At 66.0% G+C, this 55164-nt stretch carries 57 protein-coding genes (2 of these 57 running past the window's edge); 39 read left to right on the top strand and 18 right to left on the bottom strand.

Annotated elements, in window-relative coordinates:
• The 5 genes from AVMA1855_RS01595 to AVMA1855_RS01575 all read left to right on the top strand — a co-directional run.
• Positions 1 to 1135, top strand: partial view of a BMP family ABC transporter substrate-binding protein gene (locus AVMA1855_RS01595; RefSeq protein WP_272567809.1) — the 3' portion only. Its footprint begins 32 nt before the window's first position; the window shows 1135 of its 1167 coding nt (coding positions 33-1167); its start codon lies off the left edge, out of view; its stop codon occupies positions 1133 to 1135.
• Positions 1136 to 1291: 156 nt separating this feature from the next.
• Complete coding sequence (locus AVMA1855_RS01590; RefSeq protein ID WP_284424321.1) at positions 1292 to 2347, top strand: adenosine deaminase; 1056 nt, start codon at positions 1292 to 1294, stop codon at positions 2345 to 2347.
• Positions 2348 to 2472: 125 nt separating this feature from the next.
• Positions 2473 to 3279 carry a helix-turn-helix domain-containing protein gene (locus AVMA1855_RS01585; protein WP_284396168.1) on the top strand — a complete coding sequence of 269 codons (807 nt, stop codon included), beginning with the start codon at positions 2473 to 2475 and terminating at the stop codon, positions 3277 to 3279.
• A gap of 108 nt (positions 3280 to 3387) precedes the next feature.
• Positions 3388 to 5847, top strand: a complete 2460-nt coding sequence (locus tag AVMA1855_RS01580; RefSeq protein WP_284424320.1) for a penicillin acylase family protein — start codon at positions 3388 to 3390, stop codon at positions 5845 to 5847.
• Between the two features lie 60 nt (positions 5848 to 5907).
• Positions 5908 to 6909, top strand: a complete 1002-nt coding sequence (locus AVMA1855_RS01575) for a 2-hydroxyacid dehydrogenase (RefSeq protein WP_284396164.1) — start codon at positions 5908 to 5910, stop codon at positions 6907 to 6909.
• 40 nt (positions 6910 to 6949) lie between these two features.
• Here the strand turns inward: AVMA1855_RS01575 and kynA are convergent, their stop codons facing one another.
• Genes kynA through kynB form a run of 3 tightly spaced genes read right to left on the bottom strand, consistent with a single transcriptional unit; the run spans position 6950 to position 9835 of the window.
• Positions 6950 to 7837, bottom strand: coding sequence for a tryptophan 2,3-dioxygenase (gene kynA, locus AVMA1855_RS01570; protein WP_284424319.1), 888 nt, complete (start codon positions 7835 to 7837; stop codon positions 6950 to 6952).
• Positions 7838 to 7840: 3 nt separating this feature from the next.
• A complete protein-coding gene (gene kynU / locus AVMA1855_RS01565; protein WP_284424318.1) occupies positions 7841 to 9148 on the bottom strand; it encodes a kynureninase in 1308 nt (435 codons plus the stop codon).
• A gap of 45 nt (positions 9149 to 9193) precedes the next feature.
• Complete coding sequence (gene kynB / locus AVMA1855_RS01560; RefSeq protein ID WP_284424317.1) at positions 9194 to 9835, bottom strand: arylformamidase; 642 nt, start codon at positions 9833 to 9835, stop codon at positions 9194 to 9196.
• A 104-nt stretch (positions 9836 to 9939) separates the two neighbouring features.
• Here kynB and AVMA1855_RS01555 point away from each other — a divergent pair, with 104 nt between their 5' ends.
• Positions 9940 to 10416, top strand: coding sequence for an Lrp/AsnC family transcriptional regulator (locus AVMA1855_RS01555; RefSeq protein ID WP_272551503.1), 477 nt, complete (start codon positions 9940 to 9942; stop codon positions 10414 to 10416).
• 41 nt (positions 10417 to 10457) lie between these two features.
• Here the strand turns inward: AVMA1855_RS01555 and AVMA1855_RS01550 are convergent, their stop codons facing one another.
• The gene (locus tag AVMA1855_RS01550) at positions 10458 to 10781 is read right to left on the bottom strand and encodes a YkgJ family cysteine cluster protein (RefSeq protein WP_272551504.1); all 324 of its coding nucleotides are present in this window, start codon (positions 10779 to 10781) and stop codon (positions 10458 to 10460) included.
• Positions 10782 to 10933: 152 nt separating this feature from the next.
• On the opposite strand from AVMA1855_RS01550, the gene AVMA1855_RS01545 reads away from it, so the two are divergent.
• From AVMA1855_RS01545 to AVMA1855_RS01535, 3 genes are read left to right on the top strand one after another with little or no spacing between them, the layout of a single operon-like run.
• Complete coding sequence (locus AVMA1855_RS01545; RefSeq protein WP_272551506.1) at positions 10934 to 11248, top strand: FeoA family protein; 315 nt, start codon at positions 10934 to 10936, stop codon at positions 11246 to 11248.
• Positions 11245 to 13131, top strand: coding sequence for a ferrous iron transporter B (gene feoB, locus AVMA1855_RS01540; RefSeq protein ID WP_284424316.1), 1887 nt, complete (start codon positions 11245 to 11247; stop codon positions 13129 to 13131). The genes AVMA1855_RS01545 and feoB overlap by 4 nt, the downstream gene beginning before the upstream one ends.
• A gap of 4 nt (positions 13132 to 13135) precedes the next feature.
• Positions 13136 to 13375 carry a hypothetical protein gene (locus tag AVMA1855_RS01535; protein ID WP_284407067.1) on the top strand — a complete coding sequence of 80 codons (240 nt, stop codon included), beginning with the start codon at positions 13136 to 13138 and terminating at the stop codon, positions 13373 to 13375.
• Between the two features lie 29 nt (positions 13376 to 13404).
• Here AVMA1855_RS01535 and AVMA1855_RS01530 read toward each other — a convergent pair whose 3' ends face one another.
• From AVMA1855_RS01530 to AVMA1855_RS01505, 6 genes are all read right to left on the bottom strand, one after another.
• Entirely contained in the window at positions 13405 to 13830 is a 426-nt protein-coding gene (locus AVMA1855_RS01530; RefSeq protein ID WP_284424315.1) for a DUF4087 domain-containing protein, read from the bottom strand.
• A 90-nt stretch (positions 13831 to 13920) separates the two neighbouring features.
• Positions 13921 to 14382, bottom strand: a complete 462-nt coding sequence (locus tag AVMA1855_RS01525; protein WP_284424314.1) for a hypothetical protein — start codon at positions 14380 to 14382, stop codon at positions 13921 to 13923.
• Positions 14379 to 15029, bottom strand: coding sequence for a peptidoglycan recognition protein family protein (locus tag AVMA1855_RS01520; RefSeq protein ID WP_284424313.1), 651 nt, complete (start codon positions 15027 to 15029; stop codon positions 14379 to 14381). Before AVMA1855_RS01520 ends, AVMA1855_RS01525 begins: the two co-directional genes overlap by 4 nt.
• Before the next feature lie 110 nt (positions 15030 to 15139).
• Positions 15140 to 15811 (bottom strand): HD domain-containing protein, encoded by a 672-nt coding sequence (locus AVMA1855_RS01515; RefSeq protein ID WP_284424312.1) that lies wholly within the window; start codon positions 15809 to 15811, stop codon positions 15140 to 15142.
• A gap of 43 nt (positions 15812 to 15854) precedes the next feature.
• Positions 15855 to 16778 (bottom strand): ornithine carbamoyltransferase, encoded by a 924-nt coding sequence (gene argF, locus AVMA1855_RS01510; protein ID WP_284424311.1) that lies wholly within the window; start codon positions 16776 to 16778, stop codon positions 15855 to 15857.
• A gap of 10 nt (positions 16779 to 16788) precedes the next feature.
• On the bottom strand, positions 16789 to 17985 hold the full coding sequence (locus AVMA1855_RS01505; RefSeq protein ID WP_284411240.1) for an aspartate aminotransferase family protein: 1197 nt from the start codon (positions 17983 to 17985) through the stop codon (positions 16789 to 16791).
• A gap of 254 nt (positions 17986 to 18239) precedes the next feature.
• Here AVMA1855_RS01505 and AVMA1855_RS01500 point away from each other — a divergent pair, with 254 nt between their 5' ends.
• Complete coding sequence (locus tag AVMA1855_RS01500) at positions 18240 to 18572, top strand: DUF3579 domain-containing protein (protein ID WP_284424310.1); 333 nt, start codon at positions 18240 to 18242, stop codon at positions 18570 to 18572.
• Between the two features lie 254 nt (positions 18573 to 18826).
• On the opposite strand, the gene mqo is transcribed toward AVMA1855_RS01500, so the two are convergent.
• Positions 18827 to 20536 carry a malate dehydrogenase (quinone) gene (gene mqo, locus AVMA1855_RS01495; RefSeq protein ID WP_284411242.1) on the bottom strand — a complete coding sequence of 570 codons (1710 nt, stop codon included), beginning with the start codon at positions 20534 to 20536 and terminating at the stop codon, positions 18827 to 18829.
• Between the two features lie 306 nt (positions 20537 to 20842).
• Positions 20843 to 21142 (bottom strand): 30S ribosomal protein S20, encoded by a 300-nt coding sequence (rpsT, locus tag AVMA1855_RS01490; protein ID WP_272551520.1) that lies wholly within the window; start codon positions 21140 to 21142, stop codon positions 20843 to 20845.
• Between the two features lie 180 nt (positions 21143 to 21322).
• On the opposite strand from rpsT, the gene murJ reads away from it, so the two are divergent.
• A complete protein-coding gene (gene murJ, locus AVMA1855_RS01485; protein WP_284424309.1) occupies positions 21323 to 22888 on the top strand; it encodes a murein biosynthesis integral membrane protein MurJ in 1566 nt (521 codons plus the stop codon).
• 73 nt (positions 22889 to 22961) lie between these two features.
• The gene (locus AVMA1855_RS01480) at positions 22962 to 23816 is read left to right on the top strand and encodes a SirB1 family protein (RefSeq protein WP_284396124.1); all 855 of its coding nucleotides are present in this window, start codon (positions 22962 to 22964) and stop codon (positions 23814 to 23816) included.
• Positions 23817 to 23860: 44 nt separating this feature from the next.
• Here AVMA1855_RS01480 and queF read toward each other — a convergent pair whose 3' ends face one another.
• The 4 genes from queF to AVMA1855_RS01460 form a co-directional block, all read right to left on the bottom strand.
• Positions 23861 to 24706: an NADPH-dependent 7-cyano-7-deazaguanine reductase QueF gene (queF, locus tag AVMA1855_RS01475; protein ID WP_284424308.1), complete on the bottom strand. Its 846-nt coding sequence runs from the start codon at positions 24704 to 24706 to the stop codon at positions 23861 to 23863.
• Between the two features lie 73 nt (positions 24707 to 24779).
• On the bottom strand, positions 24780 to 25676 hold the full coding sequence (locus tag AVMA1855_RS01470) for a 2OG-Fe(II) oxygenase (protein WP_284424307.1): 897 nt from the start codon (positions 25674 to 25676) through the stop codon (positions 24780 to 24782).
• Between the two features lie 87 nt (positions 25677 to 25763).
• On the bottom strand, positions 25764 to 26540 hold the full coding sequence (gene yaaA, locus AVMA1855_RS01465; RefSeq protein WP_284424306.1) for a peroxide stress protein YaaA: 777 nt from the start codon (positions 26538 to 26540) through the stop codon (positions 25764 to 25766).
• Positions 26541 to 26655: 115 nt separating this feature from the next.
• Complete coding sequence (locus AVMA1855_RS01460) at positions 26656 to 29916, bottom strand: Rne/Rng family ribonuclease (RefSeq protein WP_284424305.1); 3261 nt, start codon at positions 29914 to 29916, stop codon at positions 26656 to 26658.
• Positions 29917 to 30495: 579 nt separating this feature from the next.
• Here AVMA1855_RS01460 and AVMA1855_RS01455 point away from each other — a divergent pair.
• The 4 genes from AVMA1855_RS01455 to AVMA1855_RS01440 all read left to right on the top strand — a co-directional run bounded on the left by AVMA1855_RS01455 (position 30496) and on the right by AVMA1855_RS01440 (position 33639).
• Positions 30496 to 31509 (top strand): RluA family pseudouridine synthase, encoded by a 1014-nt coding sequence (locus tag AVMA1855_RS01455; RefSeq protein ID WP_284424304.1) that lies wholly within the window; start codon positions 30496 to 30498, stop codon positions 31507 to 31509.
• A gap of 5 nt (positions 31510 to 31514) precedes the next feature.
• A complete protein-coding gene (locus AVMA1855_RS01450; protein WP_284407057.1) occupies positions 31515 to 32183 on the top strand; it encodes an HAD family hydrolase in 669 nt (222 codons plus the stop codon).
• 40 nt (positions 32184 to 32223) lie between these two features.
• Positions 32224 to 32598 (top strand): Rieske (2Fe-2S) protein, encoded by a 375-nt coding sequence (locus AVMA1855_RS01445; RefSeq protein ID WP_284411251.1) that lies wholly within the window; start codon positions 32224 to 32226, stop codon positions 32596 to 32598.
• 363 nt (positions 32599 to 32961) lie between these two features.
• Positions 32962 to 33639 carry a S49 family peptidase gene (locus tag AVMA1855_RS01440; protein WP_502870245.1) on the top strand — a complete coding sequence of 226 codons (678 nt, stop codon included), beginning with the start codon at positions 32962 to 32964 and terminating at the stop codon, positions 33637 to 33639.
• Between the two features lie 92 nt (positions 33640 to 33731).
• On the opposite strand, the gene AVMA1855_RS01435 is transcribed toward AVMA1855_RS01440, so the two are convergent.
• Together AVMA1855_RS01435 and AVMA1855_RS01430 are read right to left on the bottom strand one after the other, a co-directional pair.
• Positions 33732 to 34511 (bottom strand): SAM-dependent methyltransferase, encoded by a 780-nt coding sequence (locus AVMA1855_RS01435; protein WP_284424302.1) that lies wholly within the window; start codon positions 34509 to 34511, stop codon positions 33732 to 33734.
• On the bottom strand, positions 34508 to 35107 hold the full coding sequence (locus AVMA1855_RS01430) for a Maf family nucleotide pyrophosphatase (RefSeq protein WP_272567857.1): 600 nt from the start codon (positions 35105 to 35107) through the stop codon (positions 34508 to 34510). The genes AVMA1855_RS01435 and AVMA1855_RS01430 overlap by 4 nt, the downstream gene beginning before the upstream one ends.
• A 25-nt stretch (positions 35108 to 35132) precedes the next feature.
• Here AVMA1855_RS01430 and AVMA1855_RS01425 point away from each other — a divergent pair, with 25 nt between their 5' ends.
• The 23 genes from AVMA1855_RS01425 to AVMA1855_RS01315 form a co-directional block, all read left to right on the top strand.
• Complete coding sequence (locus tag AVMA1855_RS01425; RefSeq protein ID WP_272567859.1) at positions 35133 to 35684, top strand: YceD family protein; 552 nt, start codon at positions 35133 to 35135, stop codon at positions 35682 to 35684.
• 98 nt (positions 35685 to 35782) lie between these two features.
• The gene (rpmF, locus tag AVMA1855_RS01420) at positions 35783 to 35965 is read left to right on the top strand and encodes a 50S ribosomal protein L32 (RefSeq protein WP_092744121.1); all 183 of its coding nucleotides are present in this window, start codon (positions 35783 to 35785) and stop codon (positions 35963 to 35965) included.
• A gap of 108 nt (positions 35966 to 36073) precedes the next feature.
• Positions 36074 to 37126, top strand: a complete 1053-nt coding sequence (plsX, locus tag AVMA1855_RS01415; RefSeq protein WP_272567862.1) for a phosphate acyltransferase PlsX — start codon at positions 36074 to 36076, stop codon at positions 37124 to 37126.
• Positions 37126 to 38103, top strand: a complete 978-nt coding sequence (locus AVMA1855_RS01410; RefSeq protein ID WP_272567863.1) for a beta-ketoacyl-ACP synthase III — start codon at positions 37126 to 37128, stop codon at positions 38101 to 38103. Before plsX ends, AVMA1855_RS01410 begins: the two co-directional genes overlap by 1 nt.
• A gap of 50 nt (positions 38104 to 38153) precedes the next feature.
• Entirely contained in the window at positions 38154 to 39113 is a 960-nt protein-coding gene (gene fabD / locus AVMA1855_RS01405; protein ID WP_284424301.1) for an ACP S-malonyltransferase, read from the top strand.
• Complete coding sequence (fabG, locus tag AVMA1855_RS01400; RefSeq protein ID WP_284424300.1) at positions 39110 to 39859, top strand: 3-oxoacyl-ACP reductase FabG; 750 nt, start codon at positions 39110 to 39112, stop codon at positions 39857 to 39859. Before fabD ends, fabG begins: the two co-directional genes overlap by 4 nt.
• 103 nt (positions 39860 to 39962) lie before the next feature.
• Entirely contained in the window at positions 39963 to 40202 is a 240-nt protein-coding gene (gene acpP / locus AVMA1855_RS01395) for an acyl carrier protein (RefSeq protein WP_003058049.1), read from the top strand.
• A gap of 40 nt (positions 40203 to 40242) precedes the next feature.
• On the top strand, positions 40243 to 41487 hold the full coding sequence (gene fabF, locus AVMA1855_RS01390) for a beta-ketoacyl-ACP synthase II (protein WP_272567867.1): 1245 nt from the start codon (positions 40243 to 40245) through the stop codon (positions 41485 to 41487).
• A gap of 60 nt (positions 41488 to 41547) precedes the next feature.
• Positions 41548 to 42039: a hypothetical protein gene (locus AVMA1855_RS01385; RefSeq protein WP_284407050.1), complete on the top strand. Its 492-nt coding sequence runs from the start codon at positions 41548 to 41550 to the stop codon at positions 42037 to 42039.
• A 10-nt stretch (positions 42040 to 42049) separates the two neighbouring features.
• Positions 42050 to 42676 (top strand): RNA polymerase sigma factor RpoE, encoded by a 627-nt coding sequence (gene rpoE, locus AVMA1855_RS01380; RefSeq protein ID WP_272567871.1) that lies wholly within the window; start codon positions 42050 to 42052, stop codon positions 42674 to 42676.
• Positions 42677 to 42729: 53 nt separating this feature from the next.
• Positions 42730 to 43356 carry a sigma-E factor negative regulatory protein gene (locus tag AVMA1855_RS01375; protein ID WP_284407049.1) on the top strand — a complete coding sequence of 209 codons (627 nt, stop codon included), beginning with the start codon at positions 42730 to 42732 and terminating at the stop codon, positions 43354 to 43356.
• A gap of 73 nt (positions 43357 to 43429) precedes the next feature.
• Positions 43430 to 44476 carry a MucB/RseB C-terminal domain-containing protein gene (locus tag AVMA1855_RS01370; RefSeq protein ID WP_284424299.1) on the top strand — a complete coding sequence of 349 codons (1047 nt, stop codon included), beginning with the start codon at positions 43430 to 43432 and terminating at the stop codon, positions 44474 to 44476.
• A gap of 141 nt (positions 44477 to 44617) precedes the next feature.
• On the top strand, positions 44618 to 46102 hold the full coding sequence (locus AVMA1855_RS01365; RefSeq protein ID WP_502870244.1) for a DegQ family serine endoprotease: 1485 nt from the start codon (positions 44618 to 44620) through the stop codon (positions 46100 to 46102).
• 452 nt (positions 46103 to 46554) lie between these two features.
• A complete protein-coding gene (lepA, locus tag AVMA1855_RS01360; protein WP_272567874.1) occupies positions 46555 to 48363 on the top strand; it encodes a translation elongation factor 4 in 1809 nt (602 codons plus the stop codon).
• Position 48364: 1 nt separating this feature from the next.
• On the top strand, positions 48365 to 49339 hold the full coding sequence (gene lepB, locus AVMA1855_RS01355; RefSeq protein WP_284424297.1) for a signal peptidase I: 975 nt from the start codon (positions 48365 to 48367) through the stop codon (positions 49337 to 49339).
• Between the two features lie 53 nt (positions 49340 to 49392).
• Positions 49393 to 49758 (top strand): DUF4845 domain-containing protein, encoded by a 366-nt coding sequence (locus AVMA1855_RS01350; protein ID WP_284395952.1) that lies wholly within the window; start codon positions 49393 to 49395, stop codon positions 49756 to 49758.
• A 3-nt stretch (positions 49759 to 49761) separates the two neighbouring features.
• Complete coding sequence (gene rnc / locus AVMA1855_RS01345; RefSeq protein ID WP_284407047.1) at positions 49762 to 50445, top strand: ribonuclease III; 684 nt, start codon at positions 49762 to 49764, stop codon at positions 50443 to 50445.
• Positions 50442 to 51458, top strand: a complete 1017-nt coding sequence (gene era, locus AVMA1855_RS01340; protein WP_272567881.1) for a GTPase Era — start codon at positions 50442 to 50444, stop codon at positions 51456 to 51458. Before rnc ends, era begins: the two co-directional genes overlap by 4 nt.
• Positions 51459 to 51604: 146 nt before the next feature.
• Positions 51605 to 52384, top strand: coding sequence for a DNA repair protein RecO (recO, locus tag AVMA1855_RS01335; protein ID WP_284395947.1), 780 nt, complete (start codon positions 51605 to 51607; stop codon positions 52382 to 52384).
• Positions 52381 to 53160, top strand: coding sequence for a pyridoxine 5'-phosphate synthase (locus tag AVMA1855_RS01330; RefSeq protein WP_284424296.1), 780 nt, complete (start codon positions 52381 to 52383; stop codon positions 53158 to 53160). Before recO ends, AVMA1855_RS01330 begins: the two co-directional genes overlap by 4 nt.
• 57 nt (positions 53161 to 53217) lie before the next feature.
• Entirely contained in the window at positions 53218 to 53610 is a 393-nt protein-coding gene (gene acpS, locus AVMA1855_RS01325; RefSeq protein WP_284407044.1) for a holo-ACP synthase, read from the top strand.
• A 60-nt stretch (positions 53611 to 53670) separates the two neighbouring features.
• The gene (gene nagZ, locus AVMA1855_RS01320; RefSeq protein ID WP_284424295.1) at positions 53671 to 54834 is read left to right on the top strand and encodes a beta-N-acetylhexosaminidase; all 1164 of its coding nucleotides are present in this window, start codon (positions 53671 to 53673) and stop codon (positions 54832 to 54834) included.
• 315 nt (positions 54835 to 55149) lie between these two features.
• Positions 55150 to 55164, top strand: the start of a protein-coding gene (locus AVMA1855_RS01315) for a DUF3300 domain-containing protein (protein ID WP_284424294.1). Its footprint extends 2061 nt past the window's final position; only the first 15 of its 2076 coding nucleotides appear in the window; the start codon lies at positions 55150 to 55152; the stop codon falls past the right edge of the window.

Here is a 55164-nt window from a genome sequence, read left to right as displayed (position 1 = left end):
GGTGGCCGCGCTTTCCGCCGTGGCCGCCGCCGCCCTGGCCGGCTGCGGCAAGAAGGACGAGCCCGCGCCAGCGCCGGCCGCCGCCCCGGCGCCCGCTGCGTCCGCACCCGCCGCGAAGGCCGAGCCTTTGAAGATCGCGTTCGCCTATGTGGGCCCGGTGGGCGACGGTGGCTGGTCCTTCGCGCACGACAACGGCCGCAAGGCGATCGAGAAGGAGTTCGGCGACAAGGTGCAGACCAGCTTCGTGGAGAGCGTGCCCGAGTCGGCCGACGCCGAGCGCGTGCTGCGCGACATGGCCTCACAGGGCAACAAGCTGATCTTCGGCACCACGTTCGGCTACATGGAGTCGATCCAGAAGATCGCCCCCGACTTCAAGGACGTGAAGTTCGAGCACGCCACCGGCTACAAGACGGCCGAGAACGTGCGCACCTACGACAGCCGCACCTACGAGGGCGCCTACATGGCCGGCGTGATCGCCGGCGCCATGACCCAGACCAACACGCTGGGCGTCGTGGGCTCGGTGCCGATTCCCGAGGTGATCCGCAACATCAACAGCTTCACGCTGGGTGCGCAGTCGGTCAATCCCAAGATCAAGACCAAGGTGGTGTGGGTGAACGAATGGTTCAGCCCCCCGAAGGAAACCGAGGCCGCCACGTCGCTCATCAACGGCGGCGCCGACGTGCTGTTCCAGAACACCGACTCGCCTGCCGTGCTCAAGACCGCGCAGGAAAAAGGCAAGCGCGCCTTCGGCTGGGATTCCGACATGACCGCCTACGGTCCCAAGGCCCACCTGGCCTCGGCCGTGATCAACTGGGGCCCGTACTACATCAAGGCCACCAAGGATGCGCTGGGCGGCACTTGGACGACCGGCCAGAGCTGGTGGGGCGTGAAGGAAGGCGCGATCGATCTCGTCTCCATCGCCGAGGACGTGCCCGCCGACACCAAGGCCAAGGTCGAGCAGGTGAAGGCCGGCCTCAAGGACGGCAGCTTCTCGATCTGGAAGGGCCCGATCGCCGACAACACCGGCAAGGAAGTGCTGGCGAAGGACGCGGTCGCCGACGACAAGTTCCTGGGCGGCGTGAACTTCTACGTGAAGGGCGTCGAAGGCACCGTGCCCGGCGGCGACAAGAAGTAAGCAATCCCCCAGCGAATCCAGGCCGGCGCGCGTGCCGGCCTGGCGCGGCCTGCCTGGCCCCGGGGCAGGCGCCGATGGCGGCGGGCCGCGGACAAGGCATCATTGCCCTACCGCCGCCCCGATCGGGCGCGCGGCATCCCTTTTTGGAGTCCGCCGATGTTCAAGGTCCCCCCCATTCCCGCCCAGCGCCTGCCCGCGCTGCTGCGCAGCATGCCCAAGGCCGAGCTGCACATCCACATCGAAGGCTCGCTCGAACCCGAGCTGATCTTCGCCCTGGCGCAGCGCAACGGCGTGGCACTGCCGTACGCGAGCGTGCAGGCCTTGCGCGATGCCTACGCGTTCACCGACCTGCAGAGCTTTCTCGACATCTACTACGCCGGCGCCAGCGTGCTGCTGCACGAGCAGGACTTCTACGACATGGCCTGGGCCTACCTGCAGCGCGCCGCGGCCGACAACGTGGTGCATGCCGAAATCTTCTTCGATCCGCAGACGCACACGGCGCGCGGCGTGCCGATGGAGACCGTGATCCACGGCCTGCACCGGGCCTGCACCGATGCGCGCCAGGCGCTGGGCATTTCGTCCGCGCTGATCCTGTGTTTCCTGCGCCACCTGAGCGAGGAAGATGCCCTGGCCACGCTGGAGGCGGCGCTGCCGCTGCGCGCGCATTTCATCGGCGTGGGGCTGGACAGCAGCGAAGTCGGGCACCCGCCGGAGAAGTTCGCGCGCGTGTTCGCGCGCTGCGCCGAACTGGGCCTGCGGCGCGTGGCGCATGCGGGCGAGGAGGGACCGCCGGCGTACATCTGGAGCGCGCTCGACGTGCTGAAGGCCGAGCGCATCGACCACGGCGTGCAGGCCGTGCACGACCCGGCGCTGATGCAGCGGTTGGCGCAGGAGCGCATCGCACTCACGGTGTGCCCGCTGTCCAACCAGAAGCTGTGCGTGTTCCCCGACCTGGCCGACCACAACCTGCGCCAGCTGCTCGATGCCGGGCTGGCGGCCACGGTGAACTCGGACGACCCGGCGTACTTCGGCGGCTACATCAACGACAACTTCACGCAGCTGTTCGCGGCCGATCCGCAGCTCACGGCGCGCCACGCCTACCAACTGGCCTTCAACAGCTTCGAGGCAAGCTTCGTCCCCGAGGCCGACAAGCACGCCTGGGAGCATCGGCTGAAGGTGTGCTTTCAGCAAAGTGTCGAGCAGGACTACTGACCTCCCTGGCCGGTCTGGCCCGGCCGGGTGCCGGCGCTGCATTCCAAACCGGGGCAGGGTCGATGCGGATCGACGCGCCGCGCCGCGGTGCTGAAAAATGCAGCCCTGCCCGACGTCCGCCCCGCATGCCCACCCCCAACCAACTTCACCTCTGGGACGACCGGTTCTTCTACATCACGCCGGCCATCCAGTCGGGCCTGACCGCGCGTTCGTCCGCGACCTTGCTCGCCTGCGGTGACGGGCGGCCTTTCACCCTGGTGACGCACGGCGGCGAGGTGCTGCGCTGCACCGCGGCCCTCGTGGCGCCGCATGTGCCGCGCCGGCTGGATGCGGACGGCTGCGGGCTGCTGTCGCTCAACATCGATCCCGCTTCGGCCGTGTTCCGCGGCCTGTCCGACCGTCTGGGCGGCGCCGGCATCCTGCCGCTGGATGCCCGTTGCTTCGGCCCCCGACTGCGGGAGGCCTTCGAAGGTGCGGTGCATGGGCAATTGCCTGCCGAGGCGTTGCGCGCTTTGAGCGTGGACATGGTGCACACCGTCTGCGGACAGCGGCCTGGGCCTGCGCCGATGGATCCCCGGGTGGTGCGCGTGCTGTCTCGGCTGCAGGCCCGGGCGGCCGAAGGCGCTGTGCCGCTGCAGGAGCTGGCCGCATGCGCGCAGCTGTCGCCGGACCGGCTCACCCACCTGTTCCGGGAGCAGACGGGCCTGTCGATCAAGCGCTATCTGCTGTGGGCCAAGATCCGGCGCGCGGTGCACATGCTGGCCACGGCCCGGCCGCTGACCGATGTCGCGTTGGCGGGCGGCTTTGCCGACAGCGCCCACATGAGCCACGCCTTCCAGCGCTGCTTCGGGCTGCCGCCATCGTTCCTCGCGCGAGCCGGCCAGGTGTCGGTGGTGGTTGACGCGCATGCGCAGCGCGTCTGGCATGGGTGAGTGAGCCTCCGACGGGTGTAGCGGCTGCGTACAAGCCAGGGAGCAACGCGCCCTTTATCCTTGGCTCCCTTCCGCCGGCCCGTAGGCGGTCATCCAAGGAGACAAGACATGAGAGACATGATTCGGCGTGGCGGCCTGCCGCTTTCCGTGTTGGCGCTGTCGGCGCTGGCTGCCTGCGGCGGGGGCGGCGGCGAGGGTGGTGACAACGGCCGCTACAGCGCGGAGATCCGGCGCACGGCCATGGGCGTGCCACACATCAAGGCCTCCAACTGGGGCAATGCGGGCTTCGGATACGGCTATGCGCAGGCGCAGGACAACCTGTGCACCATGGCCGATTCGTTCGTGACCTACCGCGGTGAGCGCTCGCGTTACTTCGGGGGCGATGCGCTGCTGGTGTACGAAAGCACCATCGACCGTCCGCGCAATCTCGACTCCGATTTCTTCCACCGCCACGTGATCTCCAGCGACGTGGTGGACGCCATGGTGGCAGCCCAGCCCGACAACCTCAAGAAGATGGTGGAGGGCTTCGCCGCCGGATACAACCGCTACCTGCGCGAGGCCCAGTCCGGCGGTACCGCCCATGCGGCCTGCCGCACGGCGGCATGGGTGCAGCCCGTCACCGTGCGGGACATCTGGCGGCGGATGGTCGCGGCCAATCTGGCCGGGGGCTACAGCAACTTCGTGGCGCCGCTGGCGAATGCCACGCTGCCCAGTGCGGCCGCCAGCGCGACGGCCGGGACCACCACGTCCGCGTCGCCATCCCAGAAGGTGGCGCAACTCGATCCCGCACGCACGCAGCCGCCCCGGCTGCAGGTGGGTGGCACCGCGGGCATCGGCAGCAACATGTACGGCTTCGGCACCGCCGCCACCGGCGAGTCGAGCGGCCTGCTCTTCGGCAACCCGCACTGGTACTGGAAGGGGCCGGACCGGTTCTACCAGGCCCACCTGACCATTCCCGGCGAGCTGAACGTGAGCGGCGCGTCGTTCCTGGGCGTGCCGGTGGTGCTGATCGGCTTCAACGACAACGTGGCCTGGAGCCACACCGTCTCCACCGCGCGGCGTTTCGGCGTCTTCCAGCTGCAGCTGGCCGATGGTGACCGCACGACCTACGTGCGCGATGGCAAGGCGGTGAAGATGGCGGCCACTCCCATCACCGTGCAGGTGCGCGGCGCCTCCGGCGCGCTCACCGATGTCACGCGCACCCTCTACAAGACCGAGTACGGGCCGGTGGTGAACCTGGGCGGCCTCAACCCGGCGCTGGCCTGGAGCCAGACCACGGCCTTCGCCATGCGCGACGTCAACGGCGAGAACTTCCGCACCTTCCGCAACTGGATGCGCTGGAACCAGGCGGCCTCGCTGGACGAGTTCATCGCCATCCAGAAGCAGGAATCGGCCATTCCCTGGGTCAACACGGTGGCCGTGGGGCGCGGCAACCCGCGCGCCTGGTATGCCGACATCGGCGCCGTGCCCAACGTGTCGACCGAGCAGGTGGCTACCTGCACTACGGGCTTCGGCAAGGCGATGGCGGCGGCCCTGCCCAACGTGCCGTTCTTCGACGGCTCGCGCAGCGCCTGCGACTGGCAGACCGACAGCGACTCGGCGCAAAAGGGCACCGTGGGCGCCTCGCGCATGCCCAGCCTGCTGCGCGACGACTACGTGGGCAACATGAACGACAGCTACTGGCTGGCCAATGCCAAGGCGCCGCTCACGGGCTTTCCGGCGATCTTCGGCCCGGCCGGAACGCAGGCGCAGAGCCTGCGCACGCGCATGGGCCACACCATGGCGCTGGAGCGCCTGGCCGGAACCGATGCCTACGCCGGCCAGCAGGCCACCAGCGCCATCGTGCGGCAGATGGTGCTCGACAGCCGGGTGTTCAGCGCCGAGCGCTTCAAGGAGCAGGCCCTGTCCCTGGTCTGCGTGGCGCCCCAGATCACGGTCGCGGCCGAGGGCCGGACTGTGGACGTGGCCGCCGCCTGCGCCACGCTGCGCGCCTGGAACAACACCGGCAACGCCACGGCGCGGGGCTCTCATGTATGGGACGAGTTCTGGAACCGCGTGAAGGTGCCGGCCGCTCAGCTCTATGCCGTGCCGTTCAGCGCCGCCGACCCGCTGAACACGCCGCGCGAGCTGCGCGCCAGCGCCGCCGATGCGCTGCGGCAGGCCTTCGGCGCTGCCGTGCTGAGCGTGCAGCGCAGCGGCTTCGCGCTGGATGCGCCGCGCGGCGACGTGCTGTTCGCCACGCGCGGCGGCAGCAAGATCGCGCTGTACGGCGGCTGCGGCGATCCGGGCTACTTCACCATCAACTGCTCGGAAAACCCGATCGAGCAGGGCGGCTACAGCATGGACGGGCAGCCGCACGGCAACAGCTACATGCAGGTGGTGGGTTTTCCGGCCGGCGGGGTGGAGGCGCACACGTTCCTCACCTATTCGCTGTCGGACGATCCGGCCTCCAGCCGCAACGGCGACTACACCCGGGCCTACGGGGCCAAGCAGTGGCTGCGCCTGCCGTTCTCGGAATCGGAGATCACGTCGAGCGCGGGCTACAGCACCGTCACCGTGAGGGAATGATCGGCCGCGCGCCACGGAGTTGACGGAACCCGGTGGCGCGCCCCGGTCGATTGGCGCAAAATGGGGCGGCAGCGCTTGATCCGCCTGCCCGTTCAGCTATCAATATGGAAGCATCCTGTCGTGTCCAGTCCTCGCATTCCCCTGCTCGTTCTCAACCACCTGTCCCCGCAGAGCCAGGCCCAGATCGCGGCCCTCTACGACCTGCACTACGCCCCCACGGCGGCGGACCGCACCGCGGCCATCGTCACTCAGGGCGGGCGGTTCCGGGCGGTGCTCACCATCGGCTCGCTGGGCCTGAGCGCCCAGGAGATCGAGGCCATGCCGGCGCTGGAGCTCATCTGCGTACTGGGTGCCGGCTATGAGAACGTGGACCTGGCCGCGGCCCGCGCGCGTGGCATCGTGGTGGCCTCGGGTGCCGGAACCAACGACGACTGCGTGGCCGACCATGCCTTCGGCCTGCTGATCGGCGCAGTGCGCGGCCTGCGCCCGCTGGACCGCCTGTGCCGCGAAGGCGTGTGGCGCGACGCCATCGGCTTGCCGCCCAACGTGTCGGGCAAGCGCCTGGGCATCTTCGGCCTGGGCACCATCGGCCAGAAGATCGCGCGCCGCGCCTCAGGCTTCGACATGGCCGTGGGCTACCACAACCGCAAGCCGCGCGATGGCGTGGCCTACGAGTACTTCGGCAGCCTGCTGGAACTGGCGAAATGGTGCGACGTGCTGGTGTGCGCCACGCCGGGCGGCGCGGCCACGCGCCATGCCGTCAATGCCGAGGTGCTGCAGGCGCTGGGCCCGCTGGGCTACCTGGTGAACATCGCCCGGGGCAGCGTGGTGGACACCGAGGCGCTGGCTTCGGCCCTGCGCGTGGGCGGCATCGCCGGCGCGGGGCTCGATGTCTACGAAAGCGAGCCGCACCCGCCCGAGGCGCTGATCGGGCTGGACAACGTGCTGCTCACGCCGCACGTGGCGGGCTGGTCGCCCGAGGCCGTGCAGGCCAGTGTGAACCAGTTCCTGGCCAACGCCGGCGGGCACTTCGCGGGCACCGGGGTCGTGGCGCCGGTGTGAGCCGCGTGGGCGGCCCTTCGGGGCCCGCCACCGCTTGGTTTCAAAGGTCGGTGCGCAGCTTCCAGATCTCGGGAAAAAGCACCACGTCCAGCATCTTGCGCAGGTAGCTCACGCCGCCCGTGCCGCCGGTGCCGCGCTTGAAGCCGATCACGCGCTCCACCGTGGTCACGTGGCGAAAGCGCCAGAGCCGGAAGGCGTCTTCCAGGTCGGTCAGCTCTTCGCCCAGCTGGTACAGGTCCCAATGCTGCCGCGGGTTGCGGTACACCACCAGCCAGGCCTGCTCCACGGCATCGCTTTCCTCATAGGGCTGGGTCCAGTCGCGGGCCGTGTGGCTGTCCGGCACCGGAATGCCACGGCGCGCCAGCAGGCGCAGGGCCTCGTCGTAGAGCGAGGGCGCCTCGTAGGCGGCCTGCACCTGGGCCAGCAGGTCGGCGCGGTGCTCGTGCGGGCGGAGCATGGCGCGGTTCTTGTTGCCCAGCGCGAATTCGATGCTGCGGTACTGGTAGCTCTGGAACCCGCTGGAGCTGCCCAGGTAGGGCCGCATGGCGCTGTACTCGGGCGGCGTCATGGTGGCCAGCACGTCCCAGGCGTGCACCAGCTGCTCCATGATCTTGGACACGCGCGCCAGCATCTTGAAGGCCGGCTGCAGCTCGTCCTGCGCCACCAGCGCGATGGCCGCGCGCAGCTCGTGCAGCATGAGCTTCATCCACAGCTCGCTGGTCTGGTGCTGCACGATGAACAGCATTTCATCGTGTGCCGGCGAGCGGGGGTTCTGCGCGGTGAGGATGGCATCGAGCGACAGGTAGTCGCCGTAGCTCATGCTCTGGCTGAAGTCGAGCTGGGCCCGCTCTTCGTGCACGATGGATTCGGGCTTGCCGGCGGTCGCTTCGCTGCCGGCGGGCGCGGGGGATTGGGAATGGGGGCACATGGCTCAGGTCACCGCGTTGATCTGGTTGAACTCGGCGCGCTGCCACTCGGCGCCGTCGAGCACCTGGCGCAGGTGCTCCACCGCATTCCACACGTCTTCGAAGCCGATGTACAGCGGCGTGAAGCCGAAGCGCAGGATGTCCTTGTGCGGGCCCTGGCCGCCGTCGCCCTTGCGGAAGTCGCCGATCACCCCGCGCGCGATGAGCGCCTGCACGATCGCATAAGCCCCGCTGCCCTGGCCGTGAAGGCCCTGGCCTTCGTCCCGCGTGAGGCACACCTGCGAGCCGCGCCGGGCGTGTTCGCGCGGGGTTGCCAGGCCCAGACCATGGTCGCCGCAACGCGCTTGCACCAGCTGGATGAACAGGTCCGTCAGCGCCAGCGATTTGGCGCGCAGCGCGTCCATGCCGCCCAGCGGCTGCGCGGCATCGAACACATCCAGGCCGCATTGCAGGGCCGACAGGCTGATGATGGGCTGCGTGCCGCACAGGTAACGCGTGATGCCGGGCGCGGGCTGGTAGCCGGGCGTGAACTGGAACGGCGCCGCATGGCCCCACCAGCCGGACAGGGGCTGCCAGAAACGGTCGGCATGGCGCGGGTGCACCCACACGAAGGCCGGGGCACCGGGGCCACCGTTCAGGTACTTGTAGCCGCAGCCGATGGAAAAGTCGGCATCGGCGCCCTGCAGATCGACCGGGACCGCGCCGGCGCTGTGCGCCAGGTCCCACACCGTGAGGATGCCGGCCGCATGCGCCGCCGCCGTGAGGGCCGCCATGTCGTGCATGGCGCCGGTGCGGTAGTTCACGTGGGTGAGCATCAGCACCGCCACCTCGCCGGTGAGCGAGGCGGCGATCTCCTCGGGCTCCACCAGCACCAGTTCCAGGCCGCGCTCCTTGCACAGCCCTTCGGCGATGTAGAGGTCGGTGGGGAAGTTGCTGCGCTCGCTCACCACGCGCCGGCGGGCCGGGCTCTCTTCACGGGCGATGTTGAGTGCCGCGCTGAGCACCTTGTAGAGGTTGATGGACGTGCTGTCGGTGCACACCACCTCGCCGGCACCGGCGCCGATGAACGGCGCGAGCTGGTTGCCCAGGCGCTGGGGCAGGTCGAACCAGCTGGCCGTGTTCCACGAACGGATCAGGTCCGTGCCCCACTCGCGCGTCACCACGTCGGCCACACGGGCCGCCGTGGCTTTGGGCAGCACGCCGAGCGAATTGCCGTCCAGGTAGATGACGCCGGGGGGAAGGTCGAAGTGCGCGCGCAGCGGGGCCAGGGGGTCCTGCGCATCGAGTGCGCGGCAGTTTTGCAAGGTCGTCATGGAAGGCTCGTTTTAATCAAAATAATAGCAATCGGGGCAATGAAATCAACGGCATGGGCGCAATATGGCCCTGACCGGCGAGGCGTCGGCCGTAGTGAGCTTCAAAGGCAGGGCGATGAGTTCGTAGTCGCCCTCCGGCACCTCGTCGAGCACCAGGTTCTCCAGCACCCGCAGGCCGCGGCGGCGGATCACCTGGTGGCTGTCCAGCGTCTTGCTGTCGGCCGGGTCGATGCTGGCGGTGTCGATGCCCACCAGCACCACGCCCAGATCCGCCAGCCGCTCGATGGTGCCGGGCGCGTAGGCGGCCAGGGCTCCGTCCCAGCGATCGACCGGCATGCGCTGGTAGGTGCGCACCAGCACCCGCGGCGGCAGGTCCTGCACGGCGTGGGCCAGGTGCGCCCATTCGATGAGCGGCCCCGCGCCGATGGCATGGATCACGCGGCAGGGGCCGATGAAGGCGTCCAGCGGCACCTCGCCGATGGAAGCGCCGTCCGGGTCGTAGTGCAGCGGGGCATCGGCATGCGAACCGACATGGGGCGACAGCGTGATGGCGCTCACGTTCACCGGGCAGCCGGGCCCGATGGTGGCGCACCACTGCTGCGTGTAGGCTGTGTCGCCGGGAAAGACCGGCGTGGCGGCATGCACGGGCGCCGAAATGTCCCACAGCCGGGGTGAATTCGTGTTCATGGCGCGCATGCTATGCGCATCGGGGGTGATTTCCAAAGGGGTTATCCTCTGCACTAGTAAAAATTGAATAATCCATTCTTTTAAATCCGAAAACAGAACAAATCATGCAGGCCGCCTCCCTCGATCGCACCGACAAGCAATTGCTCGAAGCCCTGCAGGGCAATGCCCGCCTCACCTCGGGCGAACTGGCGCAGATGGCGCACCTGTCCCAGTCGCCGTGCTGGCGGCGCGTGAAGCGGCTGGAAGACGACGGCGTCATCAGCGGCTACCACGCGGGCCTCAACCGGCGCGCGCTGGGGTTCGGGGTGATGGCGTTCGTGATGGTGGGCATCGACCACCAGACCGAGATCTCGTCCCAGGCCTTCGAAGAGGCGGTGTGCGCCATCCCCGAGGTGGTCATGTTCCACGGCATCTCGGGCCCGGAGGACTTCATGCTCGTCGTGGTCGCGAAAGACCTGGATGCCTATTCCGAGTTGCTGCAGCGCCGCCTGCACCGCCTGCCAGGCGTGCGGCACATGCACTCGTATTTTTCGCTGCAGGAGTTCAAGGGCCAGGTCGGCGGCCTGCCCGTGCCGGCGTAGCACCAGCGGCCTGCGCCGCGGCCGTTGCGATCCATCCCCAATCAGTAGATCGCGCTGTCCGGCAACGCCGCCAAGCCATGGCGCTGGCGTGCACGGCGGCAGGCATCGCTGCCCGCCTCGAACTCGCGGCAGGGCGAGGGACGCCATTCGTAGATGCCGCAGGCAGCGCGTACGCCGACGGTGCCGGTGAGGGCGGCGCAGCGCGGCGACGCGTGGTCGGTGCCACGCATGCGGCGCAACTGGTCGGTCACTTCCACCACCAGGCCCTGCGGCACGCTGCCGCCCGTCTCCTGCGATTCATGCACCGAGAAATCGACACGGAAACTCGCGCAGCACGCGCCGCAGCTCAGGCAGGGATGGGTCATGGCAGGCGGTGCACGTCGGGGCAAAACCGGCATTGTGCGGGCGGGAGCGTAGGGGCTGGCCCTGCAGCGCATCGCATCCGGGTCTGATGCGCCTCGAGCCGGCCGAAAGGATGCGGCCTAAAATGAGAACTAAACTCATTCATAACAATCCGATGAAGATGACTGAAGAATCTTCGGGCCCTGCGCTGGCCCCAGGCACTGCCTTGCCCGCCGCCACGGGCCTGGACCGCCTCCCGCGGCAGGTGCACGCCCATGTGACGGCGCTGCAGCCGGCTCGCAACGAACAGGAGCGCGCGGTGATCCAGCGCCTCATGGAAATCGGCTTCCTGCCCGGCGAGCCCGTGCGCGTGGTGGCCAGCGGCTTCCCCGGCGGCGATCCCCTGGCCGTGCGTGTGGGCCAGGCCACCTTCGCACTGCGCCGCCACGAGGCCGCGCTGGTGCATGTGCAAGCCGGAGCGCCCGCATGAGCGGCGTTGCCACTTCGCCCCTGCGCATCGCGCTGCTGGGCAATCCCAACTGCGGCAAGACCGCGCTGTTCAACCTGCTCACGGGCGCCCGCCAGAAGGTCGCCAACTACGCCGGCGTGACCGTCGAGCGCAAGGAGGGCCTGCTGCACACCGCCAGCGGCCGCCGCGTGCGCGTGCTGGACCTGCCCGGTGCCTACAGCCTGAACGCCCACAGCGCCGACGAAGCCGTCACGCGCGACATCGTCACCGGCGAGCGGCCCGGCGAGGCCGTGCCCGACCTGCTGGTCTGCGTGACCGATGCCACCCACCTGCGCCTGAACCTGCGCCTGGTGCTGGAGGCCCGCGCGCTGGGGCTGCCGATGGTGCTGGTGCTCAACATGAGCGACATGGCGGCGCGCCAGCGCATCGAGATCGACCGCGAAGCGCTCTCACGCGAACTCGGCATGCCGGTGCTGTCCACCGTGGGCGTGCGCAGCGACGGCGCGCAGGAATTGCTGCAGTGGCTCGACACCCAGGCGCCGCAGGCGCTGGCGGGCACGGCGTCCGTGCACCGGGCGGTGGGCGTGGACCTGCGCGCCCAGGTGCTGCAGCTGCATCAGGAGGTGCGCCGCATCATGGCCGCCGCCGTGCGCGAGCCCGCGGTCAGCCTGCGCAACGACGACCGCATCGATGCCGTGGTGCTCCACCCCGTGTGGGGCCTGCTGCTGCTGGCCGTCACGCTGTTCCTCATGTTCCAGGCCGTTTTCAGCTGGGCCGCGATGCCCATGGACGCCATCAAGGCCGGCGTGGACGGGCTGTCGGCCTGGATCAATGCGCACATGGCCGACGGCGTGCTGCGCAGCCTGCTCACCGACGGCATCCTGGCGGGCGCGGGCGGGGTGCTGGTGTTCCTGCCGCAGATCCTGATCCTGTTCTTCTTCATCCTGGCACTGGAAGACTCCGGCTACCTGCCGCGCGCGGCCTTCCTGCTCGACCGCGTCATGGGCACGGTGGGACTGTCGGGGCGGTCGTTCATTCCGCTGCTGTCGAGTTTTGCCTGCGCCGTGCCCGGCGTGATGGCCACGCGTTCGATCACCCACTGGCGCGACCGGCTGGTCACGATCATGATCGCGCCCCTCATGACCTGCTCCGCGCGCCTGCCGGTGTATGCGCTGCTCATCGGTGCGTTCATCCCCGAGCAGACCGTGGTCGGCGTTTTCAACCTGCAGGGGCTGGTGCTGTTCGCGCTGTACTTCGGCGGCATCGTGAGCGCCATGGCCGTGGCGGCGGTCGCCCGCCTCGCGCGCCGTGGCGCCGGCCACGCGCCGCTGCTGATGGAACTGCCCGCCTACCGCTGGCCCAGTGTGCGCAGCCTGGCGCAGGGCCTGTACGAGCGCGCGCTGATCTTCATCCGCCGCGTGGGCGGCATCATCCTGGCCGTCACCATCCTGCTGTGGTTCCTGTCCACCTATCCCGCGGCGCCCGAGGGCGCCACCGGCGCGGCCATCCAGTACAGCTTCGCCGGCCGCATCGGCAGCGTGCTGGAGGTGCTGGTGGCGCCGATCGGCTTCAACTGGCAGATCGCCATCGCCCTGGTGCCCGGCATGGCCGCGCGCGAAGTGGCGGTGGGGGCGCTGGGCACCGTGTATGCCCTCTCGGCCACGGGCGAGGAAGTGGCCACCCAACTGGGCCCGCTGATCGCCCAGAGCTGGTCGCTGGCCACGGCGCTGTCGCTGCTGGCGTGGTTCGTCTTCGCGCCGCAGTGCATCTCGACCATCGCCGCCGTGCGCCGCGAGACCAACAGCTGGCGCTATCCGCTGCTGATGACCGGCTACCTGTTCGCGCTGGCGTACGCCGCCAGCTTCATCACGTATCGCCTGGCCCTGGCGCTGGGAGGAGGCTGAGCCCATGGCCCAGGAAATCATCGTCGGCGTGATCGTCGCCCTCGCCGTGGCCTACATGGTGTGGAAGTGGATGCCCGCCCGCTGGCGCGCCCGCCTGGACCGCGTGCACCCGGCGTTGGCGCAGTCGAGCAGCTGTGGAGGCTGCAGCAGCTGCGATTCGGGCGGCTGCGGAACGGGCGGCGGTGCGGTGGGCCAGGAGCAGGTCGTGCAGATGCCGGGCAGCCGTTCTTCGGTGCCGAAGTAGGGCGGGCATCGGCGGAACGCCCCCATGTTTCATGGCTGGCGCAGAGGGTTTTCCGGCTCCTTTCCCATCAGCGCCTTGTCGCGTCGGCAGGTCTTCAGGGGCAACGCACGCCACGAGACGATTCGGGTCACTTCCTTCGTATCGGCGCGCGTGCTGCTTTCGAGGCACGCGCAACCGTATCCTGCGCTGCCCGATCCGGTTGCCACCCACCTGTTTTGGGGAAACACGGGCCAGTCACCTTCGGCTTGGTGGCCTCCCTGCATTCCCACCGTCCATTCCCCCGCTTTGTCCACGAGCGTTGCATTTCCCGGTGTCGGCTGATCGAACCAGCCACAGCGGGTGGTCGTGGCCTGTGGCGCTGCCGTTGCAACGTTGCAGGCAATCGCCAATGCAGGCATCGAAATGAAGGCTGCGATTTTTGCGTGATGCAAGCGTTGCGGCAGGCAAATGGTCATGGCGTGATGGTGATGGCAGCCCCGGTCCGATGCGCTTTTCTGACAAGCCATTCGAAGGAATGCTTTGGTGCGTTAGACCTCCAGACCGGCTCAGGGCCGGGCCGGCTTGCGGGCATCGAATGGAAAGCTGCTTTCCAGGATGTCGGTGCAGGCTTCGCACCGCATAAAGTAGGTCGCTCCCCGGGCCGTGATCGCGCCCCACCCCGTCCAGTGGTCGATGGAGACTTTGGCGATTCGGCCATCCTGGAATATCACCCTGGCCTGTGCGTTGCAATCGCCGGTCTGCAGTTCCTGGCTGTATTGATACTCGCTGCGGAACCGGGCATTCGCCAAAAAGAAACGCACCCTTTTCTCGTCGATCGCCAGGTGCCCGCAGTCGGCCTCCGCGCCGAAACCCTTGGCAGTGCGGTCCTGCACCACGACTGACTTGATCGGGCCGAGACGGTATTTCTTGGGCTGGAGCGTCTTGTCGAAATCGCTCGTCGGAGAGGCGAACGAAGCGATGCCTGCGCCTGCAAAAAGGGCCGAAGCCAGGAAGTGCTTGATGGTCATTGCCATGTCGCCGTGGCAGCTTCCGTAGCATTTTTCCGGCTCACCTCAGGATGACGATGCACCTCGGCTTTCGAGATGTGCAGTGTTTCGGAAAGCGCATCGATCAGGTATTGAAGGGCGACCTGTTGGTGGTTGGTCAGCGCCTCATAAACCGCGTTGTTTCCTAAAAACGCGCGCTGTTGCTCTGTACTCAATCCTGCAGGCATTTTGATTCCAGGCGGCAGTGAAGCCATGCCTACGATTTCAATACCGATGCTGTCTGCGTTGGACGGATAGCGTCCTGGAACCACTTTGGTCATTTCCGCTTTGTGCATAGTGGTTGGACTGGCTTTTTTGTATTGGGCGATCTCGGCAGGACTGCATCGGAGTTCGGCCAAGCAACGCGCTTTCAGCGGACCCACGTGATTTGTTCGACGGAGAATCGAAGCCGTCTGATAAATGGATCCCTCTTTGCCTATCAAAAAGTGCGCACCGTTTGCGTTGGCGCTTCGATAACTATTGAACGTCGAGTTCTCTGTTGGGGATCCTGTTTGATGGACGATGATTCCAGAGACCTTGTTCATTTCTGATCTTTCGATCGATGAGAACCTGCGTGCCTTGATTTTCGAGTTTCCGCTAACCATCCCTTGAGCATCGATATTAAGCATTTTTCCTCCTGGCGGAATGGTAGTGGAGCTGCAAGGACTTCATTCTGATTTGCGACGCCAGATTTGGACTCAATGTGTAAGCGTAAGCAAACCGGCTCGCGTCACACAAATCATTCGCCGAAAAGCACACCCCGCCCCAGCGCCGCAACGGCCTGCTGGAGATTGACGCGTGCCTGCGCTTCGCGTTGCGCCCTGAACCAGGGGGTCGCGTAGACGTGTGGCCGATCCATGAACGACCGCAGCACCGCAGAGCGCCCCGCCACGTAGCGCGGCCAGCGCACGAACCGGTATTCGCGCCGCACGTTGCGCTCGAATTCGCCATACACCTCGGGCGGGGCGCCCAGCACGGCGAGATCGATGTCCACCACCCAGCACGCGTCGCCCTCCAGCGGCGCATCGGGCGTGTGGCGTGTGTCCATGATGTGGCGCTCCACCGTCTGCACCAGGCCGTCGGACAACCGCTGGGACAGCAGGAACCGGCGCGCCCATTGCGCGCTGCGTTCTTCGTTGTGCCCGCTCCAGGGCCAGTAGATCGCGTCGTGGAACCACAGGGCCAGTTCGACCGCGTGCGGCTGCTGCAGCGCTGTCGGCTGGGCGGCCTGAACGGCCTCCAGGTGCAGGAGGCAGGCGTGCAGGTGGCGGGTGTCGTGGTAGGCGCGGGGCCAGCGGCTCCAGTGGCGCAGCAGGCGCTGGCCCTCGGCGGTCCATGCGGGGCCGGCGCGCTCCAGCGCGGCGCCCAGGGCCTGCCAGCGCGCCAGCAGTTCACCTTGGCTGGGCTTCATGCGGCGGCGGCTGGGGCGTAGGAGGACGTGGCGATTTCGGCGATCAGCTGGTGATGCGGCCGAGCAGCAGGTATTCCATGAGTGCCTTCTGCGCATGCATGCGGTTTTCGGCCTCGTCCCACACCACGGACTGCGGGCCGTCGATCACGTCCGCCTCGACTTCCTCGCCACGGTGGGCGGGCAGGCAGTGCATGAACAGGGCGTCCGGCTTGGCCGCCGCCATCATTTCGGCATCGACGCACCAGTCGGCAAAGGCCTTCTTGCGCTCTTCGTTCTCGGCCTCGTAGCCCATGCTGGTCCACACGTCGGTGGTCACCAGGTCGGCGCCGGCACAGGCTTCGAGTGAATTGCTATAAAACTTATAGCTATCTGCCCTAGAACCATTTGCGCCGAGGGCCAATTTCTCATTGATCTCGTAGCCGCGCGGCGTGCTCACGTGGACGGTGAAGCCCAGCAGCTCGGCCGCCTGTAGCCAGGTGTTGGCCATGTTGTTGCCATCGCCCACCCAGGCCACGGTCTTGCCCCGGATGGTGCCGCGGTGCTCGATGTACGTGAAGATGTCCGCGAGGATCTGGCAAGGGTGGAACTCGTTCGTCAGCCCGTTGATGACCGGCACGCGGGAGTGGGCGGCGAAGGCCTCGATCTTGGTCTGCTCATAGGTGCGGATCATCACCAGGTCCACCATGCGGCTGATGACCTTCGCGCTGTCCTCGATGGGCTCGGCGCGGCCCAGTTGGCTGTCGCCCGTGGTCAGGTGCACCACGCTGCCGCCCAATTGGTACATGCCGGCCTCGAAGCTCACGCGGGTGCGCGTGCTGGCCTTCTCGAAGATCATGGCCAGCGTGCGGTCGGTCAGCGGGTGGTGCTTCTCGTAGCTCTTGAATTTGCCCTTGATGACGGCCGCGCGGCTGAACAGGTAGGCGTACTCGTCGGCGGTGAGATCGTTGAATTGCAGGTAATGCTTCATAACGGAACGTTCATTCGGCGAGCAGCGCCTTGACCAGGGGAACCAGCAGGGCCACGATTTCGTCGGCCTCGGCCTGGGTGAGGATGAGCGACGGCACCATGCGGATCACGGTGTCGGCCGTCACGGACAGCAGCAGGCCGGCTTCGGCCGCGCGGCCGACCAGCGCGCCGCAGGGCTTGGTCAGTTCCACGCCGAGCATCAGGCCCTGGCCGCGGATTTCCTTCACGCCGGGCAGGCCGCCCAGCTCGCGCTCCAGCGCGGCCTTCAGGTGCGCGCCCACGACGGCGGCGTTCTGCAGCAGGCCGTCCTCTTCCATGATGCGGATGGTTTCCACGCCGGCGCGCATGGCCAGCGGGTTGCCGCCGAAGGTGGTGCCGTGGTTGCCGGGTGCGAAGATATTCGCGGCCTTGGGGCCGGCCACGACGGCGCCGATCGGCACGCCCGAGCCCAGGCCCTTGGCCAGGGGCATCACGTCCGGCACGATGCCGGCCCACTGGTGCGCGAACCACTTGCCGGTGCGGCCCATGCCGCACTGCACCTCGTCGATCATCATGAGCCAGTCGCGCTCGTCGCACAGTTGGCGCAGCTGCTGCAGGTAGTCGATGCGCATGGGGTTCACGCCGCCTTCGCCCTGGATGGTCTCGAAGAACACGGCCACCACGTTCGGGTTGCCTTCGGTGGCCTGCCGGATGGCGTCGATGTCGTTCATCGGCACGCGGATGAAGCCCTCCACCAACGGGCCGAACCCGGCCTGCACCTTGGGGTTGCCGGTGGCCGACAGCGTGGCGATCGAGCGGCCGTGGAAGGCTTTTTCGTAGACCACGACCACGGGCTTGTCGATGCCCTTGTCGTGGCCGAACTTGCGGGCCAGCTTCAGCGCGGCTTCGTTGGCTTCGAGGCCCGAGTTGCAGAAGAAGACGTTGGTCATGCCCGAGCGCTCGACCAGCTGGGCGGCCAGTTGCTCCTGCAGGGGCACGTGGTAGTAGTTGGAGCTGTGGATCAGCTTGGCGATCTGCTCCTGCAGTGCGGGCACCAGCTTGGGGTGGTTGTGGCCCACCGTGTTGACCGCGATGCCGCCGAGCGCGTCGATATATTGCTTGCCGTCCACGTCCCATACGCGCACGCCCTGGCCACGTTCCAGCGCGATCGGCAGGCGGCCGTAGGTGTTCATCACGTGGGGCGAGGCGGCCGGGGCGGAAGCGGTCATGCGGAAATCTCCAGAGAAGGGCAATGCGAAAGGGGGAGGGGGCTGAGCCGGCTCGTGGCCGGCAAAACGAAGCACGATTCTAGGGGCAGGGCTTTGCATGGCTGTTGACGATTGCGCATCACAGCCATGCGCCGTCCAGCGCCGATCCAGGGGTCTTTGGATGGGTTAGCTCTTATATAAGAGTTAGAATGCCGGCCTGTGGCGCGCCATGCGGCGATCCTGCGGCGACTTCCCCCCAACGACCCCCGATCCTGATGGTTTCCCCCACCTCCAAAGAAGTTTTCATCCAGGGCATCACCCTCGACGGGAAAACCTTCCGCCCCAGCGATTGGGCGGAGCGCCTGGCGGGGGTGATGAGCCAGTTCCGCCCCGGTGGCGCCCGTCCCGGCAGCCACCTGAACTATTCGCCCTGGTGCGTGCCCACCACGCTCAATGGCATCAAGTGCGTGATCGTGCACCGCGACCTGCAGGGCCACGAACCCATGGCCTGGGATTTCGTCATGAACTTCGCGCGCGACAACCAGTTGCAGGTGGCCGAGGCCTGCCTTCTGCCCGACCAGGCGCCTGACACCGCCCGCAAAGGCTGACGGCGCCATGTCGCAGCGCTTTGGTGGTGCTGGCGGCGGGAACGACTAAATGGCCAAAGCCCCTTCGGGGGCTTTTTTCATGGGTGGCGTCGGCAGGCGGCCCGGGAGCACCTTCCGATCCGCGCATTCGGCCCCGACGCGTCCCGTCCGAACCACCGCAGCGGCCTGCGCCGCCATAAAAAAGCCCCGCACTGCAGCGTCGCAGTAGCGGGGCGATCGCGCGCAGCCGCAGCCGCGCAGGTGGGGCGCCGGCGTCAGAGCGCCTGCATTTCCTTGTTCGTCCTGGGGCCTGCGGCCTCCGGCGCCTTGGGCTGCGTGGGTACCACGCCGGCCGGCGTCGCCGCCGCCTTGCCCAGGGTGGCCGGCACGTCCAGGTAGGGCAGGTGTAGGGCGCTGCTGGTCATGCGGCGGATCTCGTTGGTCAGGGCCGGGTCTTCATTGAGCTTGCGGCCGTAGGAAGGAATGATCTCCTTCAGGCGCGCCTTCCAGCCGGTGTCCGTCATCTGCTGGGGGAAGGCCTTGGCCATCAGGTTCAGCATGATGTGCGGGGCGGTGGAGGCACCGGGCGATGCGCCCATCAGGGCGGCGATGGTGCCGTCCTTGTCGGACACGATCTCGGTGCCGAACTGCAGCACCGCGCCTTCCTTGAGGTCGCGCTTGATGACCTGAACGCGCTGGCCCGCGGTGATGAGCTTCCAGTCTTCGCGCTTGGCGTTGGGGAAGTAATCCTGCAGCGCGCGCTGGCGGTCGTCGTCGGTCAGCTCGGCCTGTTGCAGCAGGTACTTGACCAGGTCCAGGTTGTGGATGCCCACGCGCAGCATGCCCACCAGGTTGTCGTGCGTGACGGAAGAGAACAGGTCGAACCAGGAGCCCTGCTTGAGGAACTTGCTGGTGGCCAGCGCGAACGGTCCGAACAGCACGACGGGCTGGCCGTCCATGTTGCGGGCGTCCAGGTGGGGCACCGACATCGGGGGCGAGCCCGTGGCGGCCTTGCCGTAAGCCTTCACCGTGTGGCGGGCGGTCAGGGCGGCGTTCTCGATGGACAGGAACTGGCCTCCGACTGGAAAGCCCGCATAGTCCTTCGATTCGGGAATGCCCGAGGCCTGCAGCAGTTGCAGCGCGGCGCCACCGGCGCCCACGAAGACGAATTTGGCCTTGACGGTCCGCTCCTTGCCGCCGTCGCCCAGGTGGGCCACGGTCACGTTCCAGGTCTTGTCGTCGTTCTGGCGCAGCGCGCGCACTTCGTTTTGCAGGTGCAGCTGGAAGTTGGGGCTCTTGCGCAGGCCCTGGACCAGCTGGCTGGTCACGGCGCCGTAGTTGACGTCGGTGCCCAGGGGCATGAAGGTGGCGGCCACCTTCTGCTTCGGGTCGCGCCCTTCGATCATCAGAGGCGCCCACTTCTGGATCTGCGCCTGGTCTTCCGAGTACTCCATGCCGTAGAACAGGGGGTTCTTGATCAGGGCCTCGCGGCGCTTGCGCAGGTATTCGATGTTTTCGTCACCCCAGACGAAGCTCATGTGCGGCGTGGGGTTCACGAAGGTTTCGGGCGACTGCATGTTGCCGCGGCCGATCTGGTGCGCCCAGAACTGGCGCGACACCTCGAACTGCTCGGCGATGCCGACGGCGCGCTTGGTCTCGATCGTGCCATCGGGCAGCTCGGGCGTGTAGTTCAGTTCCGCGAAGCCCGAGTGGCCCGTGCCCGCGTTGTTCCAGCCATTGGAGCTTTCCAGCGCCACGCCGTCCAGGCGCTCGAACACCTCGATCTTCCAGTCCGGCTGCAGCTCCTGCAGGTAGGTGGCGAGCGTGGCGCTCATCACGCCCGCGCCCACCATCACGACGTCGACGGGCTGGTCGTTCTCGGCAGGAGGAACGGAGCGGGGAAAGAGCGGCCAGTACAGGAACAGGACGGCCGCAAGGATCAGCACCACAACGGCGCCGAACAATGCTTTGATCGACTTTTTCATAGATTTGGTTGGACTGATTGCAATTGAAAAAGCCTGCGCGGACTCGGCAGGCTTTCACGCGTATCAAAAATTGAAGCTCCCTGACATCGGGAATTGTCCCATTAGGTAAATACCCTGACAAACATCAAAGTTTCACGAAATCGGCCGGAAAAAAATGGACTCACCGGCCGCAAACCCGCATGGATATTGGATTGGCCGTATTTCAGGCACAAAAAAACCGCCCGAAGGCGGTTCTTTCGTTTTGCTGACAGCGCACCCGTTACAAACGGCGGACGGCAGGGCCGTCCGGGCTGTTTGCCTGAAAGGTCAGGCGGCCAGGGCCAGGGTTTTCACCTTGGCGGACAGGCGGCTCTTGTCGCGAGCGGCCTTGTTCTTGTGGAAGATGCCCTTGTCGGCGATGGTGTCGACGACGGCTTGCATCTTCGCAAACAGTTCGGTGGCCTTGGTCTTGTCGCCGGCCAGGACAGCCTTCTCGACATTCTTGACCGCGGTACGGTACTTGGAGCGCAGCGAGGTGTTCGCGGCGTTCAGCTTGACGTCCTGGCGGACGCGCTTGCGGCCGGAGGCGAGACGGGGGTTCTTTTTCTTGGGCTTGGCAGATGCCATGGTAAATTTTCCTTAAGTGTCTGAGGATGATGTCAGCAAAGCCCGCGATTATAGCCCAGCGACTTGGGCGGGGCCGCAGGGTCGCTTCGACGCAGGCAGGCGGCTCCCCTCGGTGAGGTCCGAGGGGCAGGCATTCCGCGGACCGGCGCCTGCCGCGGCGCAGCGCATACACTCGCGGCCGTGTCCCTGTTCAAAGCCGCCTCCACCGTTTCCCTGCTGACCCTGGCCTCCCGCGTGACGGGCCTGGTGCGCGATCTGCTGATGGCCTCGCTGTTCGGGGCCAATGCGCTCACCGACGCCTTCAACGTCGCTTTCCGCATTCCCAACCTGTTTCGCCGGCTGTTCGCCGAAGGGGCCTTCAGCCAGGCCTTCGTGCCCGTGCTCGCGGCGCACAAGGCCCAGCACGGCGACGAGGCCACGCGCCGGCTCATCGCCAGCGTGGCGACGGTGCTGTTCTGGGTGCTGCTGCTGACCTGCGTGCTGGGCGTGCTGGGGGCGCCGCTGCTGGTGTGGCTGCTCGCCAGCGGCCTGCGCCAGAGCGCCGGCGGGTTCGACGCCGCCGTGGTCATGACGCGCTGGATGTTCCCCTACATCGGCTTCATGTCGCTGGTGGCGCTCTCGGCCGGCGTGCTCAACACCTGGAAGCGCTTTGCGGTGCCGGCGGCCACGCCGGTGCTGCTCAACGTCTGCATGATCGCCGCCGCCTGGCTGGGCGCGCCGCAGTTGGCCGCGCGCGGCATCGAGCCCATCTATGCCATGGCCGGCGGCGTGATGCTCGGCGGCATCACGCAACTGGCGGTGCAACTGCCCGCGCTGTTCCGGCTGGGCCTGCTGCCGCGCATCGGGCTCACTCCCGGGGCCATTCGCAAGGCGTGGCGCGATCCGGGCGTTCGCCGCATCCTCACGTTGATGGGCCCGGCGTTGCTGGGCGTGGGCGTGGCGCAGATCTCGCTCATGATCAACACGCAGATCGCCTCGTACCTCGCGCCGGGCAGCGTGACCTGGCTGTTCTACGCCGACCGGCTCATGGAGTTTCCCACCTCGCTGCTGGGCGTGGCGCTGGGCGTGGTGCTGACGCCGCAGCTGGCGGCCGCCAAGGCGGCCGGCGATGCCGCCCGCTACTCGTCCATGCTCGACTGGGGGCTGCGCATCGTCGTGGTGCTGTCCGTGCCGTGCGCGGTGGGCCTGCTCACCTTTGCCGAGCCTCTGGTGGCCACGTTGTTCCACCATGGCGCGCTGCAGGACAGCGACGTCGGCCAGATCGCTCTGGCCCTGGCCGGCTACGGTGCGGGGCTGCTGGGCCTGGTGGCCATCAAGGTTCTGGCCCCCGGCTACTACGCCAGCCAGGACATCCGCACGCCGGTGCGCATCGCCATCGTGGTGCTGGTGGTCACGCAGCTCCTGAACGCCGCGCTGGTGCCGCTGATCGACCATGCGGGCCTTGCGCTGTCCATCGGCCTCGGAGCCCTGATCAATGCGCTGTGGCTGCTGATCGGCCTGCTGCGGCGCGGCACCTACCAGCCCCAGCCCGGATGGGCCCGGCTGGCGCTGCAGGTGGTGGCCGCCAGCGCCCTGCTGGCGGTGCTGCTGATGTGGGGATCGCGCCATTTCGACTGGCTGGCCCTGCGGGCGCACGAGGGGCAGCGCGCCGGGCTTCTGGCCCTGCTGATGGGCGGCGCGGCGCTGCTGTATTTCGGGGCGCTCTGGGCGGCGGGCCTCAAGCTGCGCGAACTGCTGCGCCGCTGACCGCCTTCGCGCCGGGTTTCGTCCCTTCGGAACCCCGCTTGACGCGGCCCGGCACGCCCCTTACAACCCTCCAATGGCCCTGAGCTACTCCCTTCCCACTCCGCTCGAGTACTTCGCCACGCTGGTGCGCAGCGACGACCAGTTTCCCCTGCTGGAGGCGGCGGCGTCCATCGCGCAGGACGAGTACCCCGAGCTGGACGTGCAGCAGTTGCTCGGCGACGTGGATCAGCTGCTCGCCCGGCTGCGCCGGCGGTTGCCCGCCGATGCGTCGTCGCTGCAGCGCCTGCGCTCGCTCAACCAGTTCTTCTTCGGCGACCTGGGCTTCGCGGGCAACGTCAACGATTACTACGACCCCGAGAACAGCTACCTCAATGCCGTGCTGCGCACGCGGCGGGGCATTCCGATTTCGCTGGCGCTGGTGTGGATGGAACTGGCCCAGGGGCTGGACCTGCACGCGCGCGGTGTCTCGTTTCCCGGGCACTTCATGATCAAGGTGCTGCTGCCCAAGGGGCAGGTGGTGATGGACCCGACCACGGGCCAGTCGCTGTCGCGGGAAGAGCTGTCCGAGCGGCTCGAACCCTACCGGCACCGCAGCAGCGGCCTGGTGGACGACTACGACATTCCGCTGGGCCTGTACCTGCAGGCGGCGCCGCCGCGTGACGTGATCGCGCGCATGCTGCGCAACCTCAAGGAGATCCACCGCTCGCAAAAGGACTGGGCGCGGCTGGTGGCCGTGCAGGACCGGCTCATCGTGCTGCTGCCCGACGCCTGGGGCGAGTGGCGGGACCGGGGCCTGGCCCATGCGGAGCGGGGCGACACGGCATTGGCCGTGGCCGATCTGGAGACGTACCTGGCGCGCGTGGAAGACGGGCTCGACATCGACGCCATCGCCGAGCGCGTGAGCCTGCTGCGCCGCGCCAGCAACTGAGGCGCAGCGCGGCAACGACGCAGCAAGGGTTCTGCTGGCCGCTCTTACTGGCGCGCCGTGCGCACGTTGGGCGGCAGGGCTTGCGGGTGGCTGGTACGCAGCGGGTTGATGTCCAGCCCGCCGCGGCGCGTGTAGCGCGCATACACCGACAGCTTGATCGGCTTGCAGCGCGTCCACACGTCCATGAAGATGCGCTCCACGCACTGCTCGTGGAATTCGTTGTGGTTGCGAAAGCTCACCAGGTACTGCAGCAGCCCGGCCTGGTCGATCTGCGGGCCGCTGTAGTGGATGCGCACGCTGCCCCAGTCCGGCTGGCCGGTCACCAGGCAGTTGCTTTTCAGCAGGTGGCTCGTGAGCGCCTCGGTCACCGGCGTCTCGGCATGGTTGGCTGACAGCAGCTCGGGGGCCGGCGTGTACTGCGTGCATTCCACGTCCAGGCGGTCGAGCAGCAGGCCGTCCAGTTCCTGCACGGGCTCGCGGTCGAACAGCTCGGGCTGCAGCAGCTTCACGCCCACCGTGCCTGCGTGGGGCGCCCCGCGCCAGACGGCTTCGCCCACGTCGGCGCGGATGCGGGCCTGCACCTCGGCGGCATCCGCGAAGCGCGTGTTGTTGAAGCTGTTCAGGTAGAGCTTGAACGACTTGCTCTCGACGATGTTCGGCGTCTCGCACGGCACCGTCACATGGGCGATCGCCACCTGCGGCTTGCCGCGCGGGTTGAGCCAGGACAGCTCGAACGCCGTCCACAGATCGGCGCCGAAGAAGGGCGGCGTGTCGCCGATGCCGATCTCCGCCCGCTTGCCGGCCCGGGGGATCGGAAAGAGCAGGGCGGCGTCGTACTGGTCCGCATAGGCGGATGCGCGGCCCAGCTGCGATTGTTCGGGGGTGTTCATGGAACTCCGTGTTTCTGTTTGCTATTGATTTAATAGCTATGGAGGCAATGAGAACTAGGGCGTCAGGCCGATTTCATTCGAACTTGCGTTCGCGCAGCCATTTGGTGGCGATCCACTTCTCGCCGGCGATCACCGGCGCGCCGCCGTGCAGTGTGCGCGTGGACGGGTGGGGGCGTTCGTAGCTGAAGAACACCGCATTGCCCTGGCGCGGCGCGATCTCCAGGTGCACGTCGGGGAAGGTGGTGCCGCCGCCCTTGTCCGGGTTGTTCAGGTAGATCACCAGCGTGGCCACCCGCTGCCCGCCGCGGCGCAGGATGGTCGGCGTGCCGGGCTCGGCAGGGTCGAAGTAGTCGTAGTGGGGCTTGTATTCCGCGCCCGGGCGGTAGTGCAGCACCTGCAAGCCTTCGCCGTTTTCCAGCGGCCAGTTCACCAGCTTGGCGATGCGCTCTTCCAGGAGGCGCACCACCGCGTTCTCGCCGATCTGGAAGAACATGCCGTCGCTCGTGCGGTCGTCGTTCACCTCTTCGCCGCCCGTTCGCGTGGCCACGGTGAGCGAGCGCGCCATGCGCGGCTCGGCTTCGGCGATCAGCGCTTCGCACTCCTCGGGCGAGAGCAGGTTGCCGAACAGCACCACGCGGGGCTGGGCCATGGACATGAGCACCTCGACCTGGCGGTCGCCCACGTCGATGAAGAGCGGCGATTCGCCCACGGTCGGCTCGGGCACGCGCGAGCCGGGAGGCTGCCCCTGCTGCACCGCCAGCGCTTCCAGGTGGTCGCGCAGCACATGCTCCATGGCGTGCGCGGCCACGTCCTCCCGCCAGCCCGCGTCGAGCATGGACTGGAGCACCACCGGCGCCTGAAAACCGGCCTGGGCCTGCGCGATGATCCATTCGCGCAGCTCCGGCGTCACGGATTGGGACGGGGCATCGGCCGGGGCGGAGGAGGTGGTCTGGCGGGAACGTGCGGGCATGGCGTGGTGGGCGTCAGTGGCGTTGGCGTTTCGGGAAGAGGAATCCAGTCGATCGTCGGGGCCGGGGGGGCGCGGGGCCATCCGCCCTCAGGCGGCCTTGCGGCGGAACACGAGCCGCTCCGGCGTGGAGGCGGCACTGGCGAAAGCATAGCCTTCCAGGTCAAAACCCTCGAGCTGGCGCGGTGTGGCCACCTGGTGCCGGATGGCATGGCGCGCCATGAGCCCGCGCGCCCGCTTGGCGTGGAAGCTGATGATCTTGTAGGCCCCGCCTTTCCAGTCCTCGAACACGCAGTCGATGACGCGCGCCTTCAGCACCTTGCGGTCCACCGACTTGAAGTATTCCTGTGACGCCAGGTTGACGACCACCGGCGTGGCGTCAGCCGCCAGTTGCCGGTTGAGGTGCTCCGCAATCGACGCGCCCCAGAACTGGTACAGGTTGGCGCCCGCATCGGTGGCGAGCCGGGTGCCCATTTCCAGGCGGTAGGGCTGCATGCGGTCCAGCGGGCGCAGCACGCCGTACAGGCCGCTCAGGATGGCGACATGGCGCTGGGCCCAGTCCAGCTCATCCAGCGTGAGCGAGCGGGCCTGCAGGCCTTCGTACACATCGCCGTTGAAGGCCAGCACGGCCTGGCGCGCATTGGCCGCGGTGAACTTCGGACGCCATGCGGCATACCGCGCCACGTTCAGCGCGGCCAGCGGGTCGCTGATGCCCATCAGGGCGGCAACGTCCTGCGGCGACTTCTGCCGCAGCACTTCGATGAGCCGGGTGGACTGGGGGACGAACTGCGGCAGCGTGTGCCCGACGCCTTCGGGCAGGGGCGTGTCGTAGTCCAGGGATTTGGCGGGAGACAGCAGGAACAGCATGGGGGTCGCGATGGTCCGGTGACCTCGGAGGGGGAAGTGGAAAGCCCGGCAGCGGGCTTTCCAGCAAAGACGACAACCGGCCCGGGGCATTGCACCGCGGGCCGGCGGCGCCGCATCAGGCGGCGGGCGGCTGCTCGAACGGCAGCGTCAGGTCGCGCAGGTCGCGGCGCGTTTCCACCAGCACCAGCGGGCCTTCATCGATCGCCACCACCGGGGGGCGTTCGCGCGGCACATGGACCGGGCGCGGTTCGGCCGCGATGGCGGCCTGCGCGGCGGCGATCTTCTCCGCATCGGAGTTGACCCACTGCAGGCCCGAGGTCTGGGCGACCTGGTTCAGCTCGTCCACCGGCAGGGTGAATGCCTGGACCCGTGGCATGGCGCCATTCGGCTGGGCAGGGGCTGCGGCTTGGGCTGGAGCGGCGGCAGCAGGCTGCAGCACGGGGGCTGGCACGGGCGTTGGCGCCACCGGAGCCACTGGGGCCGCCGTGGAGGCCACCGGCGCGACCGGGGCCGCTACCGGAGCGGGTGCCGACACAGGACGCGGGGCGACCGGCGCAGGGGTCACCGGCTCCACGGCAGACGCGCGGGGCACCGCCGATTCCACGGGCGCATCGGTGGCTGGTGCGGCGACGGGCTCGTGGGCCTGCGGCGCGGCGGCGGCGGACGCGTTGAAGTAGCTGCGGCGTGCGGGTTCCTGCGAGGCTTCGGCGGACGCGCTGTCGGCAGGGGCCGTCGCGCTGACATCGAAGTCCATCAGGTTGCCCGCGGGCTGCTCCTGCTCCGCACCGTTTTCACGCGGAGCCCGCTCGCCACGCTCGCGGCGGTCACGGCCGTAGCGGTCGCGCGACCGGCGTTCACGGCGCTCATCGCCTCCGGCGGCGGGTGCGGCCGGGGCGGCGTCGTTGCCGGTCAGGTCCAGGTCGGGCAGGGACGCCATGGGGGACGTGTCCACGAAGTCCGCCACGGGGCCCTGGCCTGCGCCGGCGGCCTCGTCGACGCGGGGAGCGCGTTCACCACGCCCGCCACGCTCGCCGCGGCCACCGCGCTCGCCGCGTTCGCGGCGGGGGCCGCGCTCGCTGCGTGCGGCTTCCACGGGTTCGCCGGCACCGTCCAGGGTGACCGAAGCGGTCGCAGGCAGCGCTGCGCCGGTTTCGGCGTTCAGCGGGGCTTGGCGGGGCTCGCCGTCCCGGCCGCGGCCGCGGCCTTCGCGTGGCTCGCGGGGTTCACGGCCCTCGCGGCCTTCACGGGGCTCGCGCCCGCCATTGCGGGGTTCGCCTTCCGGACGGCCCTCGCGGCCTTCCCGGCCACCACGTGCTTCGCCGTCGCGCGGTCCGCGGCCATTGCCGTTCCCGTTGCGTGGGGCTTCGCCCTCCGGGCGCTCCGCGCGGCCGTCACGGCCATCGCGGCGGCCACGGCCTTCGCCATTGCCTTCCCGTTGGCCGTCGCGCGAGCCATTGCGCTCGCTGCCGTTGCGTTCACCGCGGCGGCCGCGTTCGCCGCCACGGCCTTCGCGCCGGCCTTCCCGTGCGGGCTCGGCCACCGGTGCCGGTGCCGGCGCGGCCACGGGGGCCGGGGCACGTGGGGGCTCGCCGAAACCGAACAGGCTCTTGAGCCATGCGAAGAACCCTTGCTCCTGGGGCGCGGGCGCCACGGCCGGCGCGGGGGCCGGAGCCGGGGCGGCCGCCGCAGCCGCGGCGGCGGCCGCTGCCGCGGGCCGGCTGTGCGACGGGTTGCGGGCCGCGCCTTCCGGACGGGGCTCGGCGATCGGCGCCGGCGCGTCGGGCAGCACGCCCTTGATCACCGGGGTCTGCTTGTTGGTGGGCTCCTGCGAGCGGCGCGTGACGGCGGTGGGGTCTTCCACTTCTTCGACGAGCTTGTAGCTGGCGTCGATGTGGTCCAGGCGCGGGTCGTCGTGCTTGAGGCGCTCGAGCTTGTAGTTCGGCGTCTCCAGGGTCTTGTTGGGCACCATCAGCACGGTCACGCGCTGCTTGAGTTCGATCTTGGCGATCTCGGGGCGCTTTTCGTTGAGCAGGAACGAGGCCACTTCCACCGGCACCTGGCAGTGCACGGCGGCCGTGTTGTCCTTCATGGACTCTTCCTGGATGATCCGCAGGATCTGCAGCGCCGACGATTCGGTGTCGCGGATGTGGCCCGAGCCGCCGCAACGGGGGCAGGGGATGGAGGAGCCTTCGCTCAGCGCGGGCTTGAGGCGCTGGCGGCTCATCTCCATCAGGCCGAACTTGCTGATCGTGCCGAACTGCACGCGGGCGCGGTCCTGGCGCAGCGCGTCGCGCAAGCGGTTTTCCACTTCGCGGCGGTTCTTCGACTCTTCCATGTCGATGAAGTCGATCACGATCAGGCCGCCCAGGTCGCGCAGGCGCATCTGGCGGGCCACTTCGTCGGCGGCCTCCAGGTTGGTGCGGGTGGCGGTTTCCTCGATGTCGCCGCCCTTGATGGCGCGGGCGGAGTTCACGTCCACGCTCACCAGCGCTTCGGTGTGGTCGATCACGATGGCGCCGCCGGAGGGCAGGGTCACGGTGCGGGCGTAGGCTGACTCGATCTGGTGCTCGATCTGGAAGCGGCTGAACAGCGCGGCGTCGTCGCGGTAGCGCTTGACCTTGCCGGCATGCTCGGGCATCACGTGCGCCATGAACTGGTGCGCCTGCTCGTAGATGTCGTCCGTGTCGATGAGGATGTCGCCGATATCGCCGTTGAAATAGTCACGGATCGCGCGGATCACCAGGCTCGACTCCTGGTAGATCAGGAAGGCGCCCTTGCCGCCCTTGGCCGCGCCGTCGATGGCGGTCCAGAGCTTGAGCAGGTAGTTCAGGTCCCATTGCAGTTCAGGCGCCGTGCGGCCGATGCCGGCGGTGCGCGCGATGATGCTCATGCCCTTGGGGTACTCGAGCTGGTCCATCGCCTCCTTGAGCTCGGCCCGGTCTTCGCCCTCGATGCGGCGCGACACGCCGCCACCGCGCGGGTTGTTGGGCATCAGCACCACATAGCGGCCGGCCAGCGACACGAAGGTGGTCAGGGCAGCGCCCTTGTTGCCGCGCTCTTCCTTCTCGACCTGCACCAGCAGTTCCTGGCCTTCGCGGATCACGTCGTTGATGCGCGCCTGGCTGACCGAGACGCCTTCGGCAAAGTACTGGCGGGAAATTTCCTTGAAGGGCAGGAAGCCGTGGCGGTCTTCGCCATAGTCGACGAAGCAGGCTTCCAGCGAGGGCTCGACGCGGGTGACGACGGCCTTGTAGATGTTGCCCTTGCGCTGCTCGCGCCCTTCGATCTCGATTTCGTAGTCCAGCAGCTTCTGGCCGTCGACGATGGCCAGGCGGCGTTCTTCGGGCTGCGTCGCGTTGATGAGCATCCGCTTCATGATGGGATTCCTTTTCGTTGTCGGCCGGGCGGCGCGCAGCGAAAAAGCTGCATCGGCGCGCGTCCCGACCATTCAAACCAATGACACAGGCTCTTCAGGAGCCATGGATGCCAGGGCCGACGCGTTGAAACGAAGGGAATTGCCGCAATGCCACGCGGCTGCGAAGCACTAGCTTCGCAGTCGTGGCGGGGGCGCGTGGATGGGGGCGAGGGGAAATGCGTGCAGCGTTGCCATGAAAGACTTGGCTGATGGCGCGGGCTGCACGGGCGATGCCGGCGATTGCGGAGCCCATGCCGAAGGCAGGCGCCTTCGCCAAAGGGTCACAATCCATGCCAACAATGCCCACATGTTTTCGCTTTGATCCGCCCGCAGAACCTGCCTGTTGGGCGGCCTGCGGACTGGGGATTCCGGTTTCGGTGTTTCAATTTGTCAGCCGGCCGCGCGGCGTGGGAGCCACCACAGGCATCTGGCCTGCAATCTGCGCACACGACACCCGTTGGCATCGACCTGCCTGCGCGGCTTGCAAGGTTGCGTGGACTAAACTCCAGACAAATCAACCACTTACAGAACATCGCGCAGGTGAAACACATTATAGGGGGCAAACCGGCGACGGACCGTGCCCCAACCCCCGCCCCCGCTGCAGCCCGCATCGTCGAAGTCGACGAGGACTCTGCCGGCCAAAGGCTCGATAACTTTCTGATACGCCATCTGAAGGGCGTCCCCAAAACGCACGTGTACCGGATCATCCGCAGCGGCGAAGTGCGCATCAACAAGGGCCGCGCCAGCGCGGACACCCGGGTCGCCACGGGCGATCAGGTGCGCCTGCCGCCCGTGCGCATCTCGGACAAGGTGGCCGAGAAGGCCGAGCGCCCGGCGCCGGCCCGCGAATTCCCCATCCTGCTGGAGGACGACCACCTGATCGCCATCGACAAGCCCGCAGGCGTGGCGGTGCATGGCGGCAGCGGTGTGAGTTTCGGCGTCATCGAACAGTTGCGGCAGGCACGTCCCCAGGCGAAGTTCCTGGAACTCGTGCACCGGCTGGACCGCGAGACCTCGGGCATCCTCCTCGTAGCCAAGAAGCGTTCCGCGCTCACGCACATGCAGGACCAGTTCCGGGAGCGGGAGACCGGCAAGACCTACCTGGCCCTGGTGCCCGGCACCTGGGCGGCCAACAAGAAAGTGATCGACACGCCTTTGAACAAGTATCTGCAGGCCGATGGCGAGCGGCGGGTGCGGGTGACCACGCCGGAAGACCCGGACGGCATGCGCTCCATCACCCTCGTGAAAGTGCGCAGCCACCTGCCGGCGCGCGCGGCCGAGGGGCTGCCGGCCATGAGCCTGCTGGAAGTCACCATCAAGACCGGTCGCACCCACCAGATCCGCGTGCACCTTGCCAGCCAGGGCCATGCGATCGCGGGCGACGACAAATACGGCGACTTCGAACTCAACAAGCGGCTGCACAAGCACGGCCTCAAGCGCATGTTCCTGCATGCGTGGCGGTTACAGTTCTCCCATCCCTCCCACGGCGAGCGCATCGAACTGCGCGCAGAGTTGCCGCCTGACCTGGCGCAATTCACCGCCGCCACTGCCTGAACGCCATGCCCACGACCCCACGCCGCCGCTTCGACCTCATCGCTTTCGATTGGGACGGCACCCTCTACGACTCCACCGCCATCATCGTGCGCTGCATTCAGGACTCCGTGCGCGACGTCGGTGGCACGGTGCCGACCGATCAGGCTGCGGCCTGGGTGATCGGCATGGGCCTCATGCAGGCGCTGACCCACGCCGCACCCGATGTGCCGCCGGAAAAACACGCCGAACTGGGCAACCGCTACCGTTATCACTACCTCAAGCACCAAGACGATCTGAGCCTGTTTTCCGGCGTGTTGCCCATGCTGGAAGACCTGCGCGCCCGAGGCCACTTGCTGGCGGTGGCGACCGGCAAGAGCCGGCGCGGCCTGGACGAGGTGCTGCACACGGTGGCGCTGCGGGGCATGTTCGATGGTTCCCGCACGGCCGACGAAACCGCCGGCAAGCCACACCCGCTCATGCTCCAGGAGCTGATGGCCGAGTTCGATGTGGCCCCGGAGCGCGTGTTGATGATCGGCGACACCACCCACGACCTGCAGATGGCCCTGTCGGCCGGGTGCTCCAGCGTGGGGGTGAGCTACGGAGCGCACGAGCCGGGCGAGTTCGAAAGCCTCCAACCCCTGGCCGTGATGCATTCCGTGCCGGAACTGCACGCCTGGCTTTTGCGGCACGCCTGACGCTGCCGCTGCACGCCACAGCCCATCGCCGGTCGTTGCCATGGCCTCTTCCTCGCAACCCATCGACCTTTGCCCCAGCGCCGATCTGGTGGACGGGGGACAGGCCGTTGCCTTCGACGTCCTGTATGCCGGCCAGGCCTGCCGCGCCTTTGCCGTGCGCTTCGAAGGCCGGCCGCATGCCTATCTGAACCGGTGCACGCACGTGCCGATGGAGATGGATTACCAGCCGGACCGCTTCTTCGACGACACCGGCCAGTGGCTGCTGTGCGCCACGCACGGCGCCGCCTATCGGCCTGACACGGGCGCCTGCGCAGGTGGCCCGTGCCGCGGTGGCCTGGTGAAGATCCAACTCTCCGAAGGCCAGGGCGTAGTGCGCTGGCATACTGACTCCCACTTGCAACCTGTCGAATTCTGACAAATGACCGAACCGACCCGGCCCGAACCCTCTGGTTCTGGGCAGACTCCCCCGCCAGCGCCCGACCTGTGGGCGCAGACTGCTACTGAAAAAGAAGCAAAAGACCCTGCGAGAGCGCCAGGCTGGGAGCGTGACGTGTTGGAAAAGCTGGTGTTCGCGACCTTGTCCGAGCAGCGCTCCGCACGCCGCTGGCGCATTTTTACCCGGTTGGCGTGGCTGGTCTTCCTGATCGCCGTGGCCTGGGTGTTGCTGGCGCGCGACGCTACCAGCACGAGCAAGAGCACGCCCCACACGGCGGTGGTGGACATCAAGGGCGAGATCGCTGCGGGGGCCGAAGCCAGCGCCGAGTTCGTGGTGGCGGCCATGCGCAGTGCCTTCGAAGACTCCGGATCGCAGGCCGTGGTGCTGCTCATCAACTCGCCGGGCGGCAGCCCGGTGCAGGCCGGCATCATCAATGACGAGATCATTCGCCTGAAGGCCAAGTACAACAAGCCCGTCTATGCCGTGGTGGAAGAAACCTGCGCATCGGCGGCTTACTACATCGCCGCCGCCGCCGACGAGATCTACGTGGACAAGGCCAGCATCGTCGGCAGCATCGGCGTGCTGATGGATGGCTTCGGTTTCACCGGCACGATGGAAAAGCTGGGCGTGGAGCGTCGCCTGCTGACGGCAGGCGAGAACAAGGGCTTCCTCGACCCGTTCAGCCCGCAGACCGAAAAGCAGCGCGCCTATGCGCAGGCCATGCTGGACCAGATCCACCAGCAGTTCATTCATGTGGTCAAGGAAGGGCGCGGCGATCGGCTCAAGCCCACGGCGGACACCTTCAGCGGTCTGTTCTGGACCGGCCAGCAGGCGGTGGAGATGGGGTTGGCCGACCACCTGGGCAACCTCGACTATGTGGCACGCGAGGTCGTCAAGGCGGAAGACATCATCGACTACACCCGCCGCGACAACGTCGCCGAGCGGCTGGTCAAAAAATTCGGCGCTGCCATGGGCCAGACGGCCGTGCAGGCCATCAAGGGCGCACCGGCCATCCGCTGAGGGCTCGCCATCCGGGGGGCTGCCGCCGGCCCGGGCTCGGTGCCCGGTGGTCCGGATCAGCGGTTGGAATCCCTGAGATCTGTTGATCGGGCCTAACGTCCGATGGCAAAGACGGCCGGTATCCGGTTATCGGGCACTTCAATTTGCTGTCGCCATTGGCGCACGAGCCGGCTTGCCGTGCGCGCCTGCGGCAGTGTGAGCCCGCTGGCAATCGCCAGCCGGGTATTGGGCTGCAAGGTTTGCACCAGGGCCTGCCACAGCGCGGCGTTGCGGTACGGGGTCTCAATGAACAGTTGCGTTTGCCCTTGCTTGAGCGCCAGGGCCTCCAGTTCGCGGATGCGCTGGGTGCGCTGGGCCGAATCCTGCGGCAGATAGCCTGCAAAAGAAAAACCCTGTCCATTGAGACCGCTCGACGCCAGCGCTAACAAGAGCGACACGGGGCCCACCAGTGGCACCACCCTCAGCCCGCAATCGTGTGCGGCACGCACCACCGAGCTGCCAGGGTCCGCCACTGCAGGCATGCCCGCCTCGCTCACCAGGCCCATGTCGTTGCCCGCCAAAGCGGGCGCCAGCAACGTGCGGGCATCAAAGGTCACATGGTCGTCTGCACCATGGTCGCCTTTCTTGTGCACTTCGCGCGGCAACTCGTCGATCTGCTGCGACTGCAGCGGCAGCTTCAGGGGGAACAGCACATCGACGCGCTTGAGGTAGGCGCGGGTGCTCTTGGCGTTCTCGCAGATCCAGTGGGTGATTTGCGATGCTGCCTGCAATGTCGCGGCAGGCAGGGATTGGTCCAGGGGGGCTTGGGTGTCGCAGCCGAAGTCGAGCGGCGCGGGCACCAGGTAGAGCGTGCCGGTCGATGCGGCTGTCATGGCAGTTCCATTCCAGCAGCGCGCAACATGCGGCAGGTGCGGATCAGCGGCAGGCCGATCAGCGCTGTCGGGTCATCGCTTTGGATGCTGTCGAGCAGGCTGATGCCCAATCCTTCGCTTTTGGCACTGCCGGCGCAGTCGTACGGTTGCTCGGCGCGCAGGTAGCGCTCGATCTCCGCATCGGACAGGTCGCGGAAGCGAACCTCCACCGGGGCCAACTCCACCTTTTCAAACCCCGCGGCGGCGCAGACAACCGCCACCGCGGTCTGGAACACGACGCTGTGGCCACGCATCTGTTGCAGTTGGGCAACCGCTTTCTCGTGTGTGCCGGGCTTGCCCAGCGGTTGTCCCAAGAGATCCGCTACTTGATCGGAGCCGATCACCACGGCGTCAGGGTGGGCTGCAGAGACGGCGCGGGCCTTGGCCATGGCCAACCGCAAGGCGAGGGTGCTGGGCGCCTCGCCGGCGTGGGGCGTTTCGTCGACATCGGGCGCTGCGACATCGAAAGGCAGGCGCAGGCGGGAGAGCAGTTCGGCCCGATAACGGGAGGTCGAGCCCAGCACCAGACGGCGGGGCAGGGAAGGGGATTGAGGCATGCGCTGATTCTCTTACACTGCTGCCATGACCAAGGAATTCTCCCCTCAGCGCCTCGATGTCAAAGCCTTCGCGCAGGCGGGCGGTCACCTGTCCGGCCATGACTCCCTTTTGAAGTACGAACGCCTGGCCCAGGAAGCCAAAGGCCTGCACCCCGATCTCATGGTGGATTGGCAGGTCGACGGCGAAGTGCGCAGCACGCATGGCATCGGCGGACAGATCTGGCTGCGGCTCACGGTGAACGCAGCGCTTCCCATGACGTGCCAGCGCTGCCTCGGGTCGGTGGATGTGCCGCTTCAGGTGCAGCGTGAGTTCCGCTTCGTGGCGGATGAAGCCACGGCGGAAGCGCTGGACGACGAGAGCGATGAAGATCTGCTGGCCTTGAGCCGCGAGTTCAATCTGCGGGAGTTGATCGAAGACGAGTTGCTCATGGCATTACCCCTGGTGCCACGGCACGACGAATGCCCGGCCCCCGTGCCGATGGAATCCAGCGACGAGGATTTCGAAGAGGCCAGCGCGCAAAAGCCCAACCCTTTCGCGGCACTGGCAGCCTTGCGAAAAGACAAAGCGGAAGACTGAAAACCGTTTGGGCTATAATCGAGGGCTTCGCGCGAATCCCCTCGTGTCTTTATGGGCTGATCGCGTTTTTACCAACCCTTCAAGACTCAGGAGCCACCATGGCTGTTCAGCAAAACAAAAAATCCCCTTCCAAGCGCGGCATGCACCGTTCGCACAATGCTCTCAACGTGCCTGGTACGGCTGTCGAGCCCACCACCGGCGAGGCCCATCTGCGCCACCACATCAGCCCCAACGGTTTCTACCGTGGCCGCCAAGTGCTGAAGAACAAGTCTGAAGCCTGATTTAACTCGCGCGCCAAGGCCCGCTGCTACGAAATTGGTAGCGCGGGCCTTTGTTTTGTTCGCTGTATTTTCATTTCCGGTCGTTTTCTGCGGTCGGACAAGTCGCCCATGATCACACTGGCTGTTGACTGCATGGGGGGCGATCACGGCCCCCGCGTCACGCTAGCGGCGTGCCGCCAGTTCCTAGAAAACCATCCCGAAGCCCGTTTGCTCCTTGTCGGCCAGCCCGAAAGCCTCAAGGACTTCAAGCACGATCGGGCCGCTGTCACGCCTGCCAGCGAGGTCGTCACCATGGACGACCCAGTGGAGATTGCCTTGCGCCGTAAGAAGGATTCTTCCATGCGCGTTGCAATTCAGCAGGTCAAGGATGGGGCCGCGCAAGCCGCCATTTCTGCGGGCAACACGGGCGCTCTGATGGCCATCGCTCGCTATCTCCTCAAAACCCTGGACGGAATCGACCGCCCCGCGATTGCTACTCAGATACCCAATGCCAAGGGCGGTGCTACGACCGTGCTGGACTTGGGCGCCAACGTAGATTGCAGTGCCGAGCATCTGCTGCAATTTGCAGTGATGGGGTCGGCGCTGGTGTCTGCACTTCAAGAGGGTTCGGAGCCCACCGTCGGCCTGCTGAACATTGGCGAGGAAGCCATCAAGGGCAGTGAAGTGATCAAAAAAGCAGGCGAACTGTTGCGTACGGTGGGTAATTCTGGTGATCTTCGCTTTTTTGGCAATGTAGAAGGCAACGACATTTTCAAGGGCACGGTCGATATCGTGGTTTGTGACGGTTTTGTGGGGAATGTGGCGCTCAAGGCCAGCGAAGGTGTGGCCTCCATGATCGTCGGCGGACTCAAGCAGGAGTTCAAGCGCAATATCTTTACCAAACTGGCGGCAGTTGTGGCCTATCCGGTGCTATCTGCACTTATGAAGCGAATGGATCACCGCCGCTATAACGGAGCGGCATTGCTCGGGCTGCGCGGATTGGTGTTCAAGAGTCATGGATCTGCGGACGCCATGGCCTTCGAGCAGGCTTTGAACCGGGCGTATGATGCAGCCCGCAACAACCTGCTCGACCGCGTCCGGACGCGGGTGGCGCATGCTGCGCCCTTGCTGGCGCCATCGGATGCCCAGCCTGTCAATACCGCCGTCGGGTCCCCATATTGATGAGACGCTACTCCCGCATCACAGGCACTGGCAGCAGCCTTCCTCCTCGTCGTCTGACCAATGCCGACCTCGTGGCCGAGTTGGCTCAGCGCGGTGTGGAAACATCGGACGAGTGGATCGTCGAGCGCACCGGCATCCGGGCCCGCCACTTCGCGGAGCGAGATGTCTGCAGCAGCGATCTGGGGCTGGAGGCTTCTCGCAATGCGCTGGAGGCGGCAGGGGTTCAGCCGCAGGACATTGATCTGATCATCGTCGCCACGTCCACGCCGGACATGGTTTTCCCTTCGACGGCCTGCATCTTGCAAAACAAGCTGGGGGCCAATGGATGCCCGGCTTTCGATGTGCAGGCCGTCTGCAGTGGTTTCGTGTATGCGCTGACCGTTGCAGACGCCATGATCCAGTCCGGCAGCGCCCGCCGCGCCCTCGTCGTGGGTGCGGAGGTATTCAGCCGCATCCTCGATTTTGATGACCGCACCACCTGCGTGCTGTTTGGTGACGGCGCAGGCGCCGTGGTACTGGAAGCGTCGGAAACTCCTGGCATCCTGTCGAGCGATCTGCATGCCGATGGCCGGCATGTGGGCATTCTGTGTGTGCCGGGCAACGTCTATGGCGGGCAGATTCTGGGTGACCCATTGCTCAAGATGGATGGCCAGGCCGTTTTCAAGCTGGCTGTGGGTGTGCTGGAAAAGGCAGCCCGTGCTGCCCTGGAGAAGGCCGGCCTGACCGATGCGGACGTGGACTGGCTGATCCCTCACCAGGCCAACATCCGCATCATGCAAAGTACGGCGAAGAAGCTGGGCCTGTCGATGGACAAGGTGGTCGTCACCGTAGACCAACATGGCAACACTTCGGCGGCGTCGATTCCCCTGGCACTCGATCATGCGGTTCGCACCGGCCAGGCCAAGCCCGGACAGACGTTGCTTCTGGAGGGCGTGGGAGGCGGTTTTACATGGGGTGCGGTGCTCCTGAAGCTGTAGCTTGAAACGCTGAAAAATTAAGCGGTGAAGGCGGTTTTGACCATTCGTTTATGACGACCAAAAAATCTTTTGCATTTGTTTTTCCCGGCCAGGGCTCCCAGTCGGTCGGCATGCTGGATGCATGGGGTGACCACCCTGTGGTGGCGCAAACCCTCCAGGAGGCTTCCGACGCCCTGGGCGAAGACATCGCACGCTTGATTCATGAGGGCCCGAAAGAAGCGCTTTCGCTGACGACCAACACCCAGCCGGTCATGCTCGTCGCTGGCGTGGCCGCGTGGCGTGCGTGGATCTCGGAGGGCGGCGACGTCCCGGCTGCGGTGGCCGGCCACTCGCTCGGCGAGTATTCGGCGTTGGTGGCTGCAGGGGTGCTGACGCTGGCGCAGGCCGCGCCGTTGGTGCGTCTGCGTGCCGCCGCCATGCAGGAAGCGGTTCCCGTCGGCGTGGGTGCGATGGCTGCCATTCTGGGCATGGATGCGCACAAAGTGATCGAAGGTTGCGCTGCGGCGGCGGCATCCTTCGGTGCGGATGGCGGCGAAGTGGTGGAGGCCGTGAATTTCAATGACCCCATCCAGACCGTGATTGCGGGCACGAAAGCCGGCGTCGACAAGGCGTGCGAACTGTTGAAGGCATCTGGCGCCAAGCGTGCGTTGCCCTTGCCGGTATCCGCTCCTTTTCACTCCAGCCTGATGAAGCCGGCGGCCGAGAAATTGCGGGAGGCCCTGTCGGCCTTGTCCTTGGCGGCTCCGCAGATCCCAGTCGTCAACAACGTGGATGTCGCGGTCCGGCAGGAGGCAGATGGCATCTGCGATGCGCTGTACCGCCAGGCCTTCGGTCCGGTGCGCTGGGTGGAGTGCGTGCAGGCGCTCAAAGCCCGCGGCGTGACGCATTTGGTGGAGTGCGGCCCTGGAAAGGTGCTGGCGGGCTTGGCGAAGCGCATCGACCCCGAGCTGGTTGCTGCTTCTATTTATGACCCGGCCACGCTGGCCGAAACACGAGCATTGTTGGCATGAGTGATACCCCTTCGTTGAATGAAAAGCCCCAAGTAGCGCTGGTCACTGGTGCATCGCGCGGCATCGGCGCTGCCATCGCGGCCGTGTTGGCGGCCCGTGGTTATTTGGTGATCGGTACCGCGACGACGGATGGGGGCGCTCAGCGCATCTCTCAGGCCTTGTCCGGCGGCGGTCAGGGTGTGAATCTGAACGTCACGGATGTGGCGGCTGTCGATGCATTGATCGACACCATCGTGAAGCAGCACGGCGGTTTGCATGTGCTGGTGAACAATGCCGGCATCACCCGCGACACGTTGTCCATGCGCATGAAGGACGACGACTGGGATGCGGTCATCGACACCAATCTGAAGGCCGTGTTCCAGGTGAGCCGCGCCGTCATTCGACCCATGATGAAACAGCGCTTCGGCCGCATCATCAACATCACCAGCGTGGTGGGTTCGGCAGGCAATCCCGGCCAGGCCAACTATGTGGCAGCGAAGGCGGGCGTGGCAGGCATGGCGCGTGCCCTTGCCCGTGAACTGGCCAGCCGGGGCATTACGGTGAACTGCGTGGCTCCTGGTTTCATCGCGACCGACATGACGGCGCAACTCCCTGCCGAGCAGCAGCAATCGCTGCAATCGCAGATTCCAATGGGCCACATGGGCCGCCCGGAAGACATCGCCCATGCGGTCGCCTATCTGGCGTCGGCAGAGGCAGGCTATGTCACGGGCCAGGAGTTGCATGTCAATGGCGGCATGTACATGTAATTGAGCAAAGTTAGCGCCGATTCATCGCGACGGCGGGCTGGTAGGGGACTGATCCCGAAGCAGCTAGAATCGCGGATTCATTCACAACCCTCAAAGGGAAACCATGAGCGATATCGAAGCACGTGTCAAAAAGATCATTGCCGAACAACTCGGCGTTGAAGAATCGCAAGTCACCAACGAAAAGGCTTTCGTGGCCGACCTCGGCGCTGACTCGCTGGACACGGTGGAGCTGGTGATGGCTCTGGAAGACGAGTTCGGCATCGAGATCCCTGACGAAGATGCAGAGAAGATCACCACGGTGCAAAACGCCATCGACTACGCCAATACCCATCAGAAGGCCTGAGCGCCTTCAGTTCAGACAGATCCGTAGAAAGTCTTAGCGCATGAGCCGTCGTCGCGTCGTCGTGACCGGCCTGGGTTGCATCACCCCCGTCGGAAACACGGTGGCAGATGCCTGGGCCAACATCCTGGCCGGTCAATCCGGCATTGACCTCATCACCAAGTTCGACGCTTCGAACTTTGCCTGCAAGATCGCGGGCGAGGTCAAGGGATTCGATCTTGGCGCCTACATGAGCGCCAAGGATGCACGCACGATGGATACCTTCATCCATTACGGCATCGCCGCAGCGGATGAGGCGGTGCGGGATGCCGGCCTTCCAACCGGCGAGGCGCTGGACGAAGAACTGGCGACGCGCATCGGTTGCATCATCGGATCCGGGATCGGTGGTTTGCCGCTGATCGAAAACACCCATGCAGAACTGGAAAGCCGAGGTCCCCGCCGGATCACGCCTTTTTTCGTTCCCGCATCCATCATCAACATGGTGGCGGGGCATGTATCGATGCGCTTTGGCTTCAAGGGCCCGAACCTTTCCGTGGTGACGGCGTGTACGACGGGCCTGCATTGCATCGGCGAGGCGGCGCGCAAGATCGAGTACGGCGACGCCGATGTGGTGGTCGCTGGCGGCACGGAAGCCACGGTTTCTCCCCTGGGTGTGGGTGGCTTTGCGGCCATGCGCGCCTTGTCCACTCGCAACGATGATCCAAAGACTGCCTCCCGCCCATGGGACAAAGGCCGCGATGGCTTCGTATTGGGCGAGGGTGCCGGGGTGCTGGTGCTGGAAGAGTACGAGCACGCAAAAGCCCGCGGTGCCAAGATCTACGCGGAACTGTCCGGCTATGGCATGAGCGCCGATGCAGGGCACATGACGGCGCCCAACATGGACGGCCCTCGCCGCGCCATGCAGGCCGCGCTGCGCAATGCCGGCGTCAACGCCGAGGATGTGGATTACCTCAATGCCCACGGCACTTCCACGCCATTGGGCGATTTGAACGAAACCCATGCGATCAAGGCCGCTTTGGGCGAGCATGCCAAAAAGACGGTGATCAGCTCGACGAAGTCGATGACCGGCCATTTGCTGGGCGGTGCGGGTGGGATCGAAAGTGTGTTCACCGTGATGGCGTTGCGTGACCAGAAGGCGCCCCCGACCATCAACCTCTTCGAGCAAGACCCGGAATGCGACCTGGACTACTGCGCCAATGTCGCCCGCGATATGAAGATGAACATCGCGGTGAAGAACAATTTTGGTTTTGGCGGCACCAACGGCACGCTGGTTTTCAAGCGCGTTTGACGGGGTGGTCAGACCGCTGCGCGGCGCCAGTTGGTCACCTGTGATGGCATGGGCGTGTTGATGACCCGCTCGGCCAAGTCCTTTCATGCCCCAGCGACCCGCTATGAGGTGGCGAGGAGCCGCCGGTTGGGCTGGTTCATTGCGGGTGTGCTGTTTGCAGGTCTTGGTGCCTTTGCGGTGTGGATCACGCATTCTGCTGGGAGGGGCCTGTTTCGAAGCGCTGTGTTTTTCGTCCTTTGGATCACGTCTGCCGGGCTGGCATGGCGCTTTTGGTTCCGTCTACCTGAAGGTGTCCTGTACTGGGATGGCTTGCATTGGTCGTTGAATCAAGGTGCAGGAGTACCGGTTGCAGGTGAATTGGTCGTCCATGCGGATTTCCAGTCCTTTCTCTTGCTGCAACTGCATGGCGTTGATGGCCGAACTCGCTGGCTGTGCCTCGAGCGTGTGGGGCCACGGGAGGCCTGGGCAGCGCTACGCCGTGCGGTATATTCGCGCCCCAAGCCAGAGCCCCGTGCCGACGGCATGTTCTCTGTCCGGCGCGGCGACGCGTGAGCCCTTTTTCATGACTGCTTCCATGCCCCCGCCTTCTGCCGACAGTGACCTTCAGCTTGTGGAGCGCACGGTTGCGGGTGATCAGAAGGCATATGAACTGCTGGTGATCAAGTACCAGCGGCGCATCGAACGGCTCATTGGCCGCATGGTCCGCGACTCGGACCTCGTGCAGGACATTGCCCAGGAAACGTTCATCCGGGCTTATCGTGCACTGCACCAATTCCGGGGAGAGGCGCAGTTCTATACCTGGCTCTATCGGATCGCGGTCAACACCGCCAAGAAGGCGCTGGTCGACATGAAGCGCAATCCCGTCATCTCGGAAAATGCCTTGCGAGGAAGTGATGACGACGATGAAACTTCCCGACTGGGTCATGAACTAACCACCGACGAAACGCCCGAGACAGTGCTTGCCGCCCAGGAAATCGCGGTGGCGGTGAATGCGGCAATGGATGCGCTGCCTGAAGACTTGCGCCAGGCGGTGACATTGCGTGAGATCGAAGGGTTGACCTATGAGGAGATTGCGGCTGCCATGGATTGCCCCATCGGCACCGTACGTTCCCGTATCTTTCGAGCGCGGGAAGCCATATCGGCCCGTGTCCGCCCTTTGTTGGAGAAGCAGTCGGGCAAGCGCTGGTAGCGCGGTGTGAATGGCAGAGCAGTGAAGCAAAACGTGATGGCTGGGGAACGACCATGAATGACGATCTGAAAATGCGTGAACATTTGTCTGCCCTCGCGGATGGACAGTTGCGAGGCCAGGAGTTTGGTCAAGCGGTGGACTACGCCAGCAGCCATGCGGACGGCTCCGAAACGTGGCAGATGTATCACCTGATCGGCGACGTGCTTCGCTCTTCCGAGTTGGCGCGTCCGGTGAATTCCTCACTGGTGGATCGGCTTCGCAGCCAGATCGAAGCGGAAGGCATTCAGCGCCCTCCGTTGGTGGCCAGTGCCGTCGTTCAAGGAGCTGTCGCGGAGGTCGTGACGCCTGCCGTGGCAGCCAATGCCTCCGTGTTTCGCTGGAAAATGGCTGCGGGTTTTGCTTCGCTCGCCGCCGTTGGGGCGATTGGATGGACGGCCATGACAGGTATTCAGTCCGGCGCCGAAAGTGCGCAGATGGCTTCCGCTGTGCCCGTGACCGCCGCTCCTGCAGCCGTGGCGGTGGCAGACGCAACGGAAGGGGGCGGTGCACCGCAGGTCATGATCCGCGATCCGCGGCTGGACGAGTTGCTGGCTGCGCACAAACAGTTTGGCAATACGTCGGCGCTGCAAATGCCGGCAGGTTTCCTGCGCAATGCCACCTTCGAGGCTCCGGCGCGCTGAGATCGTGAAGACAGGCCAAGAAGGCCCCTTGTACGCCGCTCACCAGCCTCGAGTCAGAGGTGTTCGTGCTTCCTTGGCGGGCTACCTGAGCAAGATGGCTTCGATGCGCCACGCTCTGGCGTGGATGCTGCTCATGGCCGCTTCGGGCTATGCGCTGGCCGGGTCGTCGCCTGTCGTTGCTGCATCCAATGCCGCGGTGCCTGGCGACACACGCTCCATTTCCGGATGGCTGGAGCGTATCCATCGCGCCTCCCGCGAGCACAGTTACAGCGGTACTTTCGTGGTGTTGTCCGCATCGGGCGCCATGGTCAGCTCTCGCATCTGGCATGCGGCTGACGGAAACGATCAGATCGAGCGCATCGAGGCATTGAACGGGTCTCCCCGCGTGGTCTATCGTCGAGAGGGGCTCGTCCGTACCTTCTTGCCCCAGGCACGCATGGTGCGCGAGGATCGCCGCGACATGCCCAGCTTGTTCCCGCGGTTGCCTGAAACGGCTGATCGCGGACTGGATGCGCACTACACGGTGCTGACATTGGGACGTGAACGCGTTGCGGGCCACGAAAGCGAAGTAGCCTGGCTGCGACCCAAGGATGGGCTGCGATTCGGTTACCGCATGTGGGTGGCCGAAGCCTCGGGCTTGATATTGAAGCTGCAGACCCTCGACCTGCGGGGACGTGTGCTGGAGCAGGCGGCGTTTTCTCAGCTGGAGCTGGATAACACGGTGCCATTTGCGCGCCTCGTCGGCATGATGGATGACGTGCGCGATTTCCGTGTGGTCACGGTTGCCATGCGCAAGACCACGGCACAAGCCGAAGGTTGGCGCCTGCGTGCGCCGGTGGGTGGGTTCACCCCTGGGGATTGCTACAAGCAAGAGGATGCGTCTGCTGCTCAGACGGGCCTTCCCTTGCATTGCCTGCTCTCGGATGGGCTGGCGACGGTCTCACTCTTTCTGGAGCGTTACGACGCCTCCCGCCATGCTTCCGGCCCGAGCGCGGGCAGCATGGGGGCGACCCAGACCCTGGCGCAACGCGTTTCAGGCAACATGTGGCTCACGGCGGTGGGCGAGGTGCCGCAGGAAACCTTGCGGCTGGTGGCCGAGCAACTGGAATACGCCCGTTGAGTGGTGCCTCCGCTGCCCAAGCCGCCCCACCGGGGCGGATGCATGAACTGCTGACGATGGTGTGGCGGGAACCAAATGTGAAGCTTGCAATACGAAGTTCTTTTGCTGCTCCCGATGTCTCCTCTGAATTTTGAAAGAACAATGATGCCGATGACGACGAACTGGAAAAATCTGCAATCGTGCGCGGTGGCCGTCGCGATGGCATTGACCGCTGCCTCCGCGGCTGTGCCCGTCAGTGTGTTGGCGCAAACGCCGCCGCCCACGGTCCGGGGTTTGCCGGATTTCACGGACCTGGTGGATCAGGTCGGGCCGTCGGTGGTCAACATCCGCACGCTGGAAAAGGCCGCGGAGCGTGCCGGCCCGAACGCCATGGACGAGGAGATGCTCGAGTTCTTCCGCCGCTTCGGCGTGCCCGTGCCGCCCAATGCGCAGCGCCAGCAGCGCCCCCGGGCACAGCCCGAGGAAGAGCAGCCACGCGGCGTGGGCTCTGGCTTCATCCTCACGCAAGACGGCTATGTGATGACCAACGCGCACGTGGTGGAGGGCGCGGACGAGGTCATCGTCACCCTGACCGACAAGCGCGAGTTCAAAGCCAAGATCGTGGGCGCCGACAAGCGCACGGACGTGGCCGTGGTCAAGATCGAAGCCACCGGATTGCCGGCCGTCAAGGTGGGCGATCTCAATCGGCTGCGGGTCGGTGAATGGGTCATGGCGATCGGCTCGCCCTTCGGACTTGAAAACTCTGTGACTGCGGGCATCGTCAGCGCCAAGCAGCGCGACACGGGCGATTACCTGCCCTTTATCCAGACGGACGTCGCGATCAACCCGGGCAACTCCGGCGGACCGCTGATCAACATGCGTGGCGAGGTCGTCGGCATCAACAGCCAGATCTACTCTCGCTCGGGCGGCTTCATGGGGATCTCCTTCGCCATTCCGATGGATGAGGCCATTCGGGTCAGCGACCAGTTGCGCGCCACGGGTCGCGTGACGCGCGGGCGCATCGGCGTGCAGATCGGCCAGGTCACCAAGGATGTGGCCGAGTCGATCGGTCTGGGCAAGCCCCAGGGGGCGCTCGTGAGTGGGGTGGAGGCGGGGTCTCCTGCCGACAAGGCGGGCGTGGAGGCGGGTGACATCATCACGAAGTTCGACGGCAAGACCATCGAAAAAACCGCCGATCTGCCGCGCTTGGTAGGCAATACCAAGCCGGGCAACAAGAGCACGGTGACGGTGTTCCGCCGCGGCGCCACCAAGGATCTCTCCATCACCGTGGCCGAGATCGAGCCGGACGACAAGCCGGTGGCGAGCAAAGGCGGCGAGCGTGAAAGCGCAAAACCCAAGCCGTCTCCAGCCGCCCAGCAACTGGGCCTGGCGGTTGCCGAGCTGACCGACGCCCAGAAGAAGGAGCTGAAGCTCAAGGGTGGGCTGCGTGTCAACGCGGCCACAGATTCGGCCGCGCGTGCCGGCCTGCGTGAAGGCGACGTGATTCTTTCCATCGCCAATATCGAAGTGGCCAACCTGAAGGACTTCGAGGCGGCCCTGGCCAAGGCGGACAAGAGCAAGCCCATCAACGTGCTGTTCCGCCGCGGCGAATGGGCCCAATACGCGTTGATCCGTCCGGCACGTTGACCGGTGGCTGCACAAAGCCCCATCCCAAAGTGGGGTTTGGGGCCTTTGCGCAGAAATCCGGTTCGGTCCCTCAACGTTTTGCGCGGCATTTCCATTGATCGTTTTCGATAGAATGGCGCCTGCTTTTCCCGGCTTAACTGCATATCGATTCAATTCTGCGCCACCATGTGGGATGGTCTCGAACCATGCACAGGTGATCCACAGTGTGCCCACAAGTTATTCCGAAAGTCGAAAGCGTTTTGTGAATAAGCTGTGTATAAAATACGCGTTGCAAGGCGGCAACGCCCTCTGAACCTTGTCGGGCGGACTTTCCCTCTCGGCCTTTTTGCCTACAATGAAGTTCCAACCATCGCAGTTGCCAAATGATTGTTGGTTCAGGGCGCGTCACCATTTGACGCGCCCTTTTTTCTTGTGCGCTCCGTTTTAATTCAATCACTTGTCGCTTTCCCTTGATGAACCACATCAGAAATTTTTCCATCATTGCGCACATCGACCACGGCAAATCGACCTTGGCGGATCGCTTGATTCAGCGCTGTGGCGGGCTTGCCGAGCGTGATATGGAAGCCCAGGTGCTCGACTCGATGGACATCGAAAAAGAGCGTGGGATAACCATCAAGGCGCAGACGGCGGCGCTGCAATACAAGGCCAAAGACGGCCAGATCTACAACCTCAATCTGATCGACACGCCGGGCCACGTGGACTTCTCGTATGAAGTCTCGCGCTCGCTCTCGGCCTGCGAAGGTGCGCTGCTGGTCGTCGATGCGTCGCAGGGCGTGGAAGCCCAGACTGTGGCCAACTGCTACACCGCGCTGGACCTCGGTGTGGAGGTGGTGCCCGTGCTGAACAAGATGGACCTGCCGAACGCCGATCCCGACAACGCGAAGGCCGAAGTCGAGGACGTGATCGGCATCGATGCGACCGATGCGATTCCCTGCTCTGCCAAGACGGGCATGGGCATCGACGAGATTCTCGAAGCCATTGTGGCCAAGGTGCCGGCGCCGCGCGGCCAGGCCGATGGCCCGCTGCGCGCGATGATCATCGACAGTTGGTTCGATCCGTACGTCGGCGTCGTGATGCTGGTGCGCGTGGTCGATGGCCGCCTGCTGAAGGGCGAGCGCTTCAAGATGATGGCCAGCGGCGCGGTGTACAACGCCGACAACCTGGGTGTGTTCACTCCAGCGAACGAATCGCGCAACTCGCTCGACGCCGGCCAGGTGGGCTACATCATTGCCGGCATCAAGGAACTGCAGGCCGCCAAGGTGGGCGACACCATCACGCTGGAAAAGAAGCTGCCCAACAATGCCGGTCCGGCGACCGAAGCGCTGCCGGGGTTCAAGGAAATCCAGCCCCAGGTGTTTGCCGGCCTGTACCCGACCGAAGCGAGCGAGTACGACTCGCTGCGCGATGCGCTGGAAAAGCTCAAGCTCAACGACGCCTCGCTGCACTACGAGCCCGAAGTCAGCCAGGCGCTGGGCTTCGGCTTTCGCTGCGGCTTCCTGGGCCTGCTGCACATGGAAATCGTGCAGGAACGCCTGGAGCGCGAGTTCGACCAGGACCTGATCACGACTGCGCCCAGCGTGGTCTACCAGGTGGTGAAGGCCGACGGCGAAGTGGTGATGGTCGAGAACCCCTCCAAGATGCCCGACCAGGGCCGCCTGGAGGAGGTGCGCGAGCCCATCGTGACGGTGCACCTCTACATGCCGCAAGATTACGTCGGCCCGGTGATGACGCTGGCCAACCAGAAGCGCGGCGTGCAGATGAACATGGCCTACCACGGCCGCCAGGTCATGCTGACCTACGAGATGCCGCTGGGCGAGATCGTGCTGGACTTCTTCGACAAGCTCAAGTCGGTGTCGCGCGGCTATGCATCGATGGACTACGAGTTCAAGGAGTACCGCGCCTCCGACGTGGTGAAGGTGGACATCCTGCTCAACGGCGAGAAGGTCGATGCGCTGTCCATCATCGTGCACCGCTCGCAGTCGCAGTACCGCGGCCGTGCCGTGGTGGCCAAGATGCGCGAGATCATCAGCCGCCAGATGTACGACGTGGCCATCCAGGCGGCCATCGGCGCGAACATCATCGCGCGCGAAACCATCAAGGCGCTGCGCAAGAACGTGCTGGCAAAATGCTACGGCGGCGACATCAGCCGCAAGCGCAAGCTTCTCGAGAAACAAAAAGCAGGCAAGAAACGCATGAAGCAGATCGGTTCGGTGGAAGTGCCCCAGGAAGCGTTCCTGGCCATTTTGCAGGTGGAAGACTGAGATGCAGGCCATGCAATACGTGACCTCCGTGATCCTCGCCGCCTTCGTGGCCTATGTCGGGGCCTGGTACATGGGGGCCATCGAAGGCAACTTCGCCCTGCTGCTGTTCCTGGCCACCGTAGTGACGGGCGCCTATTGGCTGGCCGAGCGGCTGGTCTTCCTGCCACGCCGCCGAAAGGCGGCCCAGGCGATCGAAGATGCGGCGGCGCAGCGGCGCGCCGAACTGGACCGCATGGGCATCCAGAAGGTGGACGGCGACGTGCAGGAGGCCAAGGACCGCATCCTGATGCAGCCCTGGTGGCTGGACTGGACCGCCGGCCTGTTCCCGGTGATCGCCGTGGTGTTCCTACTGCGCTCGTTCCTGTTCGAGCCGTTCAAGATTCCCTCGGGCTCGATGATTCCCACGCTGCTGGTGGGCGACCTGATCTTGGTGAACAAGTTCACCTACGGCATCCGCCTGCCCGTCATCAACACCAAGCTCACGCAGGGCAATGCGCCCCAGCGCGGCGATGTGATGGTGTTCCGCTACCCGCCCCAGCCCAGCATGGACTACATCAAGCGCGTGGTGGGCGTGCCCGGCGACGAAGTGGCCTACCTGAACAAGCGCCTCACGGTGAACGGACAGGTGGTGGAAACCTCCGCCGTGCCGGACTTCTTCGATGAAGACACGATGCGCTACTTCAAGCAGTTCGAAGAGCAGCTGGGCGACCACCGCCACCGCATGATCAACAACCCCGACGTGCCGGCCTTCGTCCAGGGCGCCAGCGATTTCGCGAACCGCCAGAACTGCCGCTACAGCGTCGAGGGTGTCGTGTGCAAGGTGCCCGAGGGCCAGTATTTCATGATGGGCGACAACCGGGACAACTCTCTCGATTCGCGCTACTGGGGCTTCGTGCCGGACGCCAACATCGTGGGCAAGGCCTTCTTCGTCTGGATGAACTTCGGCAACCTCAAGCGCATCGGCCCGTTCCGCTGAGCATCGGCTTCGCACGTTTCACCACCGCCAATACCAAAGAGGGGTAGATCACCATGGCATTGCACCGTACCGCCAGCCGCGCGCGCCAGCGCGGCCTGTCGTTCATCGGACTGATTTTCATCGGCCTGCTGGCCGTGGCCGCCTTTGCCATCGGCGGGCAGTCGGTGCCGATCTTCCTGGAGTACCAGGCCATCAGCAAGGCCGCCAACAAGGCCGCGCGGGAAGGCAGTTCGGTGCCGGATGTGCGCGCCATCTTCGACCGTGCCGCATCGATCGACAACATCAGCTCGGTCCAGGGCAAGGACCTCGAGGTGACCAAGCGCAACGAGAAGATCGTCGTGTCCTTCAGCTACTCGCGCGAGATCGCCCTGGCCGGCCCGGCCTATCTCGTGTATCGATTCCAAGAACAGACCAAGTAGTCGGTGCAACCCAGCCTTTCCGCACTGCAGGACCGCCTGCAGCATGCTTTCTCCGATCCTTCGCTGCTGCAGCGCGCCATCACGCACCGCAGCTTTTCCGCCGACCACAATGAGCGCCTGGAGTTCCTGGGCGATTCCGTCCTCAGCCTGGCGGTGTCCAGCCTGCTGTACCAGCGCCTGCGCGATCTGCCCGAAGGCGATCTGTCCCGCGTGCGGGCCAACCTGGTCCGGCAGGAGACCCTCCATGAACTGGCATTGCGCTTGAAGCTGCCCGACGTGCTGCGCCTGGGCGAGGGCGAGGCCAAATCGGGCGGCAAGCTGCGGCCATCCATCCTGGCCGACGCGCTGGAGGCGCTCATCGGCGCGGTGTACCTCGATGCCGGCTACCTGCAGGCCGAGGCCCTGGTGCACCGGCTCTTCCAGGGCGTGGAAATCAACCCGCAGATGGAGGCGGCCGCCAAAGACCCCAAAACCGCATTGCAGGAGTGGCTGCAGGGTCGCAAAATGAAGTTGCCGCAGTACCGGGTGGTGGGTACGGTGGGGGCTGCACACCGCCAGACCTTCGATGTGGAGTGCGAAATCTCCGAACTGGGCCTGACCGAGCGCGGCATCGGCGGCTCACGCCGGGCAGGCGAGCAGGCGGCGGCAGCGGCCATGCTGGTCCTATTGAAAGCGAAGAATCCATGAATGAAGATGCTACAAAAAATGTAGCTGGTGGCGCAGATGAACCTAGCGCTGGTGGCCAAAATGACCTGGAAGCGATGCTGGCAGCCGCCAAGCCGGCCAGCGCCCCGGCGGATGCCACCGGCCAGCGTTGCGGCCTGATCGCCATCGTGGGCAAGCCCAATGTGGGCAAGTCCACGCTGCTCAATGCGCTGGTGGGGCAGAAGATCAGCATCACTTCGCGCAAGGCGCAGACCACGCGCCACCGGATCACCGGCATCCGCACGATGGAGCAGACGCAGTTCGTGTTCGTCGACACGCCGGGCTTCCAGACCAAGCACAGCACGGCGCTCAACAAGTCGCTCAACAAGACGGTGATGGGCGCCATCGGCGATGTGGACCTGATTCTTTTCGTGGTCGAGGCCGGCAGCTTCACGCTGGCCGATGCCAAGGTGCTGTCGCTGTTCAAGCCCGGCATCCCCACGCTGCTGATCGCCAACAAGCTCGATACGGTGCACCGCCGCGCGGAAATCGCGCCGTGGCTCAAGGGCATGCAGGAGCGCCATCCGTTCGCCGAGTTCGTGCCCATGTCGGCCAAGAACAAGGGCGATATCGAGCGCCTGTTCGGCATCTGCGCCAAGTACCTGCCCGAGCAGGCCTGGTGGTATGCCGAGGACGAGCTGACTGACCGCAGCGAGAAATTCCTGGCCTCGGAGACGGTGCGCGAGAAGCTGTTCCGCTTCACGGGGGACGAGTTGCCCTACACCTCGACCGTCGTCATCGACAAGTTCGAGGAAGAAAAGGGCAAGACCAAGAGCCGCATGATCCGCATCGCCGCCACCATCGTGGTGGAGCGCGACGGCCACAAGGCCATGGTGATCGGCGAGAAGGGCGAGCGCCTCAAGCGCATCGGCACCGAAGCGCGGCAGGAGCTGGAAAAGCTCATGGACGCCAAGGTGTTCATCGAGATCTGGGTCAAGGTGCGTTCGGGCTGGGCCGACGACGAAGCGCGCGTGCGCTCGTTCGGCTACGAGTGAATCGGCCCTGCGCTGCTTCGGCGGCCTCGGCGCCGTGGGCCACCCCGGGGCTCGGCGCACCCGTGTGCCGGGTGCCCGACCCAAAGAAAACCCTCATCCAGCGCTTGTCCATCAAGCACTGGTCGCTATTGAAAGAATAGCAAACCATGGCTGTGCGCCGTATTGCCGACGAACCCGCCTATGTGCTGCACCGCTACGACTGGAGCGAGTCCAGCCTGATCCTGGACGTGTTCACCCGGCACCATGGCCGGGTCGCTTTGGTCGCCAAGGGCGCCAAGAAGCCCACCTCCAACTTTCGCCCCGTGCTGCTGCCGCTGCAACCACTGCGGGTCAACTACACCCTGTCGGGCGATGGACAGGGCGAGATCCATGCGCTCAAGGGCGCAGAGTGGGTGGGCGGGCACGTCATGCCCACGGGCGATGCGTTGCTTTCGGGCCTGTACCTCAACGAACTGCTGATGCGCCTGATGGCCCGCGAGGATGCCCATGCGCCCCTGTTCGACGCCTATGCCGGCGTGGTGCGGGTGCTCGGCAGCGAGCACGGCGATGCGCTCGAACCCGTGCTGCGCAGCTTCGAACTGCTGCTGCTGCGCGAGATCGGGCTGCTGCCCAGCCTGGGCGCCGAAACGGTCACGCTGGCGCCCTTGCAGCCACCCACCCGGTACACGCTGGTGCCAGAGGCCGGGCTGCGCGCCGCGACAGCCACCGACCGTGCCACGCTGGCCGGCGCGCAATGGCTGGCGCTGCAGCGCGCGCTGGAGGCGGGCGAGGGCGCCAGCTACACCGCCACGCTGCGCGTGATCGCCCAGGCCGGCACGCCGATGGCGGCCGAACTCAAACCCCAGTTGCGCACGCTGCTGCAATACCATTGCGGCAGCCCGGTGCTGCGCACGCGCCAGCTCATGATGGACCTGCAATCGCTATGACCCTTTCCTCCGCCGCTCCCGCCCGCACCGCCCTGTCGGTCAATGTCAACAAGGTGGCCCTGGTGCGCAACACGCGCCACCTGGGCATTCCCAGCGTCACGCGCGCTTCGCTGCTGTGCCTGCAGGCGGGCGCCCAGGGCATCACGGTGCATCCGCGGCCGGACGAGCGCCACATCCGGGCTGGCGACGTGCACGACTTGGCCGCGCTGATGAAGGACTGGCCGGACCGCGAATTCAACATCGAGGGCAACCCGTCGCAGAACCTCATGGATTTCATCCGCGAGGTGCGGCCGCAGCAGGCCACCTTCGTGCCCGACAGCGAAGACCAGTTCACCAGCGACCACGGCTGGAGCTTTCCGCAGGATGCCGAGCGGCTGGCGCCGCTGATCGCCGAATGCCGCCGACTGGGTGTGCGCGTGAGCCTGTTCATGGACCCGCTGCCCGCCCAGATGGCCGCCGCCCGCGCCGTGGGCGCCGACCGCGTGGAGCTGTACACCGAGCCCTATGCCGCCGCCTGGGGCACCGGGCGCCAGGCCGCTGAATTGGAGCGCTACCGCGCGGCGGCCCAGGCCGCCCTGGATGCCGGCCTGGGCGTGAACGCCGGGCACGACCTGAACCGCGACAACCTGACGGCCTTCGTGCAGGGCGTGCCCGGATTGCTGGAGGTGTCCATCGGGCACGCGCTCATCGCCGATGCGCTGGAATTGGGCTATGCCGCCACGGTGCAGGCCTACCAGCGCTGCATCGAAGAGGGCATGGCTACCAAATACTCCTGATTTGATAGCAATATGCCGGCGATTTTCATGCCTTAGAGGCAGATTGGACCCTGAAACATGATCTACGGCATCGGCACCGATATCTGCGACATCCGCCGCATTCGCGCCAGCCTGGAGCGCCACGGCGACCGCTTCGCCGAGAAGGTGCTGGCCGAGGGCGAGCTGTCCACCTGGCGCGAGCGTGGCGCGCGCTGGCCCGAACGCGGCGTGCGCTACCTCGCCACCCGGTTCTCGGCCAAGGAGGCTTTCAGCAAGGCCATCGGCATGGGGATGCGCATGCCCATGACCTGGCGGCACTGCGAGGTGGCCAAGCTGCCCAGCGGGCAGCCGGTGATCGTGCTGCACGGCGCGCTCAAGGAATGGTTCGAGGCCCAGGGCCTGCAGTGCCACCTGAGCGTGACCGACGAATCCGACTACGCGGCGAGCTTTTGCGTGGTTGAAAAGAAATAAGGTCCCACCGCAATGCGGTATTGCCTGGATTGCTATTAAAAAGTGAGTGAACCCCTGGCCATGACTTTCGAACACGCCCCCCTCATCCTCGACGTTGCCGGCACCGAACTCACCGCGGCGGACCGCCGCCGCCTGGCCCACCCGCTCACGGGCGGCGTGATCCTGTTCACGCGCAACTGGCAGGATCGCGCCCAGTTGCTGGCGCTCACCAGCGCCATCAAGGCCGTGCGGGACGATCTGCTGATCTGCGTGGACCACGAAGGCGGCCGCGTGCAGCGCTTTCGCAGCGATGGCTTCACCCAGCTGCCGCCCATGCGGGCGTTCGGCGAGCTGTGGATGCAGGGCGACGGCCGGGGCGCCAAGGCCGTGCCCGGCAGCGGCGCGCTGCGCGCCACCAATGCGGCGACCGCCGCCGGCTACGTGCTGGGCAGCGAGCTGCGGTCGTGCGGCGTGGACTTCAGCTTCACGCCGGTGCTGGACCTCGACTGGTCCGATGAGGCGCCCCGAGGCAACGCGGGACGCGTGCAGCGGCCCGGCGCTTCCCGCAGCAGCGTGATCGGCGACCGGGCCTTCCACCGCGATCCGCGCGTGGTGGCCCTGCTGGCCAAGAGCCTCATGCACGGTCTGCTGCAGGCGGGCATGGCCAATTGCGGCAAGCACTTTCCGGGGCATGGCTTCGTTCGCGCCGATTCGCACACGGACATTCCCGTGGACCCGCGCAGCCTGAAAGCCCTGCTGGCTGACGACGCGGCGCCGTACCCCTGGCTGTCGAGCACGCTCACCAGCGTGATGCCTGCCCACGTGATCTACCCCAAGGTGGACAGCCGGCCTGCGGGTTTTTCGCGGCGCTGGCTGCAGGACATCCTGCGCCAGCAACTGCGTTTCGACGGGGCGGTCTTCAGCGACGACCTGAGCATGGAAGGCGCGCGCCGCATCGACGGCCAGACGGTGAGCTACACCGATGCGGCCGTGGCGGCGCTCGATGCGGGCTGCGACCTGGTGCTGCTGTGCAACCAGAGCCTCGTGGGCGAGGGCGACCGCCAAGGCGAAGCGCTGGACGAACTGCTGGAGGGGTTGCATCAAGCCCGAAATGACGGCCGCTGGCGTGCCAGCCCCGACAGCGAATCTCGCCGCGTGGCGCTGCTGCCAGAGACGCTGCCGCAGCCGTGGGACGAACTGATGCTGCAGCCCGCCTACCTGCAGGCGCTCGAACTGTTGCCGTGAGCGGGGCGGCTTTCTCGGCGCATTGGTAACCAATCGTTGTGCGGCCCATCGCTGCGTCCGGTGGCTGGCTGGTGCCTTCAAAGGGAAAAGTCGCCTCCCGCACTGCCATTAACCGCGAAAAACGCTGTTTCCAGCCTTCGCACTGACTGGCACCGGGGCGAGGGCCGACAGCGCACGACGAACATTGGCCTACAACTGGCGGTCAACGCGAGGCATAACGTGCCGTTCTGAAGAGACCATCTACCGACGAAGTGTCGACGCACGCCGGACCGGGTTTTCGCATCGGCCCACGGTGGATGGTTCAGGAGAAAAACCATGGCGCCCCTTGCA

It is taken from the genome of Acidovorax sp. SUPP1855 (genome assembly GCF_030158955.1).
Classification (GTDB): Bacteria; Pseudomonadota; Gammaproteobacteria; order Burkholderiales; family Burkholderiaceae_C; genus Paracidovorax.
Note: the sequence above shows the minus strand (reverse complement) of the source record. Positions and strands in the feature narration are given on the sequence as shown.

Bases quoted from the DNA above. Each gene is read 5' to 3' on its own strand.
- AVMA1855_RS01590 (WP_284424321.1), top strand. From the start codon at position 1,292: ATGTTCAAGGTCCCCCCCATTCCCGCCCAGCGCCTGCCCGCGCTGCTG.
- AVMA1855_RS01585 (WP_284396168.1), top strand. From the start codon at position 2,473: ATGCCCACCCCCAACCAACTTCACCTCTGGGACGACCGGTTCTTCTAC.
- AVMA1855_RS01580 (WP_284424320.1), top strand. From the start codon at position 3,388: ATGAGAGACATGATTCGGCGTGGCGGCCTGCCGCTTTCCGTGTTGGCG.
- AVMA1855_RS01575 (WP_284396164.1), top strand. From the start codon at position 5,908: ATGGGGCGGCAGCGCTTGATCCGCCTGCCCGTTCAGCTATCAATATGG.
- kynA (WP_284424319.1), bottom strand. From the start codon at position 7,837: ATGTGCCCCCATTCCCAATCCCCCGCGCCCGCCGGCAGCGAAGCGACC.
- kynU (WP_284424318.1), bottom strand. From the start codon at position 9,148: ATGACGACCTTGCAAAACTGCCGCGCACTCGATGCGCAGGACCCCCTG.
- kynB (WP_284424317.1), bottom strand. From the start codon at position 9,835: ATGAACACGAATTCACCCCGGCTGTGGGACATTTCGGCGCCCGTGCAT.
- AVMA1855_RS01555 (WP_272551503.1), top strand. From the start codon at position 9,940: ATGCAGGCCGCCTCCCTCGATCGCACCGACAAGCAATTGCTCGAAGCC.
- AVMA1855_RS01550 (WP_272551504.1), bottom strand. From the start codon at position 10,781: ATGACCCATCCCTGCCTGAGCTGCGGCGCGTGCTGCGCGAGTTTCCGT.
- AVMA1855_RS01545 (WP_272551506.1), top strand. From the start codon at position 10,934: ATGAAGATGACTGAAGAATCTTCGGGCCCTGCGCTGGCCCCAGGCACT.
- feoB (WP_284424316.1), top strand. From the start codon at position 11,245: ATGAGCGGCGTTGCCACTTCGCCCCTGCGCATCGCGCTGCTGGGCAAT.
- AVMA1855_RS01535 (WP_284407067.1), top strand. From the start codon at position 13,136: ATGGCCCAGGAAATCATCGTCGGCGTGATCGTCGCCCTCGCCGTGGCC.
- AVMA1855_RS01530 (WP_284424315.1), bottom strand. From the start codon at position 13,830: ATGACCATTTGCCTGCCGCAACGCTTGCATCACGCAAAAATCGCAGCC.
- AVMA1855_RS01525 (WP_284424314.1), bottom strand. From the start codon at position 14,382: ATGACCATCAAGCACTTCCTGGCTTCGGCCCTTTTTGCAGGCGCAGGC.
- AVMA1855_RS01520 (WP_284424313.1), bottom strand. From the start codon at position 15,029: ATGCTTAATATCGATGCTCAAGGGATGGTTAGCGGAAACTCGAAAATC.
- AVMA1855_RS01515 (WP_284424312.1), bottom strand. From the start codon at position 15,811: ATGAAGCCCAGCCAAGGTGAACTGCTGGCGCGCTGGCAGGCCCTGGGC.
- argF (WP_284424311.1), bottom strand. From the start codon at position 16,778: ATGAAGCATTACCTGCAATTCAACGATCTCACCGCCGACGAGTACGCC.
- AVMA1855_RS01505 (WP_284411240.1), bottom strand. From the start codon at position 17,985: ATGACCGCTTCCGCCCCGGCCGCCTCGCCCCACGTGATGAACACCTAC.
- AVMA1855_RS01500 (WP_284424310.1), top strand. From the start codon at position 18,240: ATGGTTTCCCCCACCTCCAAAGAAGTTTTCATCCAGGGCATCACCCTC.
- mqo (WP_284411242.1), bottom strand. From the start codon at position 20,536: ATGAAAAAGTCGATCAAAGCATTGTTCGGCGCCGTTGTGGTGCTGATC.
- rpsT (WP_272551520.1), bottom strand. From the start codon at position 21,142: ATGGCATCTGCCAAGCCCAAGAAAAAGAACCCCCGTCTCGCCTCCGGC.
- AVMA1855_RS01480 (WP_284396124.1), top strand. From the start codon at position 22,962: ATGGCCCTGAGCTACTCCCTTCCCACTCCGCTCGAGTACTTCGCCACG.
- queF (WP_284424308.1), bottom strand. From the start codon at position 24,706: ATGAACACCCCCGAACAATCGCAGCTGGGCCGCGCATCCGCCTATGCG.
- AVMA1855_RS01470 (WP_284424307.1), bottom strand. From the start codon at position 25,676: ATGCCCGCACGTTCCCGCCAGACCACCTCCTCCGCCCCGGCCGATGCC.
- yaaA (WP_284424306.1), bottom strand. From the start codon at position 26,540: ATGCTGTTCCTGCTGTCTCCCGCCAAATCCCTGGACTACGACACGCCC.
- AVMA1855_RS01460 (WP_284424305.1), bottom strand. From the start codon at position 29,916: ATGAAGCGGATGCTCATCAACGCGACGCAGCCCGAAGAACGCCGCCTG.
- AVMA1855_RS01450 (WP_284407057.1), top strand. From the start codon at position 31,515: ATGCCCACGACCCCACGCCGCCGCTTCGACCTCATCGCTTTCGATTGG.
- AVMA1855_RS01445 (WP_284411251.1), top strand. From the start codon at position 32,224: ATGGCCTCTTCCTCGCAACCCATCGACCTTTGCCCCAGCGCCGATCTG.
- AVMA1855_RS01440 (WP_502870245.1), top strand. From the start codon at position 32,962: ATGCGCAGTGCCTTCGAAGACTCCGGATCGCAGGCCGTGGTGCTGCTC.
- AVMA1855_RS01435 (WP_284424302.1), bottom strand. From the start codon at position 34,511: ATGACAGCCGCATCGACCGGCACGCTCTACCTGGTGCCCGCGCCGCTC.
- AVMA1855_RS01430 (WP_272567857.1), bottom strand. From the start codon at position 35,107: ATGCCTCAATCCCCTTCCCTGCCCCGCCGTCTGGTGCTGGGCTCGACC.
- AVMA1855_RS01425 (WP_272567859.1), top strand. From the start codon at position 35,133: ATGACCAAGGAATTCTCCCCTCAGCGCCTCGATGTCAAAGCCTTCGCG.
- rpmF (WP_092744121.1), top strand. From the start codon at position 35,783: ATGGCTGTTCAGCAAAACAAAAAATCCCCTTCCAAGCGCGGCATGCAC.
- plsX (WP_272567862.1), top strand. From the start codon at position 36,074: ATGATCACACTGGCTGTTGACTGCATGGGGGGCGATCACGGCCCCCGC.
- AVMA1855_RS01410 (WP_272567863.1), top strand. From the start codon at position 37,126: ATGAGACGCTACTCCCGCATCACAGGCACTGGCAGCAGCCTTCCTCCT.
- fabD (WP_284424301.1), top strand. From the start codon at position 38,154: ATGACGACCAAAAAATCTTTTGCATTTGTTTTTCCCGGCCAGGGCTCC.
- fabG (WP_284424300.1), top strand. From the start codon at position 39,110: ATGAGTGATACCCCTTCGTTGAATGAAAAGCCCCAAGTAGCGCTGGTC.
- acpP (WP_003058049.1), top strand. From the start codon at position 39,963: ATGAGCGATATCGAAGCACGTGTCAAAAAGATCATTGCCGAACAACTC.
- fabF (WP_272567867.1), top strand. From the start codon at position 40,243: ATGAGCCGTCGTCGCGTCGTCGTGACCGGCCTGGGTTGCATCACCCCC.
- AVMA1855_RS01385 (WP_284407050.1), top strand. From the start codon at position 41,548: ATGACCCGCTCGGCCAAGTCCTTTCATGCCCCAGCGACCCGCTATGAG.
- rpoE (WP_272567871.1), top strand. From the start codon at position 42,050: ATGACTGCTTCCATGCCCCCGCCTTCTGCCGACAGTGACCTTCAGCTT.
- AVMA1855_RS01375 (WP_284407049.1), top strand. From the start codon at position 42,730: ATGAATGACGATCTGAAAATGCGTGAACATTTGTCTGCCCTCGCGGAT.
- AVMA1855_RS01365 (WP_502870244.1), top strand. From the start codon at position 44,618: ATGATGCCGATGACGACGAACTGGAAAAATCTGCAATCGTGCGCGGTG.
- lepA (WP_272567874.1), top strand. From the start codon at position 46,555: ATGAACCACATCAGAAATTTTTCCATCATTGCGCACATCGACCACGGC.
- lepB (WP_284424297.1), top strand. From the start codon at position 48,365: ATGCAGGCCATGCAATACGTGACCTCCGTGATCCTCGCCGCCTTCGTG.
- AVMA1855_RS01350 (WP_284395952.1), top strand. From the start codon at position 49,393: ATGGCATTGCACCGTACCGCCAGCCGCGCGCGCCAGCGCGGCCTGTCG.
- era (WP_272567881.1), top strand. From the start codon at position 50,442: ATGAATGAAGATGCTACAAAAAATGTAGCTGGTGGCGCAGATGAACCT.
- recO (WP_284395947.1), top strand. From the start codon at position 51,605: ATGGCTGTGCGCCGTATTGCCGACGAACCCGCCTATGTGCTGCACCGC.
- AVMA1855_RS01330 (WP_284424296.1), top strand. From the start codon at position 52,381: ATGACCCTTTCCTCCGCCGCTCCCGCCCGCACCGCCCTGTCGGTCAAT.
- acpS (WP_284407044.1), top strand. From the start codon at position 53,218: ATGATCTACGGCATCGGCACCGATATCTGCGACATCCGCCGCATTCGC.
- nagZ (WP_284424295.1), top strand. From the start codon at position 53,671: ATGACTTTCGAACACGCCCCCCTCATCCTCGACGTTGCCGGCACCGAA.